Consider the following 57,671-nt stretch of genomic DNA (forward strand, 5'->3'; position numbering starts at 1 on the left):
AAGAGAGATCTTAAAGCACAATAATCTAGGTGAACGCGTGTGTGGGTGGAAACATGGCTAGAAAAAAAACACAAGACGATATAGAGCTTACAGAAGCAGAAAAAGAAATACTTCAAGAAATCATCATGACCTACAAAAGCGTGAAAATGATGTCTCGCTTGATAAAATGGATGGCATTCATCCCTCTTTATGGTTATCCTTTATTTTGCTCGTCTTATGGATGCAATAGACAATGTCTTTGCACATTTTAAACAGTGGCTAACCAAAAACTGAAAGCTTTACCCCCTCCCCGCTTTTAAAGCGAGGAAAGAGAGATTATATCGTAATCTATCCGCTAATCGCTTAAGTGTTTCTTAGACACCTGACGCGACAATAGACATAACAATTATCAAGCCTCTCCGGATATAAAAGACGCCCCTTGTTCTAAGAGGGCACGGCGCTATTCTAAAAAATCCGTCCGCATGTAAGCCTTTGTCACTGAATTCCCAACTGAATACGCAAGAACAGATTCTGCAATTTCAAATGGTGTTGACGTTGTCTCTGCTATCCAGTCCCGCAGAATCGATCTGAAACCATGAAGTCTATAATCAAAACCTTTGTCTTTCATGAATTTAGGAAGTGCTACATCAGATATAGGCTTTCCAAAACTCTCAACAAATAAAAAACCATTTTTTTGCTTTTTCAATAACAGCAAGCGCTTCAGCTGTAAGCGGCACATGAAAATCAGAAACCTTTCCAACAATTCTCTTCATATTTTCTTTTGAGATAATCCATATTGATCCATAAATCTCTTCTGATCGAATATGCCTGATTGGTATAAAACAAAAAACCGTCAAAATAAGAAGTTTTAAAGCTAGATGTGATACAAGCTCATCATTTTAAGATTGAAAAAACTTAGGCATTTCTTTCCATGGCATAGCTGGAATATTTGGGGTATTTTGAATAAACTTTTCTAATAAAGCTTTTGCTTTTAATTGCATATCCACATCTATACTAAGTGCCACCGCATGTTTTATAGCTATATTCAAGCGGGATAGAGCTTTACTTGCTGTTTCGTTTTTTGTCTTCCAAATGGGAGAAATGCATCCTTTTATATCAATTTGCGTCAGTTCAATGATTGGTGTATCACCAAGTTTAGGAAAAACATGTAACTCAAGAGGTGTTAACCAGCTTGCTGCTTTTCCTTCATTTTTCAATTCGTTTTTTTTCGCTTCAAAAGCACTAGAGGCAATTTCTCGTAAAGAAAGCCCCCCTGCTCGACGTAAATTTTCTTTTTGTTTTCGGCGAATCGGGTCAATTCTTTGATCTAAAAGATCACGACAAGCTAAAGCTTTGAACAGTGCTTCTTTTAAAGATACATTGCGACAAGAGCCTAATCCCATTTCTCGTCGTCTTTTATTGAGGTCAAACCTAAAAACCCATCATCCTTGATCTGGTGTAGTTTTGATAAGCCATAAACCAGCTCTGTCAGCATATTTTCCTTTAGATAGATTTTTTACAGATAAGACAGACAGTCTATCACGTTCTTCGAACCACCTTTTTAAAAACACCTTTTGAATTACACTTGGAGCACTTTCATCTGGTACGAAGATTATATATAAAAGGCAATTTAATAAATAAAATAAAAACAATTAGTTATTAAATAGAAAAAAGATAAACTGTGCTATCAAGTGATACTCTAGAGAGTTCTAAGGGAAGAAAAAATTGTTACACAAACGTGCACGCCGTCCGCACCACTCTATGTGAATTTTCTTTATTTTCTCATTACTTAGATAGTAAAAACTCTCTTTAAGTTTACTGTTTGCAACTCTATAACGGTATTATAAAGTGATAACTGTAATAATATGAAAGACGAAGCAATCCTTCTTTGCCAACAAATGTTTCAACCACACCTCGTGAACTAAAAATTTTTTATTCTTAACAATTAAGAATCTGAGTAACTCTTCCTTACCTCCTCATTCTCACTCAAAGTCAAAGCCCCCCTTTTTTCACCATAAAATAGTGTTTACAATGCATAAAATTAAAAAATAAAGGCCCTATCGAAGAAATAGGACCTCTTAAATTTAAGCTCCTTTATCCTACAAAATTAGAATTTGTAAGCTATTCCTGCGCGAAAATCATTCGTCTTATACTTAACTTCAATCTCGTCTTTAAATTTCCTTTTACCAAAATCTGAGTAACGATATTCCGCACGCACAACAAGATGATCTGTCATTGCAAAATCAACACCACCACCGAGAGTATAACCAATCATCGTTTTTGTTACATCCGATGTCCTATTAAATGGCTCACCTCCCGTAATTACTGTCGACAAAATATCTTGAAACTGTCCATAAGCAACACCACCAGCAATATAAGGCATCACATGCCCCGCAGAAAACCCAACACGCACCCGTGTAGCACCTGTCCATTTTTGTTTTAACGTATGATTAAACGTTAAACTGTCTTTCTCTTCTTTATCCTCTGCAGAAGAGCGAGAAAAGTCTCTACCCTGTCTTCTGACAAGTTTTGCCTTTTTTCGACTTTTTCCTTCTGTACCTAATTCCTCAGTATCAGTACCCGATCCTTCAGTACCCGATCCTTCAGTGCCCGATCCACCAGTGTCAGGACCACCTACACTCGTTTCATCAGCCTGAAATCTTGTTTTTGTATCCTTTTTTTCCGTTAAAAGCATATCCGTATCAATCCCCACAATAAAATTATTACCGAGATCAAAATTAACACCCGCATAAAAACCACCTATAAATCCAGAAAGCTCAGGCATATACTGCTTCTCGACAGGCACCCATGGTTTACTTTTACTCTCCTCATCGGGATAGAGAGGAATATCAACATCACGCGTTATTGCAGAAGTCTTACTTGAAAAGCCACCAACTTGCCCCCCGAAATAAAAACCTGCCCAAGAAAAAGGTGAAGAAGCAACAACTTCTGAGGCAACATGTAATGGCTCTTCGTGAGCCACCACATCTGCAGCCTGTACTATAGAAGGTGAAATCAAAGAAAAAACAGATGCTGTTATAAATTTTGTATTCATAAAATTATACCCCATTGCTAAATTTATATAATCAAAAATCACATTTAGAAAAACAAAGTTTTATAAAATCTTATGCTGTAAAATTGCATGTACTCCTTTATATTTACATTTAAATTTACACTATAATAATATATTATTACACCAAAATTTAATATTATCAAATAAATTTTAAAATATTAGAATAATGAATACTTTCAATAATAAATATTTAATAAAAATACATATTATATTTTTAAAAGGATGAAGTATAAAACATTTTGTATCAAAAATACCGCAAAAAAATCTAAAAATGATGTAATTATTTTTAGAGAATCGATGTTTATTGACAATATTATAAATACCTCAATATTTTTACATCCAAAATGCATACTGTAGATTCTACATAGTATAAAAAAGCATCTATTTTATACTAAAATCATACTTTTTTTACCATTTTCTAAAGGATGAGATTATTAATACGACAATATCATTATCCTTCTAAAGCTTGTCCCCAAACAAAAATTCTCAATCATTTTATTTAAAAATTGCTCTTCCCCTACTGATTTCTATAATATCATCTGCCTTTATTGCAAAACGGTCTTTATTAGGAAAAGTTATAAAACATCCCTTTATACAAATTGTAATTGTTTGATGAGTATGTAAAGAAATTTTTGAAGGTATACTTCCTTCAACAACAATAAGAGATTGTATCTTTAAATCAGTATTCTTCACTGTTGCAGCAAAAGCTGTTATGGTAAAAATACTTAATAGAATAACTGTAATCAAAATATAAGTATATTTTAGCATTCTAAGATTCCTTCCTCAGCAAAACGCTTATATAGGCTAAATCGAAGAGCATTGGTTACATGAGAAGATGAGGTAATATTAGGCACATAAATAGCCAAATTAAAGGAAAAACCCTTACGATCAAATGCTGTAAAACTTACCTGTGGGATAGGATTTTTTAAAACGCCTTCTGTCGCAGAAGCAATCTCTAACAAAATTTCAGCAACATGCTCTGGAGCAACCTTAGATGATACAGTAACTGGTATATCAATTCGTCCTACTTTATTACGTCGTGTCCAATTACTAACGTTGTTATTAATAAGGCTTGAATTGGGAATAATAATCGTCTTACGCTGAATGGTCTCAAGTTCCGTTGCACGCACACTAATACGCTTAACAACCCCCCCTACTGATCCAGATTCTATATAGTCTCCTATTTTAAATGGTCTTCCAACTAAAATAATAAGTCCAGAGACAAAGTTTTGGACAATATTCTGTAAACCAAAACCTATACCAAGTGAAAGTCCTCCAGCAATAAGAGCGAAATTTCTAAGATCCAAACCTGCCATTGATAATCCGGTCAAAGCAGATACAACAACGCCTCCATAACTTATCACTGTTTTGATAGAATTACGTATACCAGAATCGAACTCTCCATGAACCAACACCACATTATCTAACCAACCAATAAATCGGCGAATAAGAAACCAGCAAACACAAAAAGAAATAATTCCTGTTACAAGAGAAATCAAAGAAAGACTAATATTTCCAATCTGAAAACCGGTCACCGATTGCCACAAAACTGCTTTTAAATCAGAATAGGAAAATCCAAACTGTACAGCAATTGGCATTGCACAAAATATAACAACAAATAAATTGAGAAAAACGCTCATAAAAACTCCCAATTGATTCATCGTTTTTTCTTCTAAATGAAACCTCTGCATCAAAAGATGACCAACCGTTGTTTTCATAAATTGGTCTTTAGTTCCAAGTGCTTGAGCGCTTTGTATTCCTAAATACATGAGAACTAAAAATGCTCCATCAATCATAATTTGCTGCGTAATAAAACGCGCAAGTCCAACATAACCTAAAAAATTCAATACAAAGAGCAGTAACCCCAAGCCAATAAGAGGAATGCGTATATAAAATGGCCAAAAGTATGGCTCTTTTTTTTCTTCTTGAACACGCCTACGTCTAAACCGCAAAGGTACAAATGATATTATAAATAGCAATATCGCTACAAGAAAAACAGCAATAAAACTTTTAGCAATTGTCAAAGATAGAGGCGCTGAAATGATTTGATAAATACTATCAAGAACAGCGTCAAATGCCAAAATACCCCCTAAAGACGTGAGTAAAATCACTAATTGATAAGCAGACGATGGTGCAATACTGAGAAGACGCACATGGGGCCTATTCGATGATAGAAGAACAACAGCTAATCGATTGATTAAAAATAATAAAATAATTTGACAACCTATCATATCAAAAACTGTTGTAAGCTTACCTAGATCTAAGTTAAAACTACGAAACAAAAACAACACAAGATAAACGCAAAGAATACATACAAGTGAAGGTAAGAGAACTGAAATAAAGGCGATCAATAAGCGTTGTAAATAAGATATTTCCTCATTAGACTTCGTAAAGTGGCAATACACATGAACAAGAACTTTTTGAGAAAAATACGAAAGTCCCAAAGTAATAAAAAGTGGAATTAAAAAGCAAAGAAATAGTTGTAAAAACTTGAAGTAAAATATAAAATTCCACCAAGAATTTAACAACACAAGAAAATCTGATGAAGCCTCTTTTGTTTTTTGGACGAGATGTTTAACCATCGGAATCGAAAACTCAAGCCTATACGTAAGCGTGCGTTTAAAAAGCTCCCGAGATTGAGAAATAGAAAGTTCAGCTATTCTATTTGCCGCTAAGAAAATTGCTTCAAAACGAAGCATGATACTGTTAATTTTAGCTTTTTGCTCTATCAAATAGGAATATTCCTTCACAGAGCTTTTCAGTTTTTTCACGTCACGATGGAGCTCCATTAATTGATCAAGAAGTGTGTTAATCTCATTAAGAGGAGGACGCAAAACAAATGCTGCCTCAATAGCACGTTCACTGATATCTTGTGCACGTAACCGTAATTCTTCTAAAGCACGCTCATCTTCTGGCTTTCTGTCAAAATCTCTTTTTAAAGTTTCAGTATTTTCTTCAAGAGTCTTAATAATCAACTGTTGTTGCAGAATAATTTCATCAACTGAATAAGAAGCTATCGTTTGTTCGACAATTGTATTTTGCGCCCCCCTATTACCCCATGCACCAGAATTAAATACAAAGATAATTCCCAAAAGAAGGAAAAGTATGTGGATGTTTTTTCTACAAAATGAATACATATCTACCTTATGAGCACAAAAGGGATTTTATTTTTCTCTTTTAAATATGGTATAAAGCAGATATTTTCAACTTTTATAGAATAATCTTATAAAAGCTTTCCCTTATCCTATAATACTGATAATAAGATACAAAGAATGATAAATAAGCTGAACTCAATAAGATTAAAGAAGGCACTCTAGCATGTTTTTTTTGCACCTTTATTGCAAAAAAGAAGATTTTTTTCCTTTGACAACCTGGATTTTTCTATCCAGTTTAGGTGTATTCTTGACGAGCAACCTAGAAACGCGTGCTTATTTAATCAAACAATCACACACCAATAATGTCATTAAAACGAATAGATTTGATTTACATCATAAGTGTGATCAGGTGAATGTTACCACAACTGAAAACAAAAAACTTGTAACACTCCATACAGAATCTATTTTTATGAGGACCTTTCAAAAAATCCTAACATTGGATTTCTTTTTAATAAGGATTCCAGCTGTTGACACACGATTTCGTAACGTTAAAACACAATATTTCTCAAATAAACGCGCTCCTCCCAATGAACACACTTAATTCTCTTCCTTGAATATAAAAACGATCATCTTATTTTACTTGTGCTTTTAACTTTGAATAACTGTTAGATTGCCTATTTACGGAATATATCATGCGTACACCTGGTTGGTTAACTACCCTTTATTGTTTTATTCTTTTAAGCAGCATTTATGTTGCCTTACCCAATTTATTTTCACACGAACAAGTTAAAAACTCGAAATTCTTACCCGACACCCGTGTAGCACTTGGTCTTGACCTTCAAGGAGGCTCTTCTCTCCTGCTCGAGGTTGATAGCAAAACGTTAAAACGCGATCAGTTACATATAGTTTTAAGCAATGTGCGCAATGTATTGCGTGAAAAACAAATCCGCACCTCAAGTGTGCGTATCGTTGAAGATAGCGTTATTGCCCTTATTTCTGACCCATCGCAAACTGAAAAAGCACTCTCTGCTTTGAAAACATTAATAACCCCCATACACAGTAGCTTTGGCACAACAGAACATAACATCACGATCAGTGCTCAAAATGAAACTCTCCGCGTCACATTAACAGAAGCTGGTATAAAAGACCGTGTCAGCAATGCTATTGAACAAAGCTTAGAAATCATCCGTCGTCGTATAGATCAAGTTGGTGTTTCAGAACCAGCCATCCAAAAGGTTGGAAATGATCGTATTATGGTCCAATTGCCTGGACTACAAGATCCAAAACAACTGCGTGATCTTTTAGGAACAACCGCTAAGATGAGTTTTCATCTTGTTCCTTCTAATGTGGACCCCAATAATCCCCCTATAGGTGTTTCTATTCTCCCTGGATACACTGATGCAACACAACATTATGCAATTTATGATCAAATTTCTTTAGATGGAAATGTCCTGAAAGATGCCCGTGCAGGTTTTGACCCCCAAATACCAGGACGTTCCATTATTTCATTTACGCTAGATTCCGCTGGCGCAAAAATATTTGCTGATATAACACGACAAAATATTAACCGTCCTTTTGCCATTGTTCTGGATAATAAGGTTTTAACCGCTCCGACCATCAATAGCGTCATTCCCAATGGACAAGGTCAAATTACAGGAAACTTTGACCCCAAAGAAGCCTCAACTCTGGCTGCTCTGCTTCGTGCTGGTTCCCTCCCCGCACCACTCACGGTCATTGAAGAGAGAACTGTAGGTCCAAATCTTGGTGCTGATGCCATCCAAATGGGACTTTACACCGGCATAATTGGCTTTATTCTTGTTGCAATTTTTATTTTTCTTCTCTATCGTATTTGGGGATTAATTGCCAATATAGCGCTAGCTCTGCATACAATTTTAACATTTGCTGCACTGAGTCTTTTGGGAGCTACGCTTACGCTGCCTGGTATTGCTGGTATTATTTTAGGTATCGGTATTGCCGTTGATGCTAATATCCTTATCAATGAACGTATCCGTGAAGAAAGTCGAAAAGGTGTGGGTGCTTTTGCAGCCCTAGATCGTGGATTTAAACACGCTTTTGCAACCATTGTTGATGCAAATGTTACAGCAATTATAGCGACCGTCTTACTATTTTGGTTCGGGACCGGCCCCGTTCGTGGTTTTGCCGTAACAATGTTGCTTGGTATTATCATCTCCATGTTTACAAATATCACCATTGTACGCATCATCATGATTTGGATCGTTCGTAAATGGAAAATTAAAAAATTGCATATTCACTCTGCTTTCAACATCATGTCACAAAACACAACTTTCCACTTTATGAAAGCACGTTTCATTGGTATTGGCGTCTCAATTGTTTTATCAATGGCTTCAGTTTTTCTCTTTTTTAAGCCTGGATTGAATTTTGGTATTGATTTCATTGGCGGAAGCCAAATGAGTATTACCACGAAAGGACCAGCAGATCTAGCAACTCTGCGTTCCAAGCTTTCTACTCTTAATATTGGTGAAATTACCTTGCAAAATATTGATAACGAAAATACCGTATTAATTCGCATGCAGAAACAAAGCGGTGGCGAAGCACAACAAACCACCGCCATTGATAAGGTCAAAACAGCTGTACAAAATATCTATCCCGATACCACATTCGATCAAATAGAAGTTGTTGGTCCCAAAATTTCAGGTGAGCTTGCCACAGCTGCTTTTACTGCTGTTATTCTTGCGGCTATTGCCATGTCTCTCTATATATGGTTACGCTTCGAGTGGTTCTTTGCCATTGGAGCAATTATCACTCTCATTCTAGACACCACAAAAATGATTGGCTTTTTTGCTTTATTTCAATTTGATTTTAATTTAACGGCTATCGCCGCACTCTTAACAATTGTTGGATATTCTATAAATGATAAAGTTGTCGTCTATGATAGGATGCGCGAAAATATGCGTCTTTATAAAAAAATGCCGTTGCGCGAGCTGATTGATCTGTCAATTAATCAGGTTCTTGTACGTTGTTTTTTTACATCAGCCACAACAATTCTTGCGATGCTCCCCATGGCGATATGGGGTGGAAGTGCTGTTCATAATTTTGCATTACCCATGGTCTTTGGGATTATTATTGCAACATCATCCTCTATCTTTATTGCTGCTCCTATTTTACTCCTGCTAGGAAATTGGTGGCGTGAGCGAAATAATCGTGCAAATATCAAAGTGAAATAAAAATGCCCTTTAATGCGTATGGTACATCTCGCCTCTCTTCTCATAGAAATATAGTCGTTTTCATTCATTCGCTTTTTGATCAAGAATAGTAAATAATCCATGCTCCACGACACACCACTTATCACAACTATTGTTGCAGGCTTATGTTTAGCATTTCTCTTGGGAATGATTGCTAGCCGTTTACGTATTTCCCCCCTTGTAGGCTATTTGTTAGCTGGTGTTATTGTGGGACCCAATACAGGCGGATTTAAAATAGATTCCGTCATCATTAATCAACTTGCTGAAATTGGTATTATTTTGCTGATGTTTGGTGTTGGGCTCCACTTTTCATTAAAAGACCTTTTATCTGTCAAAGCTATTGCTGTCCCCGCTGCTATTGCACAAATGGCATTTTCTACTTTTCTAGGTTTGTGCCTTGGTCTGATTATGGGATGGGGCTTTAGTGGTAGTTTGATTTTCGGTCTTGCTTTATCCATAGCAAGTACCGTTATCCTGCTACGTGCTTTGCAAGAGCGTCATCTTATTGAAACAGAAAAAGGACGCATTGCCGTTGGATGGTTGATTATTGAGGATTTAGCAATGGTCCTTATACTTGTCCTCATCCCTTCCTTGGCAAGTGCCCTCAGCAATAGCAAAAAAGAAGCGTTGGATCCTCTTGTTCAATGGTTGGATTTAAGTATTTGGGGTATTTTTGGTCTCACCATCCTGAAGGTAATTGTATTTATTGCACTTATGCTCGTCATTGGGCGACGCGTTATCCCATGGCTTTTAAAAATGAGCGCACAATCGGGATCACGTGAATTATTTCGTCTTAGCGTCTTTGCTATTGCATTAGGAGTAGCTTTCGGAGCCGCTCATTTATTTGGAGTTTCTCTTTCTCTTGGTGCTTTTTTCGCTGGTATGGTCATGAGCGAATCAGAATTAAGCCACCGTGCCGCGGAAGAATCTTTACCACTGCGCGATGCTTTTTCTGTTCTCTTTTTTGTTTCTGTAGGCATGTTATTTGACCCCGAGAAACTCTTAACTCATTTTTTCCCTCTCTTAGCAACCTTATTCATTATCGTAATCGGAAAATCTGCTGTTGCCTTTTTCATCGTTAAAGCTTTTCGCTATTCTAATGCAACAGCTTTGACTATTTCTGCAAGCCTTGCCCAAATCGGAGAATTTTCCTTTATCCTTGCTGGTTTAAGTTTAAGCTTAGGACTTTTAAACAATGACGCTCATGATTTAATTCTTGGAGGAGCAATTTTTTCTATTTTGCTCAATCCTCTTGTTTTCATTGCCTGTAATAAAATTAAAAAACGTCTAGAAAAAAATTCTGCATCTTCACAAAATACCCAAACAATTATTGATATTGATCCACAAGATCCTGACCAAGATTTTTTACCGATGACCTTAAAAAACAACCATATCGTAATTATTGGCTATAGTCGTATCGGTAAGTGTGTTGCATTATCTTTAATAAATAGAGGTGAACCTATAGTGATCGTAGAAGAATCAAAACGCCTCTCTGATAAAGCGATTGCAGATGGCTTTGAGGCTATTTGCGGCAATATCATTCAACAAGAAATAATGAACGCAGCAAATATAAATAATGCACATAAAGTTGTTATTACAATGCGAAGTACCATTGAAGTAGGAGAATGTATCGTGAATATCCGTGATATGAAGAAAGATATCCAGATAATCACACATGCATTATCCGACACAGAAACAACATATCTCATTGATTTAGGTGCTGATGTTGTAGTAACAGATGATGAAGAAATTGCCAATGGCATTATAGAGTATATAACAGAACGAAGATCTGTAAGGAATATGCTCAATCATGAAAATTTACAGAAAACATAAAATGGATACAGAATCGTGAAAATAAAGCAATTTATATGGCCATTGATTGGTATCTTAGCAATGCTGGTATCTATTCGAATTCTTTACATGAAGCTCTCTGCCATTTCATTTGGGGATGTATTGGAGCGCTTGAGCAATTTAAATGCACAGCACTGGTTATTAGCCTGTTTATGTTCTCTCCTAGCTTATGCTGCTCTTGCTGGATATGATCGAATTGCCTTGCAACATCTAGGCCATAAAATTTCTTGGATTTTTATCGCTATATGTTCATTTACAACCTACGCTCTTTCACACAATATCGGTGCTTCAGTTTTTTCTGGTGCCGTTGTACGCTATCGCGCCTATAAAATGAAAGGATTAAACGGAACAGAAATCGCAATATTAGTAGGTTTTTGCTCTTTTACTTTTGTAATCGGCACAATCTTACTTTTGGGAATCGTTTTGGTGCTGCAACCCGAAATTATCACCCTCATTCATAAAGAACTTCCTGAATGGCTCGGAACAACGGCTGGAGCAATTTTACTCAGCTGTATAGCACTTTATACGTTTGGCAGCTGGCTTCAGTTAAAACCCTTACGCTTGGGGAAGAAAATTCAACTTTCCTATCCACGACTGAAAATTGTTATTCAACAGCTTCTCATTAGCCCTCTAGAGCTTTTAGGAGCAGCAGGAATTATATATGCTGTTCTCCCACATAACGCAGATATTCATTTTATCTCTGTTCTTGGTGTTTTCCTAGCATCTTTTACGATAACTCTTCTCTCTAATGCTCCAGCAGGAGGAGTAGGAGTTCTTGAAGCTCTCTTCATAACAGGCATGCCCAATATAAATCCAACCGATGTTATTGCAGCACTTATTGTCTTTAGAATGTTTTATTTGATTATACCCCTCATCCTTTCATTATTTGTGGTCGTCATTTTTGAGGCGCAACAATATTGGAAAAGAGCCCCCAAAACACCACCTGAATAAATAAAAGGCTATCAATGACTTCTTTTTTATGTACCTATAAAAGAACAAAACACCATCGTGTTACCAATTTACATATCTTTTTTAAGAAACCTCTCTCAACGCTCTTCTCCATTACACAACAATACCCGTAAATGGTATAATAGTAAAGCTATTGTTGCACCAACATCTTTATACTTAATAAAAGAGCAAGCCTGCGCCATTATACTATTTTTCCAATGTTATGATAACTTTTAGCACTTAAGAACATTAATAAGAATTATTTTTATGCCTTTCTTCAATAGGCTTTATCCACACGTTAATCCCATTTATGATGCACAAATGAATGATTTTAATTAATTTATTATAAGAGGGATTGAAACAAAAGAAGTTTATGATAGTAAAGTTTTTTCAAACAAAGAATAATCAATTCTTTATAAATCAATATATTATAATGAATCTGAGTGGCTTTCTTAATATTTATATTTTTAGAGGTTTAGCTAACGGAAAGACAGCATAGCGTAAAACCACACAGCTTAATATTTTAAAACTTTAAGCCTCATTAAAGTTTATTGTCTTTCGTTTAACAGGTATTAGCTTTAAACAATTAAACTGATCTAATTTTATTACTTGTATATCCATATAACTACTATGTATGTCCAGATAACTACTTTATTTTATCTTGATTTACCCTCTTGGAATACTGATGATTATTACAGAAGTTTTTTGTTTAAGCGGGAGAGTTATCAAAAAATATCCATGCTGCTGACACAACTAAAGTGTAAAGTTTCTTCTGTCTTTAAACAATATGCTAAAAATCCAAAAAAATTTAATCAATTTATATTAAAAGCAGTGAAAACTGTTGATTTTTATACCCCTTTAAATAACACAATTGTCGGTAAGAGGCTTCTCCTTACCAATTGCAACTTAAAAAAAGAAACAATACGCATTAAAAGATCTTTAAATGTCCTTTGGAAGTTCTTTGAGTCCCCTAAAAAGTACAAACACCGATGACTAAGCTATATCAACAATCTTCACTTTTAAACAAACAGATATGGGGAAATCCTACTGCCCAATTTTATTTAGCAACTCGTACCTTAAAAAAAATTACGCAATCAATAAGTTATTTACGGTATAAAATAAAATGGTGGGTGATGAGGGGATCGAACCCACGACCCGCTGATTAAGAGTCAGCTGCTCTACCGACTGAGCTAATCACCCATAAGCTTCTCAAAAGACGAGAATGAGCGTTTCTATAACGCTCCTAAGGATAGATGTCCAGATATTTTGTTGTTTGTTATATAAACTCATTGTCTGTAAGGTTAAAAATATGATATTCACCACTTGATCTTATATAAAAATAAACCCATTATAGGAAGCTTTATAAATAAATGTTCTGATTGTTATACAGAACCTATAGTTAGAGGATTATCGAGCATAATGCCCGAGCGAAAATTAGATGAACCTTCTTGTGGTTGTAAGCGGGATGGGGCATCATTTTGTTTTATCAAAAATCACATGCATTCAAGCAATATTGTGCTGTTTTTTTCTTTGAATATAAGTTTTTTACATTCAATGTTCATGATCCAATATACGAACAAAAGCCTATGAATTTTTTTTGTCAATCGCGCGCTTTTAAGCTTCTAAAAGGTAAGGAATGATGGAATGGATCACTGATCCCCATGCGTGGTTTGGTTTGATCACGCTGGTTTTTCTCGAAATTGTTTTAGGAATAGATAACCTTATCTTTATTGCAATTTTAGCTGAAAAATTGCCACTGCATTTGCGTGACCGCGCACGCTTTATAGGTCTTACTTTAGCATTAATTATGCGGCTTTTTCTTCTTACCGTTATTGGATGGGTTATGAGACTCGATAGAGTAATTCTTTCACTTTCATCTTTTGTATTTAGTTGGCATAGCTTTATTTTAATCGGTGGTGGAGCCTTTTTGCTCGCAAAGGGAACGCTAGAATTACATGAAAGGTTAGAAGGAGTATCACATGAAAGAAAAACAGGCGTTGGTTATGCTGTTTTTTGGCAAGTAATCGTCCAAGTCGTGGTGCTGGATGCCGTTTTTTCACTAGACAGTATTATTACCGCAACAGGTATGATTGCAAAAGAGCAGGCAGCAGTTATGTATATCGCAGTCATAGCTGCTATGGGAGTAATGATGTGCGGATCTGGTGCTCTTATGCGTTTTATTAATCGTCATCCCACTATTGTAATCCTTTGTCTTGGTTTTTTGATGATGATTGGTTTTACTCTCATTGTTGAAGGATTTGGTTTTCATATTCCAAAAGGGTATTTGTATGCTGCTATTGGTTTTTCTGTTCTTATCGAAGCTTTTAATCAAATTGGACGTCGTAACCGTGAAAAAATGATTAAAACGAATGATCTACGCAGTAGAACAGCTGATGCTGTTTTGAGGCTCTTAGGAGGAGGAAGCAAAGATAGTCACCTTGCTGAGACTGTAGATGTTATTGCTGAACAGGCCGCAGCTTCTGAATTGTTTAGACCAGAAGAAAAGGAGATGATTCGTGGTGTTCTCGATTTAGCTGATCGCCCTGTTCGCTCTATCATGTCGCCGCGTAATGAGATTGAGTGGTTAGATTTAAATGCTGATGAAAATGAAATGCGTGAAGAATTACAAAAGGTTAAACATAGCCGCTTAATTCTTGCGCGTGAAAAAGTGGATGAATTTGTTGGCGTTGCATTGACAAAAGATCTTCTTTTGAATTTGGCTGAGGGGAAAAAGATTAATTGGAAAAAAGCTATGCGAGAACCCCTCGTTGTTCATGAAAATACAAGTGTTTTACGATTGATGGAGCAATTACGTCATTCTTCGATTCAGCTTGCAATTATTGTTGATGAGCATGGATCTTTTGAAGGAATTGCAACACCAACCGATATTCTCGAAGCTATTGCAGGAGACTTTCCTGATGACGATGAAGAACTCATGATCGCAGAACAACTTGAAAATGGCAGTCTTCTTGTTGAGGGATATGCTGATATCCGCCGTTTAAGTGGTTATCTTGGGCGTAACCTTGTGGATGAAGCAGATCGTTATACGACTCTGGCAGGCTTTATGCTTTGGCAGTTTGGTCATTTACCAAATGAGGGAGAAAGCTTTGAAACTGATGGTTTACACTTTAAAGTGATTGAAATGGAACGCCGAAACATATCTAAAATCCTTATTTCTCCACTTGTATCACCAGAAAAAAGCTAATTCTTTTTATAAGCAAAATGAATAAAAAGATTTTTTTATGATTAAAAATTGAAAAGAATAAGCAGTTGATAACTCAATTGCATTTCATTATTTTTATATTTTTTTTAAGCGTAAAGTAATGACATACAAAAGTTATATTATCAATGAACTTTCCATTATAAAAAATTTTCATTGATGATTGACGAAAAGCTGGAAGAGAGAAAATGGTGCAAAATTATTTGTCAATGGTCATTAACCTCAAAACAATGAATATATACAACATATTGATTTATAATAATTATTTATTACAATATTACCTTCACATCAAGAAAGCCTCTTTCAAACATCAGATTTCCGCCAATGGATAAAACTCCACCATTGTTGAGTTAACTCAACTGATGATGGCATCTTTAAACCAGACTCTGGCTCCTATAATCTTTTTAGATCTTCTTGATATTTCTTAAGGAACTATTCCTTAGCTTTTGTTTCGATAAATTTAGCTATTTTTTTCCTTCCAAGAATGAAACTCCACCTCTCTGGAAAGCTCTTATTAAGAACTTTGTTTTTCTTCCAGATGGTTCATATTTTTTACTACTTTTGCAATGAAAGCGTAGCTGAGTTGCTTAGATTTGACTACTTCTTTGACTAAAGCCAATGCACGTTCAAAATGAATCTGTTAGGTATTTTCATCAAAGCCTAAATGATCCTCTGTACTGAAAATTTGGTAATAAGATTGTAAGGTTGCAACATCACCCAATAAAGCTAGTGCACCAATATGAAGTAAGCTATAATCTGCATCATCTACCTTGATAACCTTTATGTGCCCTCCAACTTCACTCTATCGCCAAGGTGGTGCTCCATATCTGGAATAAAAGCATTTATGAAGATCAATTTTTTCTATCGCCTATTTCAAGACATAATCCCGCTTAATTCCAACCAATCCGCATATATTTCTTCTTCACAAACTCTCAACCCCTTTTTATAAAAATCAAGTTGTAGATCTTGTAAGTGCTGAGAATTGATAGGGATCAATTACCATAGGCAGCAGCTAAAATACCAGTACTAATCGAAACTCCAACATCAACTTACGGATAACCTTTGATAATTGCGTCATTATAAAGAATTTGTACTTCACAATCTGGTAGTTGATAACATGCTGAATAATTATCTACCTCTTTAATTTTTTCAACAAACCAATCAAGATTTTTGAAGAACACTGTTGCACTCTCCATGATTAAAAAATTCTTTGCTCTACCTCAAAAGAGGTTGTATCCATATCAAAAGTCAAAAGCGAAGCAGATTTTTGCAAACAAAAGTGATAACGCCGTGTAAGAGAAGAATCTTATCAATAAGGTCTTTGGTGATTTCTTTTGCAACGTCTAAACGAGATGGAATCTTATTCATAAAAAAATATAATAAAGTCAATAGTTTGCATGCAATTATTTTATATGAATCCCATTTAAAATCTACACTTTTATACGTGATTTAATTAACCATTTTTCATAAACAATTACCATGTATGGATAGACCATAAAACGCAAATCATGATGCAAATGTTATAACGCATGTAAACATTCAAATGAAGTGAACGCAGCTATCATTCATAACAGTTCATAAATTTTATGATACGTTTTTATCACACACAAATCGCATTATTAAAAACGTAATCGTTTGAAATTATCGATAACATAAATTGCATGCGTTTAAAGAATGGTATGGGGTTTACTCTTTTTTTGAGCTAAACCTTAAAAGAAATAATCATTTGAAACTATCATAGAATAGGTTTTAATTCATTAAGGGCACATAAAAGGATTTAAAGACAAGTCGATTTTAAAGCGGCGCTTACTAAAAAGTTAGTCAATAATAAGCAGACATCATATAGATATTATCATCACAACAGGTAATGAAATTGATAATGTTATGTCGTAGAAATCAAAAGATTTTTAATGATATAACGCAGGCAAACAAGCAAAAAACGTTTTAAAAGTTACAGTTTAAAAATACGAAACCAAATGACGTCCCCTCAAATTTGAGGATACTTATTAAGACAAAGATAAGTAGATAAATTTCAAAAGGATGGCAATCATATTACAAAGGCATGGTGTTTTACTCAATTTTGAGTTAAAAGCGACAATATTAAAGACTGCTCTACTCTAAAGTTAACGAGCTCAAATTTGGGCTGATTAATTTTGCCAGCCCAAATATGGACCGGCTTATTTGCAGAGAAGTTAAGTTTAAATGCAAAGTAAAAATACGCTTATGAGAACCTCACTAAATGAACGTTTAAACGTTTAGAGACACAAAATGATATCTCTATAAAAACGTTTGAAACCTAGGTTTTATAACAGTTTAAAAGCCTTAGATTTTATAAAAAGCGGTTGTTTATTGTCTTCTGAAAAGCTGCTTTTAAAACCAATGCTTGTAAATTTAAACAACGGGTTTTGTTACAAATATTCACTTAATACGCATTTTCTCTTGATTGTCTTGATATGAACCTACCAAGCGTTGAGACATTTTGATAATGTACTTTGTGTCAAATGACCACTTCAAAAATGCGAGCGTTATTCTTAATACGTTTTATAGCCATACAAAAGTGTTTATAGATTCTGTAATTCAAATGAGTGATTAAATATTATACCTGTCATTTACGTTCCTATTGATCAGTTTTAATCAATAGAATAGAGCGTTTGCAATATGATACGTTTTGTATATATGCATTCATTATTGATTTCTTTTGTATGATCTGTAGTACCTCTATTTAAAAGCAGCGTTATATCAATTGGCACGGCTTTCTTTTATGATGCGTTTATAACCATCAAAGAAGCACTCTCCACGTCTGTCATTTATTCTGTTCATCAATCTTGATAACATCATCACTTTCATAAACCTCACAATTTATGGGAACCGAATATAAATCGCTATGTCTTTTTATTCTTGCATTGCCATAAACAGAGCTATACCCATCAGTATGATACCCCATGCTAGCATTGCCGTAAACCTTGCCTAACAACCGCATGATCATAAACCGCGGCATTGCTATGAATACGTGCACTACCGGATAATTTTTCATTCCCATAAACCCACGCATAATGATAAACTCAACCGTTATAAAAAAGATGAGCATTGTCATAAACATGAGCACCAAAATACACATAGGTTTTATTACATATAAGGGTATTGCCATAGACATAGCCACCAATGGCAGTATTGCCATAGCCCCTTGTATTTTCATAAACACGACTAGATGTTACAACACGGCATTATCAGCAACCCAGCAATTGCCATCATGAGAGAGATTGCTCTTTCATTTTCAATAAAAGCATCTAGACCGCCTTTTTTACATCACCAAAATCTTTTAAAGCACGAATGCGATAATATATATATATACATGACCAGTCACGAAATCCATTTAATTGATCTATTCATATTTTGGATGTTTTTTTCTGATTAACAGGAGCGGTTTCATTTGCAATGGAAGAAATAACGGAGGTGTTTTTTGATATAGTTGTCATATTCAAGCTAATAATAACATATTCATTACCTAGGAGAATAGCAACTCCTATACCTGCCTAAAGCGAAGAAATAATCCGCCCATTATGGCTATGCTGCATGACCATCATAGAACCCAAAACCATCATTCACCAGCAACAAAACGGATCAAAAGGACTAAGTGTTAATGCCATGAAAATAATAAGTGCACTCATTACTATAGCTGCACAAGATAGTATGCGAGGAGCAAGAGATATAATCCCAATTCTGCCAAACGTAAAGAACATACTCCCAACTAAATAACCACCATAATTAGCGTTCGGTATATAAGAAAGTTGATTAAAGCTAAACAATCCCTCATCCAACATAACTGGCAATATTGGTGTATAGAGAAATTACCAGATAACCATATCAAATACAGCATTTTGAAACAATTCAAATCTTGACGGTTGTTTTTTCCCCCTTATTATTCCTTTAACTGGTGATATTCCTCATCCGCGTTCCATATCACCATAACAGCCTTTAACTCCAAAAATAGAATAAAAGCAAATTTAGCTATTTATTTTAATGCTCAAAACAATATATTTAGCGATCTACTGTCAACATCGCCAGATCAGTTGTACAATAACATATTGAATTAATATGTATTTTTATGTTATAAATGTTTATAGTTAAATTGAAAGCATATTTAGATAATCTTGCTTTTTTATCTCGATATTCAAAATGACTAACCGAAAAATTATATACGCAGCCGTAAATTTTACTTCTCTTGAAATTATTTGCTTATTCGCTACAAAACTTAATAAACAACTCAAATGACCATTTTCATAAAAGAGGAAATTGGCTTTTTTTTAGGTAATATTGTTATTTAGGATGATATGAAGTTGAAGAATTTGGTGCACCCGACAGAATTCGAATCTGTGACCTCTGCCTTCGGAGGGCAGCGCTCTATCCAGCTGAGCTACGGGTGCTTCACACTGATTATTAAAATCAGTTATGGTCTTTTAACTAATCATACTCTTAGCTTCAATGCTAAATTATCATTCTAATAAAAAAATTACTCGTTTGTAATTTATCTAACGACGCATTCCTTTTACTTTTTAATGATACTTTACCTTGAAATAACTTCTCTTTATTCAATGCTCTTTTTATTATAAAAAGAGCTTTTATTACAACTTCAAAACTCTCAAAAATAAGTTACAACATAAATTATAAGTATCAGGATAATTTTTAAATGGCTACATCACCAAGTCGCTTTCATTTTATTTCCGCAGAAACTGAGGAGGCTATCAAAGCTACCCATAAATTAATTTCCGTTTATGGTCATTCTTCTCTGGAAGAAACTGATATTGTTGTTGCAATCGGTGGTGATGGGACAATGTTACAAACCGTACGAGATGTCATGAACACAGGCAAACCTATTTATGGTATGAATCAAGGTTCTGTAGGATTTCTTATGAATGAATTTCATGAAAAAAAATTGCCCAATCGTATTGCTGCCGCACATAAAAAAGAAATCCATCCCCTGCGCATGATTGCAAAATCTGAATGTCAAGATTCTATCGAGGCGCTTGCAATTAATGAAGTATCCCTCTTTCGGCAATCTTATCAAGCGGCAAAAATTCGCATCACCATTGATAACAACGTACGAATGGAACAATTAAGTTGTGATGGTGTCCTCGTCGCTACACCAGCTGGATCAACCGCCTATAATTTATCAGCACAAGGACCTATCTTACCTCTTATGGCTCCCCTTATGGCCCTCACTCCCGTTAGCCCTTTTCGCCCTCGGCGTTGGCATGGAGCTTTGCTTCCCAATACAGTAACAGTGCGCTTTGATATGCTTGAACCTGACAAACGCCCTGTAAACGCTGCTGCAGATAATATTGAAGTTAAATCTGTCCATTCAGTTACTATTTCAATGGCAACAGAAGTAACAGCTTCAATCCTTTTTGACTCAAATCATTCATGGGATGAGCGCATTTTATCAGAACAATTTCGCTATTAATGATTGTATTATGCGTTTTATATGTATATGATTGTTATAGTTAGTTTTTTTGTGAAAACATCTTAACACTTTTAAAGAGTGTAGAATATTGGTTATAATCATCATTTAGATAGCGCAGTTAAAATCACAGAGCAGTTGATAAAAAAATGATACCATCTTTAAACAGTTTTGATGATTTAGGTCTTTCCGCAAAGGTTATTAATGCGGTGAAATCAGCGGGGTATACATCTCCGACACCTATTCAAAGTGAAACAATTCCGCATGTCCTTCAAAGAAAAGACGTTTTAGGAATCGCCCAAACGGGAACAGGTAAAACCGCCTCTTTCGTATTGCCTATGCTCACTCTCCTTGAAAAAGGTCGTGCAAGAGCACGCATGCCCCGTACGCTTATCTTAGAACCAACAAGAGAAATTGCAGCTCAAGTTGAAGAAAATTTCGATAAATACGGCATAAATCATCGTTTAAATGTTGCTCTTTTGATTGGTGGCGTTTCTTTTGAACTCCAAGATCGCAAACTTGAACGGGGAGCTGATGTTCTTATAGCAACACCAGGGCGCCTTCTTGATCATTGCGAGCGCGGTAAACTGCTCCTGATGGGCGTTGAAATCCTTGTGATTGATGAAGCTGATCGCATGTTGGATATGGGCTTTATTCCTGATATTGAACGCATCTGTAAACTAACCCCTTTTACGCGTCAAACTTTGTTCTTTTCTGCAACAATGGCGCCAGAAATTACAAAGCTAACGAAACAATTTTTACATTCTCCTGTATCTGTTGAAGTTACAAAAGCTTCCTCAACAGCTACCACAATTACACAACGGCTTGTCAAATCTGGAAATAAATCATGGGATAAAAGAGCGGTTTTACGAGAGCTGATCCAAAATGAAGGTGCAGAGCTTCAAAATGCAATCATTTTCTGTAATCGAAAGAGAGATATCTCTGAACTTTTTAGATCGCTCATCAAACATAACTTTAATGTAGGGGCACTTCATGGAGATATGGACCAATATTCGCGCATGAACACCCTAGCTGATTTTAAAAATAATAAACTTACACTTCTTGTTGCTTCTGATGTTGCTGCCCGCGGTCTCGATATTCCAGCTGTAAGTCATGTATTTAACTATGATGTTCCGACACATGCTGAAGACTATATCCATCGAATTGGTCGTACAGGGCGTGCAAATCGCAGCGGAAAAGCCTTTACAATCGTTACAAAAGCTGATCAAAAATATATCAATGCCATCGAGGAAATGAGTAATGAAAAAATTGAATGGCTCAATGGAGATCTTTCAACTTTAATAGCCGATGCTCAAACAGAAGATATTGTTGTAAAGAAAAAATCTTCAAAATCATCAAAGAAAACTGCTCCAAAAGAGCCTGTTGCTCACACTAAAAAATCTGTAGAAGAGAATAAAACAGAATATATCAAAAATGCAAATAATAAGGAGAAGCCATCTGAGCAACAACGCTCACGAAAAAATAAGAATTACACGCCCCTTGGATTTGGTGATGATATTCCTGCATTCATGCTCATAAAGACGCGTAGATAGACTCGTCCTTTACTCTCTGTAAGCATAAAGTAAATAAAAGATGCCTTTTAAAAGTTTCTCTTATTTCTTAGAGAGTCTTTCTATTACCTTTTCACGCCCTAAAAGCTGCAAAAGATTTCCCATTTCAGGTCCATGATCCATGCCCGTAAGTGCTTGACGTAATGGCATAAATAAGAACTTTCCTTTCCGACCTGTTTTTTCTTTTAATGCTGTTGTCCAAATTTTCCAACTTTCCTCATTCAAAGCACCTTCAGGTAAGAAATCGAGTGATTGACGCACAAATACACGATCCTCTAGTGCCACTGTATCAAAATTCTGTTCATCATGAATGATTTTCCACCACAAAACAGCATCATTGACTTTATCAATATTGCGTCTTATCGCGTTCCAGAAATATTCCGCCTTATCTCCCTCAATAGAAAGTTTTTTAAGGCGCATTTTAACGTCCTCATAACTTAGTTCATGGACAAGATGACTATTCAAAGAAAGAAGATCAGCAATATCAAATTTTGCAACCGATTTTGATGTATCTTGTAAATTAAAATGCTCTAAAAGCGCTGCTTGATGGGGATAGGGATGTACATTTTGTGATGTCCCAATCAAAACGGCAAGGCATTGAACAGCTATAGATTCAAATCCTTTTTCCCGTAGAGAACGAATAGAAAGATCATTATTACGTTTTGAAAATCCTTTTCCTAAAACTGTCGCCAATAAATTGGTATGAGCAAAAACCGGTAATTCTGCATTAAGAGCTTTAAAAAGAGCAATTTGAGCGCCTGTATTTGTAATATGATCATCCCCACGAATAATATGCGTAATAGCCATATCTACATCATCAACAATAGACGGCAATGTATAAAGATAGCTTCCATCTTCACGAATAAGAACAGGATCTGAAAGAGAAGCCAAATCAATCGTCTGCTTTCCCTTTATTGCATCATTCCAGCAAACTTCTGTTCGCTTTGTTTGTAAAGGATCACTTTCAAAATTAGGAAGAAGAAAACGCCAATGGGGTTTACGACCTTGAGATTCAAAGTTTTTTTTCTCTTCTGCTGTCAATTTTAATGCTGCACGGTTATAAATAGGAGGCAATTTGCGTGAAAGCTGGATTTTACGACGCCGCTCTAATTCTTCTGCAGTCTCATAACAGGGATAAAGAAGCCCGCGTTGTTTGAGAATTTCTGCAACTTCATCATATCGATTAAATCGCTTAGATTGGTAATAAATTGAATCTGGTTGAATACCAAACCATTCAAGATCAACAGCAATAGCATCAATATATTCTTGTTTAGAACGTTCAACATCTGTATCATCATAGCGCAAAATAAATTCTCCTTTATGCGCTTGCGCATAAAGCCAATTGAAAAGCGCAATACGGATATTGCCAATATGAATATAACCTGTTGGAGAGGGAGCAAAACGAACTTTAACCATAACATAATACTCAATTTTTATCGCGAAAATGATTGACTATAGGATAGCGACGATCGCGTCCGAAATTCTTGTAACTGATTTTTACACCGGGTGCAGATTGTCGCCTTTTATATTCAGCACTATAAAGAAGCTGTTCAATTTTCTCAACAATTTCCCGTGAATACCCACGTTGAACAATATCACCAATACTCATGTCATTTTCTACAAGAGATTGCAAAATATCATCTAGAATAGGATAAGGTGGAAGTGAATCTTCATCTTTTTGATTTTCCCGCAGCTCTGCAGAAGGCGCTTTTTCTATAATATTGGATGGAATGACAATTCCTTCTGGTCCTCTCAAATTGTGCAAGTGATTTTTATTGCGCCACTCAGCTAATGCATAAACCTGCATTTTATAAATATCTTTAAGAGGATTAAACCCGCCATTCATATCCCCATACAATGTTGCATATCCCACAGCCATTTCTGACTTATTGCCTGTCGTTACCACCATTGAGCCGAATTTATTTGAAAGCGCCATTAAAAGTGTACCGCGTATACGACTTTGAAGATTTTCTTCTGTGACGTCAGAGGATAACCCTGAAAAAACAGGTGCCATTGTCTTTAAAAAAGCCTCAACAGGTTGTGCAATCGGTATGATTTCATAACAACATCCCAAAAGATCAGCACATTCTTTGGCATCTTTTAATGATTCTTGCGAAGTATAATGATAGGGCATCATAATGGTGCGAACCCTCTCAGCACCAAGAGCATCCACCGCCATTGCCGTACACAGGGCTGAATCAATTCCTCCTGAAAGACCAAGAATAACATCCTTAAAGCCGTTTTTATTAACGTAATCTTTCAAACCTAAAACACAAGCTTGATAATCGGCCGCTAATCCATTGAGAAGACTTTCTTTAGGACCTGAAATACAGTGCCATCCCGTCGTTGTTTTTTGCCAATGGCTTAAAGCAATATGGCTATCAAAGTGTTTCATTTGAAATATCTTTTTTCCTTCTCCATTCAAGGCAAAAGACCCGCCATCAAAAACGAATTCATCTTGACCACCAACTTGATTAGCATAAATAATTGGCACCCCAGATTGTAGAGCTTGCGTATGAACAACATCTATACGTCTTAAAGTTTTATTACGATAGTAGGGAGATCCGTTAGCGACAAGAATAATTTCCGCTCCTTTATCTTTAAGCTCTGTACTAAGAGAGGAATCATTCCAAATATCCTCACAAATGACTATTCCTAATTTAATTCCATGATAAACAATAGGCTGAGGACGTGGACCTGAAGAAAATAAACGCTTTTCATCAAATTCAGCATAATTAGGTAAATCAAACTTCAAACTTTCGGCAATGACTCTCCCTTCATCAAGAAGCATGACACCGTTGTAAATATTGCCATTGCGTCTTAATGGAAGTCCAATGACAATTCCTGGTCCGCCTACGGTTATCTTTGCTAATTTCTCAACAGTCTCTTCACATGTTTTTGTAAAAGCAGGTTTTAGAACAAGATCTTCCGGCGAATAAGCGCTTATAAAAAGTTCCGTGAATAAAACAAGATCTGCCCCCTCTTCTTTGGCCTTTTGATGCGCCATGACAGCTAAAGAAAAATTCCCCTCAATATCACCGACAATAGGATTTAATTGAGCAATTGATACCCGAAAATTATTTTTCATAAGCCTTTGTATCATTTCATCAGTTTAGTAACCACAACTTTATTCTTCATCATCGGAAATATCATTTTTAAAAATTCTCTTCTGCCATAATGACCTAAAAAATATTAGGCAAATTTTTGCCTACCCCCCAGCAGCAATTGCTAACGAGTCAGTCACGCGATTTTTTTTAAGGAGTTCAGCAACAAGAAAAGCCAATTCTAACGCTTGATCTGCATTTAACCGTGGATCACATTGCGTATGATAACGATCAGATAAATCGTCCACAGAAATGGCATGTGCCCCTCCTGTACATTCAGTAACATCACGACCTGTCATCTCAATATGAATGCCTCCTGGATAAGTTCCCTCTCCACGATGCACTGCAAAAAAATTCTCTACTTCTTTTAAAACATAATCAAAGGGACGCGTCTTATAACCATTGGCAGTAATTGTATTGCCATGCATTGGATCACATGACCATATAACCGCACGCTTCTCGCGTTCAACGGCACGGATGAGTTTAGGCAGATAACTTTCAACTTTATCATAACCAAAGCGCGTAATGAGAGTAAGCCGCCCTAGCTCGTTTTCAGGATTTAAAATATCAATTAATTTTAAAAGCTCATCAGACTCAATGGAAGGACCACATTTTAATCCTATAGGATTCTTAATGCCGCGACAATATTCAACGTGAGCATGGTCAATCTGACGCGTACGGTCACCAATCCATAACATATGACCAGATGTTGCATACCAATTTCCTGAAGTTGAATCAATCCGAGTCAAAGCCTCTTCATAACCAAGCAACAGTGCTTCATGACTGGTATAAAAAGATGTTTCACGCAATGAAGAATGTGTTTTGGATGTAATCCCTATAGAACGCATAAAATCAATTGCTTCAGAAATACGCTCTGCCAATAATTCATAACGTTCTCCCTGCGGACTGTTAGAAACAAAACTCAACATCCATGTGTGAACATTTTCTAAATTAGCATAGCCACCTTGTGAAAAAGCACGCAATAGATTAAGTGTTGCCGCAGATTGGCGATAAGCCATAGACATCCGTTGCGGATCTGGAATACGAGAACCTGCTTCAAATTCAATGCCATTAATAATATCCCCACGATAAGCAGGAAATTCAACTCCCTCTTTTCTTTCAATATCAGAAGAGCGAGGCTTTGCAAATTGACCAGCAATACGACCAATTTTAACAACCGGTTTAGAACTACCAAAGGTCAAAACAATCGCCATTTGCAAAAATACACGAAAAAAATCACGGATATTATCAGCTTCATGTTCTGCAAAGCTTTCGGCACAATCACCACCTTGCAATAAAAAAGCTTGTCCTTTTGCAACAGCTGCTAATTCATTTTTTAAATCACGTGCTTCACCGGCAAAAACTAAAGGAGGGTAACTTCTCAGTTTTCGTTCAACATCTTCTAACATAGACTTATCCGGATAAGTCGGAACTTGTTTAATTGGCCTTGTTCTCCAAGAGTCAGGTGCCCATTCTTTTATCATTACACTCTCTCTAAAGATTAATCTTACAGATTGGCATATCAAAAGCTTTTTACCGCAATATATGCTGTTTAACTTTCTATTTTCTTCCCATTTTCATATATATAACTTGGTTTATACATCGTTACCAATTCTTCTGCCATCGTTGGATGCACTGCCATCGTTTCATCAAAGATATCCTTCGTCAGCTTTCCTTTGAGAGCTATCCCAATAAGCTGTGCCATCTCACCAGCGTTTTCCCCTAAAATATGAGCGCCCACAACAATACGGCTTTCACCATCAACAATGAGTTTCATAAGCATTTTCTCTGAACTACCAGAAAGAACATTACGCATAGGACGAAAAACTGTACGATAAATTTCAAGACGCTTATAACGCTTTACCGCCTCCTCTTCTGAAAGACCAACCGTTCCAATCTCTGGCTGTGAAAAAACTGCTGTTGTAATTAAATCATAATCAGGTGTTGTTGGAATATTCTCAAATGCTGTCTTAACAAAACACATTGCATCATGAATCGCAACAGGTGTTAATTGAATATGACCTGTTACATCACCAACAGCCCAAATATGGGGGATATTTGTTGTCATTTTCTCATCAACAACAACTGCACCAAATTCATTCACCTTAACACCTGCCCGCTCAAGTCTTAAACCCATTGTATTTGGTACACGCCCCGTAGCCAACATAATCTGATCGGCTCTGATTATTTTCCCATTTGATAAAATAACTTCATAACAATTTTCTGCAGCCTGCACTTTAGAAATTGTTACACCATAGAGAATAGAAATCCCTTTTTCAGTCATTTCATCGCTGAGCAATTGCCGCAAATCATGATCAAAACCACGAAGGATTAAATCACCACGATGGAGCAGCGTTGTTTTTACACCTAATTCATGAAAAATATTAGCAAATTCAACACCAATATACCCTCCACCAACAATGACTATTGATTTTGGGAGTTGATCAAGGTCAAAAATCTCATTAGAAGTGAGGCAAAATCCACCGCCTTCTATGGACGTATTTGGTGCAACTTTTGCCCCTGTTGCAATCAAAATTTTTTCTGCACTGAACCGCTCACCCGTGGCAGAAAGCTCTAATGTGTGATCATCTACAAAAGTAGCACGACTTTCATAAATATGCACATTGTTATTCTCTAATCCCTTACGATACAGCCCTTCTAACCTTGATATTTCTTTATTTTTAGCTGCAACCAACTTTTCCCAACTAAAAATTGGATCCGCATATTTCCACCCAAAACCAACACTTTTCTTAAATTCTTTTACATATTGTGATGCATAAACATAAAGTTTTTTGGGAACACAGCCACGAATAACACAAGTGCCCCCTATACGATATTCCTCTGCTATAGCGACCCGCTTGCCAAGACCTCCAGCAAGCCGTGCTGCACGCACTCCACCAGAACCACTTCCAATAACAAATAAATCAAAGTCAAAAGAGCCCACGAATTATTCCTTCTTATACATCTGCAAGAATAGGCTAAGATCTTTTATTATCAAATGAAAGTCTTTTTTTCTTTTGAAGAAGCCTTTTTTATAAAGCAGCATTCTAAAAGGACTTATTCTCATTAAAACATTTAAAACGGCGGGAAAACCGCCGCTATTTTAAAAATCAGAAATTGCCCATTGGTTGTCATGATATCAATCAAGCTATTTTTTATTTCCTGAAGATTCTGATTTTATAGGCACATTTGTAGGCATCGTAGAATTATTCAAATTAAGTGTTTCAGACATCTCTTTTCTCACATTTTCTACAAGATCCTGCATAAAAGCAGTACGCCATATATCAAATGCTGAGTAAGAATCACGTGCGATATTGGGAACTTCTGTCAAAAACTTTTTACCGGTATCAGAATTATAAAATGTTGTTATTGCATCAAGCTCTTTTTGAGTAAAATATTTTGCATATACATGAGCAATCTCTTTTTCTAGATCAGAGCGCCTTTTAATTAAAGCAAGTGCGTGCTTATCAACAATATCAGAAATATCCGCTGCCAAGTTTGGATCATCCCTCATCAGTACAGTTTTAAGATCTTCTACCGCATTTGGTAAAAAACTATCAAACTGATCCGTTGCGTGAATGGCACTTATAGCTTTTCTAGCTGAATCTAAATGTTGATCGCTCACACCTTGTGCATAAGCCATTCCAATATTCACAACAAAAACGACAACTACACCCAAATATACGACAAAACGCTGAAAAGAAAATATTATTTTCATTTAATGATTACCCCGATCGCTAATTATAATTTTAATTCGTTATTCTACCTAAAATCTTTAAGACCCTTTTTTACTGTGCTAACATATCGTCATGAAACTGTCTTCTCTAAAATCAAAAGATTCTAAAATTTTTGTTTGACCATCAGCCATAGCGACAATTGCACGTGAAGCCAACCCCAAAAAAAGTCCATGCTCAACAACACCAGGAATAGCAAGAAGTGCATCCGATAATGGTTTTGGTTGCAAAATGCAGCCCCAAAATGCATCAAGAATAAAATGGCCACCATCTGTTTCAAAAGGATTTTTTCCATTCATTCGCAATGCAATTTTTCCAGAAAGCCCTAAATCATCAGCAACTTTTTCAATGGCTCTGCATGTTGTGTGGATACCAAATGGATTAACTTCAATTGGTAGTGCAAAAGCACCAAGTCTTTTTACCACCTTTGTTTCATCCGCAATGACAAGCATTGCACGAGATGCCGACGCTACAATTTTTTCATACAACAATGCTCCCCCTCCCCCTTTAATGAGCATCATCTCAGGACCAATTTCATCTGCTCCGTCAATATCAAGATCCAGCTCAGGTATTTGTTCTAAAGTGCTAACAGGCACTCCAAACTTATGACAGAGTTGTTCAGAATATTTTGAAGTAGCAACACCAGTCACCCGCAAACCATCCGCAACACGCTCACCTAGAAGACGAATAAATTCATTGACTGTCGAACCAGATCCGATTCCAAGCCGCATACCATCTTCCACAAACTCAAGCGCTTTAATAGCTGCCATTTTTTTTAACTGCTGAACATTCATGAATGACTTTGCCTTCTATCCGTATAAGCAGCATTTATCACCCCTATTACCACCGATAATAATGATAATAAAAGATAACCTCTTGACGCAATCTATTTAAATTGACCATCATCTTTTGCTTGAAGAGATGTTACTCGTTATAGAAATATATGATAAGAATAAAATAGAATAATCAACAATTATCTTTTTTATTTCTTTGAGAATATTTGTTAGCATTTTTCTCATTCAATAAGAATTTTTGATTTATTTTGTGCTATCAATAGGATGCACAAAAATGCACATATCAATTTTTTTGAAAAAATTAAAATGATCAGATATAAAAAATCATCTATTTCTAGAAAACTGTAGATTATTATCTCATTTCAATGACGTTGATAAACTTACCAATTTAAATACCGTAAAATATTATGAGAAAAGTCTTCTGTTATTTTTTGTTTTGTCATTATCCAAATGTGAAGCAAAATATGACTGATTATATGTTTTTATGAACGCTGTCTGTGCATATTCCATGGTCTATGAAACCCTAGCGAAGACCAAATAATATCTCCACCTTTGGTCATCATAACGCTTCCTCGTGATAACAATTGTTGAGGTATAAATATTGTTTTTGCCTTCTTGTAACAAGTTGGATTATGCATCACAAATGTCTGAATGAGAATATCTGCCTCTACACATTGACCTGTTTCTCTCTGTAAAACGATCACTTTTAATCCATTATCCAATAAAGATGTACATACATGATAATCACAAATAAATTGTCCGTGCAACGAAGGACCATATTTTGTTGGTTTAATCGTTTCCTTCACACGAAATGACTTTTTCCATATGGATGTCGTGAACTTAGAAATATAGTAACGATCAATATATAACTTTTTATCATGGATAACGCCCACGAGACGCATATTATCTGCTATAATCAGTTGTACAGGTGAATGCATTACACAAATAGAAATACCTGCCAAAATAAACAAACTAAAAAAGAGCCGGATGGGTGTTTTGCAAAAAGTCAGTCCAACCAAGCCTATACTCAATAAAACTAACGCTGATAACGGCATAAAACCAGGATTCAAATCAGGAGAAATAGCCTTGATAGCATGTGCAATCTTTATTACAAGATCAACTCCAAAACCCATAATTTGAAGAGGAAGCCATTCGAATCCTCCTAACATTGCAAGAACTGCGATTAATCCAAAGGGAATGACAAAAATTGAGATGACAGGCAAAGCAAAAGCATTACTGATAATGCTCAACGATGCCATATTAGAAAAATGATAAGCAGCATAAATTCCACTTGCACTCCCTGCAACAAAGGAAGAAGCACATGTTGAAAGCATCGATAAGAAAACAAAATTTATCACTCCTCCTCCAACATAAGAGGGAGTTGTTTTTCTTTTACGAAAAAATGACCTTCCACTCCACCAATCAAAAAAAGCGATCAAAGCAGCAGTCGCAGAAAAGGACATTTGAAAGCTAGGACCTAATATTTCATGGGGTGTCATCGCTAGAGTTATCAACCCTGCAATGGAAAAATTACGCATTGTTATAGCAGAGCGATTACACAATATAGCAACCAACATAACAGCAATCATCACAAAACTTCTTTGCGCTGATATTGCTAAGCCCGACAATAACAAATAAAAAGCTGTTATCATAAAAGCAACGATAGCAGCAAATTTTTTACTGGAATAATAGGAAGAAAAAACTGGAAAAAATGCTAAAAAACTACGGATACTCAAAAGAACTATGCAGCTTAACAACGCCATATGTAAACCTGATATTGATAAAATATGAGCTAATCCAGCTGTACGTAATGCTTCATTTGTCTCATTTGAAATACCAGCACGCTGCCCTGTTATGAGGGCAGCTGCAACACTCCCCTTTTCTCCTTCAAGGGCTATACGGATTCTTTGTGTCATCTTCGTGCGTAAATTTTCAATTTTCTGTAGAATGATAGCGAATATTCCATCAGGCTGCGAAACGGATATTTTTCTTGGTTTTCCTAAATAAACGCCTTGTGCTCCAATTCTTTTAAAATAATTATGAAAACTAAAATCGTAGCCTCCTGGACGCACCGGCCCAGAGAATGCACGAATCTTAACTTTTCCATGCAATCCATCACCAATCGCTAAGCCAGATGGCAAATATCTTGCCGATAAACGAACACGATGAAGACTATGGCGTAATACGGGATTTTCTGTATTCAAAATATCCAAAACTAAACGAAATCCTCCTTTGGCACCTGACTCAATAGAAACAATTCTTCCCGTCAATGTAGTGACAATGTCACTGCTTAGCATGGGTGTTGCAATACGCCACGTTTCTATTTTTGCCGCTAAAACACCCAATATAATACAAAACAGAAACCCCACGGGAATCCATATTTTTCGATAAAAACGTGCAACATAGAATATTCCCAGAAAAATACTGACCAACGCCCCCAATTGTCCCCAACTTGGTTCCCACTCTAAATGAAAATAGAAAATGATTCCTAGGGCAAAAAAGACTAAAATCAGCGAAAAAAGGATACCAAAAGAAACTTCTTTATTAATACAATCTTCTAACCATTTGCGAAAAAAAATGATTACTTCTTTTAAGAGTGTCAATAAAAAAAGTTTTTGTTGATTATAGCTACCGTTCTTTGCATCATCATACCTAGAAAAAACACTCTGCCCTATCTGACATGGCTTTTTTCTTTCTGTAACAGATTTTTCGGATAAACCCTCTTTACTTTTATAAAACATCAGTCCCCCACTTTAACTCGCAATACGGCTATTGCACGCCCCATCACTTATGCTAACATGACTTTTCTATAAAATTCCATAAGTAATATCTTAGTTTAAAGGAAAATATTCGTGTCTGTTATTACTCGTTTTGCCCCTTCACCCACTGGCTTCCTTCACATTGGTGGTGCTCGTACTGCTCTTTTTAATTGGCTTTATGCAAAACATACCGGTGGAAAAATGCTTTTACGAATTGAAGATACAGACCGAGAGCGTTCAACAGAAGCAGCTGTAAAAGCCATTATAGATGGCTTGCACTGGATGGGTCTTAGTTATGATGGCGCCCCTATTTCGCAATTCGAACGTGCAGAACGTCACCGCCAAATCGCTGAACAGTTGGTCAAGAATGGCAAAGCATATTATTGTTATGCTTCACCTGAGGAGTTAGCTGAAATGCGTGAAAAAGCCCGTACAGAAAGGCGCCCACCCCGTTATGATGGACGTTGGCGGGACCGTGATAGTTCTGAAGCTCCTAAAGGTGTTAAGCCTGTTATTCGCATCAAAGCCCCTCAAGATGGAGAAACGATCATACATGACCGTGTTCAAGGTGATGTCCGTTTTCCTAATAAAGATCTCGATGACTTTGTTATTTTACGTTCTGATGGTTCGCCTACCTATATGCATGCTGTTGTCGTTGATGATCATGATATGGGCATCACACATATTATACGTGGTGACGATCATCTTACCAACGCAGCCCGACAAACGATTATCTTTAAAGCAATGGGATGGGACATTCCTGTTATGGCCCATATTCCTCTTATCCATGGTGAAAACGGTGCAAAATTATCAAAGCGACATGGTGCGCTCGGTGTTGATGCCTACCGAACAATGGGATATCTTCCTGCTGCTTTGCGCAATTACCTTGTCCGTTTAGGTTGGAGTCATGGTGATGACGAACTGATGTCACTTAAAGATATGATTTCTTGGTTTGATATTGAGGATATTAACAAAGGTGCTGCTCGTTTTGATCTCAAAAAACTCGATTCCATCAACGGACACTATATGCGTATGAGTAATGATCAAGAACTTTTTGATGCCGCTCTTAATATTCTACCAGAAACCGATAGGGGAGCACAAATTATTGAAAGACTTGATGAAAAACGCCGTGTTCAATTTTTAAAAGCAATCCCGCATTTGAAAGAACGTTCAAAAACACTGTGCGAACTGATTGACAATGCCTCCTTCATTTTTACGCAACGACCTTTACAACTTAATGAAAAAGCTCAAATACTCTTAGATAAAAATGGACGAACCATTTTAAACGATCTTTATCTTGCTCTGAAAGCTTGCCCCTCTTGGGATACAAAAACTCTAGATGAAACACTTCGCTCTTGTGTACAAACACAGAATCTCAAATTTGGATCTATCGCCCAACCACTTCGCGCAGCTCTTACAGGATGTGCAACATCACCAGGTGTTTTGGATGTTCTTATTTTATTAGGACGCGATGAATCCCTTCATCGCATCAAGGACCAACTTATCACAACAATATGCCCATGATGGACACTGAGTATATTTCCTCAAATAAGGATCTATACAGATATCTCAACGTGCCCTAAAAGAGTTTTTTATGTTATATCATTGAAATACATTTCTTATTGAGTAATAATGATCAATAAGGAAATATTTTTAGATTGCATGTACTCACTTTTAGAGGCAATCTACCCTTAAATAAGTAAGAAAAGCTTCAGTTATACATCCCCCACTCTGATGAAGCAGAGTCTTAATTTTTAGAAGTGAAGGATCTGAAAGGAATACCGAATGTCTGAGAATAACGCATATATTATTGTGAATGATAAAAAAGTAGAGCTTCCCTTGCGTAAAGGCACGAGTGGACCTGAAGTCATTGAAATTGCTTCTCTCTATAAAAAAACCGATATTTTTACTTATGATCCTGGTTTTACTTCAACAGCTTCTTGTGAATCAAAAATTACTTATATCGATGGTGATAAAGGCATATTGCTTTATCGTGGTTATCCTATTGATCAATTGGCTGAAAAAGGAGACTTTCTCGAAAGTTGTTATCTTTTACTTTATGGTGAACTCCCAACACAGCAAGAAAAAAATGAATTTGATCGATGTATTATGCAGCATACCATGGTCCACGAACAATTTGCACGCTTCTTCCATGGCTTCCGTCGTGATTCTCATCCTATGGCCGTCATGGTTGCCTGCCTTGGCGCTATGTCTGCGTTCTATCACGACTCTATTGATATTACAGATCCTCAGCAGAGAATGATTGCTTCTGTTCGTCTTATCTCAAAAGTTCCAACGCTTGCTGCTATGGCCTATAAATACAGTATTGGACAAGCATTTGTTTATCCACGTAATGATCTTAGTTATGCTGCAAATTTCCTCCATATGTGCTTTGCTGTTCCTTGTGAAGAATATAAAACAAACCCTGTGCTTGCTCGGGCGATGGATCAAATCTTTACCCTTCATGCAGATCATGAACAAAATGCTTCTACATCTACGGTACGTCTTGCTGGATCCTCAGGTGCTAATCCGTTTGCCTGTATTGCAGCAGGTGTTGCATGCCTTTGGGGACCAGCACATGGTGGTGCCAATGAAGCATGCCTAAAAATGCTACAAGAAATAGGTTCTATTAAAAGAATTCCTGAATTTATTGCACGTGCAAAAGATAAAAATGATCCTTTCCGCCTTATGGGCTTTGGGCACCGTGTCTATAAAAATTATGATCCACGTGCAAAAATCATGCAAAAAACCTGTCATGAAGTTTTAAAAGAACTCAACATTCAAGATGACCCTCTTCTTGATATTGCAATAGAGCTTGAAAAAATTGCCTTAAGTGATGAATATTTTATTGAGAAAAAGCTTTATCCCAATGTTGATTTCTATTCCGGCATTACATTAAAAGCTCTAGGTTTTCCAACTGAAATGTTTACTGTCCTTTTTGCATTGGCGCGCAGTGTCGGGTGGGTGGCACAATGGAAAGAAATGATTGAAGACCCTGCACAAAAAATTGGTCGTCCTCGACAACTCTACACAGGCTATGCTATGCGTGACTATGTTCCTATAGATGAACGTGCAAATTAAAAAAAGAAATCAATAAAGCTTCAATTTACTGAAGCTTTATTGAGAGTAATCAAAAAACATCCTTTAAGAATTTTTATAAAACGTGATTTTAAAACTCTTTCTACAGAGATAACATCATCATAAAAATTTACTAAAAAATTCTAAGTTTTAGCTCTGTAAAGAAATTGAGAATACTCTTCTGCGAATTAGCCAAACATTTAGCAAAAAGAAATTGAAAATTTTACCTTATAATCCTTATTATCTTTAATGGAAATGTATTCCCTATTATTCCCCCATGTTTAAAAGCCTTATTACATATTAAAATCTAGCAATGTCAGAATTTTTCTTTCTATCTTCTTCAGATAAAATTGCAAAAAGCTTACATTAAGTGCTTCTCTAGTTAGAATAAAAACACTTTACATTTTGTCCTGTTAAAAGCTGAAATTTTCTTTGTATTTAAGTTGATAGTTTTTCTTTTAAAGATAAATTATTGATTTTTAAATAAAATTATTAAAAATCACCCTATAACCAATAAGAGGTGACTTTCTTTCCTATATTTTTTATTCCCATACTTTATAAAAAGAAATTATTTTTTTGATAATGATATTCAGCATAATGATAGCAAAATGAACACAGATAAATTTTTTACATTGCTCCAAAAGAGCTTACAGATTATAAAAATTCATGATGGTTTCATATTTGCCAGCTTATCTAATAGGAGAACATAATGAAATTATTAGCAGGAGCGCTTATAATAAGCGCGACACTGTTTACCCTATCGGCCAATTCTCAAACGCTGAAAATTGCAAGCGATGCTTCTTATCCGCCATTTAGTTATATTGACTCAAATAACAAACTGCAAGGGTTTGATATTGATATATCTTATGCGCTTTGTAAAAAAATGAATGTTGAATGTACTATTGTCACACAAGACTTTGAGGGGATGATTCCCGGTCTTCTTGCCAAAAAATATGATGCTATCGTTTCTTCCCTTTCTCCTACAAAAGAGCGCTTACAAAAAATTGATTTTACAGATCCTTACTACAACACAGCACTCGCTGTTATCGTTACCAAAAATTCGGAAATTAAAGAAATCTCAACACAAGCCTTTAGAGGTAAAAACCTTGGTGTACAATCAAATACAACACAAGCTGCATATGCGGAAGATCATTATGCCTCTGAAGGAGTTAATATCAAACTTTATCCTACAGCAACAGAAGTTAATCGTGATCTTTTAAGCCATCGGCTTGATATCATCATCTTTGATAAATTAAAAGCATTAAATTGGCTTGAAAATGAAGGAAAAGACTGCTGTCTCCTCTTGGGAACTCTAAAAGAAACAAATTTTCCTATTGCAATTGCACTCCGTCAAAATAATAATGATCTTAAAAACAGTTTTAATAAAGCAATAGAAGAAATCCGCGCCGATGGAACCTATGAGAAAATTATGAGAAAATATTTTACTTTCGATATCAATTAGATAGTACTATGAATTAAAACTCAATCTGTATATTTAAGGAGTATTTTTTAAATCTTTATTGGACATGCAGGTATAATTAGAAATTCGGCATTTTTATAAGAAAATTTACATTTATCAAAATAACTTTAATTGCTCCTTGAGAGCTAAACATTTTGTAGAATCTAATGACAACAATAAGGTTGTATTTTTACCGTATCAAAATCTAATTTTTTTTATGTTCAAATTTAATAGCCTTATTTTCAAGAAAAATCCTCAGTTTTTACTCATGAAATGATTCAAATCAATCATTTCGTGAAAATTAAGCTATCATACAAGCAATAAGATATTTATTCTTTTTTTATCAATAATGCCCAACATAATGATCTAAAATAAACATCAATAAATTTTTGAATTGCTCCCAAAAAGCTTACGGATTATAAAAACATAATGATTTCATATTGCCCGCTTATCCAATAGGAGAACATCATGAAACTATTAGCAGGAGCTCTTATAATAAGCGCCGCACTATTCACCCAATTGGCTGATGCGAAAACATTAAAAATTGCGAGTGAAGGCACCTATCCTCCCTTCAGTTATATTGACTCAAATAATAAATTGCAGGGACTTGATATTGATATATCTTATGCACTCTGTAAAAAAATGAATGTTGATTGTACTATTGTTACACAAGACTTCGAGGGAATGATCCCTGGACTTATTGCAAAAAAATATGATGCTATCATTGCTTCCCTCTCTCTCACACAAGAGCGTTTACAAAAAATTGACTTTACAGATCCTTACTACGATACAGCACTGGCTGTTATTGTTACCAAAGCTTCGGGAATTAAAGAAATCTCGACAAAAGACTTTAGAGGTAAAAATCTTGGTGTGCAATCAAATACAACACAAGCTTTCTATGCAGAAGATCATTTTGCCTCTGAAGAGGTGAAAATAAAACTCTATCCTTCCACAATAGAAGTGAATCGTGATCTTTTAAATCATCGACTTGATGTGATTATTGTTGATAAATTACAAGCATTAAATTGGCTTAAAAATGAAGGAAAAGATTGTTGTCTCCTCTTGGGAACTCTAGAAGAAACAAGATTTCCTGTTGCAATTGCAGTCCGTCAAAATAATAATGATCTTAAAAATAAGTTCAATGAAGCAATAAAAGAAATCCGTTTGGATGGAACTTATGAAAAAATTATGAGAAAATATTTTACAAGTGATGTTTATTAAATATCAATATGATATTTAATAAAACCCGTTGGTTATTGCTAAAAAATATTATCTAACTCTTTCATGAGGAATATAAGAATGATTGAAAATTTAGCATTGCTATCATTTAGCAATGGTGGATGGGGAGCAGTTATACTTTCCAGTGCAGGAATGACTTTGTCATTGGCATTATGTTGTGGACTTCTAGGATTTCCTCTAGGACTTCTCAATGCAGTAATGATTCGATCCAATATTAAGATGGCCAAAGCTATGGCACGCCTCTTTTCAACGATATTTCGTGGGCTACCAGAGCTTTTAACTTTGTTTTTAGTTTACTACGGATTACAAAGCCTTATTCAAAATTTATTTGACTATTTTAGTTTTGAAATCATGTTCAGTATCAATGCTTTTGTTGCTGGTGTTCTTGCCCTTAGTATGGTTCTTGCAGCTTTTTCTTGTGAAGTTTGGCTTGGAGCATTTAATATTTTTGATAAAGGTCAATATGAAGCAGCTAAAGCTTTAGGGCTTTCACGGTCAACCACATTTTTTCGTATTGTCTTCCCTCAGCTCATCCGAAATGCCTTGCCAGGACTTTCTAATAATTGGCTTACTTTACTGAAAGATACATCCCTTGTTTCTACCATCGCGCTTGTTGACCTCATGCGACAAACGAATCTAGCTGTCGCTGCTACCAATAAACCCATGCTATTTTATTTTGTAGCATGCTTACTCTATTTGTTATTTTCAGCGGTTTTTACTGCAATCTTACGCTATTTGGAAACATACACTCAAATAGGCTATAAAAAGGTGCTAGGTCAATGATTCCTGAGTGGCTTTATTTTCTTTTTAATCCTGATCTTTTAAGTCATTATGGACCAAAATTTATTAATGGCTTTATTGTTACTGTTGAACTTGTTTCTATTTCTTGTTCTCTAGGACTTTTTCTTGGTATGCTTATCGCTTTTGCACGTCTATCAGAGAATACATTTTTACAATATTTTGCAAATGCTTATGTCTATTTTTTCCGTGGCTCTCCTTTATTAGCTCAACTCTTTCTTTTTTATTATGGGCTTGGTTCAATGAACAGTTTTTGGCAACAAGTGGGGCTATGGTGGTTTTTTCAAAACGCGTGGTATTGTTGTCTTTTTATTTTTACACTCAATTCTGCTGCCTATCAATCTGAGATCTTTAAAGGAAGTTTTCTATCCGTAACAACTGGACAACGCGAAGCATCAAAAGCTTTAGGTTTAAGCAACTCTGTCACATTTTTTAGAGTTATTCTTCCACAAGCAATGATTGTAGCATTACGCCCCCTAGGAAATGAGTTGATTTTAATGATTAAATCCAGTGCTGTTGCCTCACTTATTACTGTTTATGATTTAATGGGGGTTGCTAAACTCGCTTATTCACGGACTTTCGATTTTCAAGTTTACGTTTGGGCTGCTCTTATCTATCTCTTTATCGTTGAACTCATTCATCGTTTTATTGTTTTTATCGAGCAGCGCCTCACTCGATATTTACGGTAAATAAAATGATCATAAAAAACTTTACCAAACCAAAATGTTGAATTAATCAAGTTCTTCATCAATGAAAGAATAAAATAAGATGAATTTGAAAAATAATAAATCGATCTCTCCCAGTAAAAAACCAGTGATCTCTATTCGAAATCTAAATAAATGGTATGGAAACTTTCAGGTCCTACATGATATCAACTTTAATGTTCAAGCTGGTGAACATATCGTTATTTGTGGACCATCCGGATCAGGAAAATCAACGTTAATTCGTTGCATTAATCAATTAGAACAAGCACAAAAAGGTTCAATCTGTATCCATAACGTTGATATCCATACTGCACCTATACAACAGCAAAAAAATGTTCTTCGTAAGATAGGAATGGTCTTTCAGAACTTTAATTTATTTCCCCACATGAGCGTTATACAAAATTGTATTTTAGCACCTATGACAGTTCAGGGACTTTCCAAACAACAAGCAAAAGAACGGGCAATTCGTTACTTAACGCATGTTGGTATTGAAAAACACTGTGAAAAATATCCTTTACAACTTTCTGGTGGGCAACAACAACGTGTTGCGATTGCCCGTGCACTTTGTATGGAACCTGAAGTCATGCTTTTTGATGAACCAACCTCTGCTCTTGATCCAGAAAGTGTGGGAGAAGTTTTGGAAGTGATGGCTCGATTGGCCGATACAGGGATCACAATGCTTTGTGTTACCCATGAAATGGGCTTCGCACGTAAAGTCTCAGAAAGAATACTCTTTCTAGAAAATGGAAAAATTGTTGAAGATGCAGCCTCTGAAGAATTTTTTACCAATCCTAAAAGCCAACGTGCTTGTAATTTTCTTGCTAAAATTAAATATTAATCATTAAAATATTGCTTTATTTATACAATTTTATTCCTGCTTTTTAAAATAGTGATAATTGTTTGTGCGCCAACAACCCCCGATGGTACTTCAGTTTTCATTTTCTGTTCTACCATCTCAAAGGAATCAAGTTGTGCCTGTCGCAATAAAGGATTAGCCAAAAGTTGTTCTACCTGTCTTGCTAACATGCCAGGACGGATTAATTCATTCAAATATTCCGAAACAATAGGCTTATCAGCAATAATATTTGGAAGAGCAGCACTCCATAACATCATTTTAGGAAAAATAAATAATTTAGAAAAGAAATCAAGTTTATAGCAAAGAACCATAGGAACTTTTGCTAAGGCTAATTCAAGTGAAACAGTTCCATGTGCAGCAAGAGCAACATCTGCTTGTGCAAAAGCACGCCATTTTTCATCTTCACCAACTACAATTTCTATCTTGCTTTTCCAGCCCTGCACAAAGTCCCGGATTCTATCTACCAAATGAGGTAAGGTTGGTAAAATAATACGTAAATGAGGAATACGTTGTACAAGAATCTCTACTGTTTCTCGAAAAATAGGCATTAAGGAACGAATTTCTGAATTGCGTGATCCTGGCAAAATAACTAATGTAGGCGATAATGTTTGTGTATCGATCAAATTTCTTTGTTCTAATTGGCTTTTTTTTTCTGACTGAATTCTCAAAAGGGGAGGATATGTCAAAAGACGATGTCCAACATAAGTCGTGGCAGGGCCTCCCAAATCTTGCATAATCTTTTCTTCAAAAGGAAAAACCGCTAAAACATGATCAACAAATCCACACATAGCTTTTGCACGCTCTGGCCTCCATGCCCAAACGGTTGGTGCAATATATTTAATGATAGGAATAGAAGGCGCTAAAGCACGTACCTTTTTTGCAATACGATGCGTGAAATCAGGACTATCAATAATAATTAAACAATCAGGTTGTTCTTGTGCAATAAATTTGGATAAATTGCGAATATGTAGCAACAACAATGGTAGTTTTTTCAACACCTCCTTTAAACCTATTAAAGCAATATCATGGGAATCAAAAAAGCTTTTTAAGCCTAATGCCTTTAAATGGCTCCCCCCAACACCAATCAAATGAATATTGCATCCTATCTGTTGTAATAAACAAGAAATTAGATCGGCCCCAAGTAAATCACCAGATTCCTCACCTGAAACCACTGCAATCTTTAAGAAACAATTATTCATGACCAAACTTTTCAAATGTCTCTATAAATAAAGAATATTTGTTGGCTTTTTCTATTGTTGTTTTCACCGATAATATTAGACTTCTATTTGCCTCCACCGCAACACCAGATAAACCACTCTTTGCAATATTCATTATTGTCGCGGGCCCAATTGATGGCAAATCAACGCGATTATCCTGTTGTGGTTTTGCGCATTTTACAAGAATGCCACCTTTAAGGGGAATTTGCCCTCTTTCTCGCATTTCACAAATACGCCACAACATATTATCAGTTCCCTCAGCGCCCTCTAGAGCAACCACCCTTCCTTGAACAACGACAACGGCTTGCCCGATATCTAATTGACCTAAAAGCTTTGCTGCTTCTACTGCTAAAAAAATATCTTTTTTCTCTTTTGGAGTAGCGCGCCGTACTGTTAAATTAAATTCTATGGGAGCTAAAAGATCTGGGACTATTTCGTGAGCACCGATAACACAAAAACCGTGTGCTTCAATAACCCGTATAAAAGCTTTTAATAACGCATCGTCTCCCCTCTTCAAAGCTCCGATTAAATTAGGAAGAGCTAAAAATGTTGTCCAGTCCAGTCGCAATTGTTTAAGAAGTGGACGCTTTTTCACACCACCTGCCAAAACAACATTATATACACCAGCCTCTTTTAAAATTTTAACGAGTCGTGCTAACTCTACAATTGATAGCTCGCAATGCTCATAGCGATAAAGAACAGAATCTGCCTCACCATGCAAAAGCACAAGAAAAGGATTTTCTCCATTCTTCTCAAGAGTCTGCGCAACAGTAATCGGTAGAACACCATTTCCTGCTATAATAGCAGTACGGCCGGAAAGAAAACTTCTGGCTCCCCAAATAGGCATTTTTAATCCTTATGTTCTTTTATTCTAACACCTTCAAATTTTGGTGTACAATAAAAACGCTTTCCTTCTTCTTTAATAAAATTAACAACTTCAGAAACAGACTGAGAAGAAGAATAGAAAGAAGCAACATCACTGACACGCTCTTTAAATGGTTTGCTATGATCAAAAAGCATAGCAACCGCATGACGGAGTGCATGAATATCTTGACGCTCAAGTCCTGCACGCTTCATACCAATAATATTGAGTCCAGCAAGTTTTGCCTGCACACCAACAGCTGTTCCATAAGGTATCAGATCACCAACCAGTGCAGATACGCCGCCGATAAATGCATGATGTCCAACACGAACAAATTGATGAACAGCAGCACCACCACCAATAATCACATAATCACCAATAGTAACATGACCAGCAATCATTGCGTTATTGGCAAATGTTACATGATTGCCTACATAACAATCGTGAGCGATATGCGCATAACAAAAAAATTGGCAATTATCACCAACAACTGTCATTCCTACACTCGAATCGGAGCCCCTATGCATTGTTACACCTTCACGAATCGTACAATTCTTACCAATAAAAAGAGTTGTAGCCCCTCCTTTATGTTTATTATTTTGCGGATCTGCCCCCAAAACGGCATGAGAAAATACTTTACTCTTGGCTCCTAACGTTGTCTTTCCCATTATTACAACATGACTTGTCAAACTACATTCATCACCAATAACAGCCTCTGAACTAATATGGCAAAATGGTCCAACGCGTACATTCTCACCAAGCTGCGCTCCCTTCTCAACAAGAGCAGTTGGATGGATTTTCGTACCGGACATTTTTAAATTCCCATCAAATATCGTTTATTCTTCTTCGACAATCATCGCAGCAATTTCTGCTTCAGCGACGCGGACATCTTCTACTTTTGCAACACATGAAAAACGTCTCATACCAGATCTTTTTTTCAAAAGCTGAACATGAATCTTGAGCTGATCACCAGGCATAACCGGCTTACGAAATTTCGCATTATCAACCGTCATAAGGTAAACTAAATTTGTTTGCTTATTGCCTAAATTTAAAAGCGCTATTGCTCCTGCCGTTTGTGCCATAGCTTCTAAAATCAAAACTCCAGGCATAACAGGCTTTGAGGGAAAATGTCCCATAAAATGTGGCTCGTTAATCGTTATATTTTTAATACCAATCGCTTCTTGTTCACCATCAATATCAATTATACGATCAATTAATAAAAATGGATAACGGTGCGGTAATATTGATAATAGTTTTTCAATATCGACAGTCTCTAAGTTTTTAGTTTTTTCACTGCTGATCATATCAGCGTTTCTCCTTTTTAACTTTTCCCATACTGCGCAAGGCCGCTACTTCACGAAACCATTGTTTAAATGGTCGCGCTGGACTACCTCCCCATTTTTCGCCATCCGGAATGTCATTCATAACACCACTACGAGCAGCAATCTGAACAGATTTACCTATTATGATGTGATCAGCTACTCCCACACTTCCGCCAAGCTGAGACATATCCCCTATAGATGTACTTCCCGCAATGCCACATTGAGCGGCAATAAGACAATAGCGGCCAATTTTTACATTGTGGGCAATTTGTACAAGATTATCAATCTTGCTTCCTTCACCAATAACAGTATCTTGAAATGTCCCACGATCAATTGTCGTGTTCGCACCAACTTCTACACCATCCTCAATAATAACGCGACCAAGCTGTGGAATTTTCTCGATTCCAGAAACGCCCCCAACATAACCAAAACCATCTTGCCCAATGCAAACACCAGGATAAAGCTGAACCTTATCACCTATTATAGAACACTGAACTGTTACCTTAGGAGCAATATAGCAGTCACATCCAATACGGCAATTTTCACCGATAACAGCTGTGGATGAAATAAGAGTTCCTGCTCCAATCTCAACATTTTTACCAATAACAGCTCCCGCTTCAATACACACATCATGTGCCAACTTAGCCGTTGGATGAATATGCGCATGCGATGAAATCCCCTTCTGCCCCAACCAAGGCATTGGCTTGACAGAATCTGGAAACAAAATACGACCAATCTGAGCAAAGTCACGCTGTGGTGTGGATGTCACCAAAATTGCCATAGTCTCGGGAACTTTAAAAACAATCTCATTCGTACACAAAACAGCAACAGCAGAACTGTCCAGTAAAGCATCAGAAAACTTCCGATGCTCTACAAAAACAAGCGAACCTTCCACAGCACTCTCAAGTGAAGAAAGAGTATTGATAACTTTATGAGAAAACTCTGGATTAAGAAGCTTTGCACCCGTCAACTCAGCAGCATTTGCAACTGTCAATCGTCGGGACGGCGTAAAAAAAAATGTATCCGCCATCAAAACACTTTCTCTCCCAGCTTAAGCTATTCTCTTCAAGTTTTTCCTTCTTAAAATCGCTCAAATCAGAACTTCGTAGAAATACCAAAGTTCAATTGTTGCAAACGATCACCTTCCTGCTTCGTTATTGGCCAAGCATAATCAAAACGCAAAGGACCAAACGGAGAATCCCACATCAAACTCACACCTGCAGATGAACGCCAAGCACTTTTTGTATTGGTAACAGACGGTTCACCCTTAAAAACGGCTTTATAATTATTGCCATAAAGCGTGGCAATATCCGCAAATAAAGCACCGCGCAACCCAAATCCTTCAGGCACGACAGGGATAGGGAACTGTACTTCAGCAGTCGCATTCATATATGTCGTTCCCCCCAAGAAATAAACCTCACCCTTACTGGAAACCTGACGCGGACCTATTCCATTATATTTGAACCCTCGAATCATATCAGAATTTACTTTAAACATATCGAAAATACGAACACCATCTCGGCCCATTCCGTGGATATAACCACCCCCAAAGGAAAGCAAACCAACGATATCCTTCTGGTCAGAAAGAGTCTTGTACATCATCGCCTTACCCGTGGTCTTCAAGAACTTTGCACTCCCACCAAGCCCTGCATATTCCTGAAGCAGATGCACGTACCACCCATCATGAGGGGATCTCACATCATCAATCGTATTATAGGTGAAACCATAACTAATTGATGAACGTTTCCAAGGGCTGTGTTTTGCAGCTTGAACAATCGCACCAGAATATTTCCCATATAATTCTATTATGTCACTCTCTTTGTCAAAATCATACTCTCCGCCAAAATCATATTCTTCCTGCACATAAGAATAAGCTACATTAGCAGATAATTGATTATTAATAGGTAACGAAAACCGCAGCGACCCACCTGTCTGCCGTACATCATAGGCTTTATCAGCACGATAAGTACTACGAAAAACATCAACGCCAGCAGATAAACGATACCCTAAGAAATAAGGATCAACAAATGATAAATTATAATTACGAGATTTTTCTTGCCCCGCACCTAATCCTAAACGAACATATTGACCACGTCCCCCAAGATTACGTTCAGTAACAGAAACTTCAAGTGACATACCAGGACTTGTTCCCCCTGTTGTATACCCTCCAGAAAGAGAGAGATCTCCTGTTGAAGCTTCAACGACATCTATTACCAAAACAACTTGGTCAGATTGATCTGTAGGAACCATTGAAATATTAACGGCTTTGAAGAAACCTAAACTTTCTAGACGACGTTTTGCCCGCTGTAATAAAGTTTGATTGTAAGCATCTCCTTCGTTTAAATCAATCTCACGGCGAATGACGTAATCACGCGTTTTCTCATTGCCACGTATATCAATACGTTGAATATAAGCACGTGTACCCTGTTCAATATTATATAAAATTGAAATTGTATGATTTGCTAAATTACGATTTCCCCGCGGTTCAACTTTAGCAAAAGCATATCCCGAATCAGCAACTTTGTTATTAATAGTTGCAACAGACTGTTCAATATCTTCTGCACTATAAACATTACCTGGCTGGGTTTTAAGTATCCTTTTCACAGATTGAACGTCAATTCCATCAACATCACTTTCAACCTGAATATCGCTAATTTTATAGAGTGCACCCTCATCAAGAACGAAAGAAATTTTATACGTATTGCTTGCTGCATCAAAAGTTGCTTTAGAAGAGACTACACGAAAATCTGCATAACCACGGTTATAATAAAAGCGACGTAAAGCTTCTTCATCAACAGCGAGGCGCTCTTCACTGTAAACATCACCTCCCAACAACTTCGAAAAAATTCCTGAAGTTTTTGTTGAAATCACATCACGCAAACGGCGACTTCCAAAGACACTATTGCCCTTAAAAGTGATATCACCAATCTTTGTTTTTTTCCCTTCAACGACATTAAATACCACATTAACCCGCCCTTTTCCAAGGTTAATCGTTTGAACGTTAACAGTGATATTATTACGACCAAGAGTTTTATAAGCCTCACGAATTGTATTTATATCAGCAGAAAGCTTCGCAGAATTAAAAGGCTCATTCGGTTTTAAAGAAATAAACCGCTTAAGATCTGGGTCTTTAAAAGATTTATTTCCTTGAAACAATATTTGATTGACAACCTCATATTCTTTTACGAATACAACCAATTTATCACCCACCGGATTTATTTTAACATCATAAAATAAACCCAATTCGAAAAGGTTCTTCACAGCACTATCAACATCACCACTGGAAACACCTTGCCCAACCTTAATCCCCATATTGTCTCGAATCGCCTGAGAACTTACAAACTTATTCCCACGAACCTCAATAGAGCGGACTACAGACGCTTGTATTTCTCCGACCGCAGCAATTGACATAAAAACCGTTGCTGGGGCAATCATCCCCATCTTTAACACCAATACAGATGCTGCATTTAAAAACTTTGAATTCGTAGTCATTGGCTTTTTTACCTTACTCTCGTTCCTTAGACATGATGCCTTAAAAAGCTAACTGCCATAACAACCTTTTTACAGCGAGACTTTTCATTCCTTAATTACTCATTATAATGTATAATGCCACAACATTTTGTAGACATGGTAAACAACCTTCAATTTGTTTTTGCTATTATTACTTAATTTATAAAGCGTTTTCCATAATTTAATTAGCTAAACCAACAAAAATAATCATTAAAAAAGACAAAGATCATAAAAAGGAAAAGAATGGAAAAACCTAAACGAAAAACGATTCCCTGAATTTTAGCAGATATTTTCCTCCCAGTAATGACCTCAATGACATGCAATAAAAGATGCCCACCGTCAAGCGGTAGAATCGGAAAAAGGTTAATAAGCCCAACACTTATTGAAAGAAAAGCTGCTAAATTCAATAAAGAGATAAAACCTGTCTCGCTCACTTTCCAAGCAATTTTAACGGTTTTAGAAGGTCCACTTAGCCGACAACGATCCTCTTTGCCTCCTATTAAACGACTCATAAAAAGAACGGTTTGAGTGGCGATAAACACAGTACGGTCTGACGCTTTTCTTACAGCTGTTACAAAACCATAGCGAATATGTTTTATATAAGTTGGATCTAAACGTGCAGGATTATTTAAATCAACAGGAACACCTACACCTATCATAGCACTTCGTGTTCGATTACCAAATCCATCATCTCGCTCAACGACTTTCGGGGTAATCATCGTTGTAAAGAATCGCCCCATGCGTTCTATTTTAAACTCTATGGGTTCTCTTCCGTGAAAAGCTACATAATTCATCAAATCTTCAAAGCTTTCAACCCGTCGCCCATCCATTTCAACAAAACGATCACCTAATTCCAAACCGGATTGAAGAGCAGGGCTATCTTTTACCAAAGAACCAACAACGGGCTCAATGGCTACACGACCATAGATAAAGAAAAAAAATGTTAGAATAACAACAGTAAAAAGGGCATTGAAGAAAGGACCGGCAAAAACAGTTGCTGCTTTTTTCCAAGCATGCGCACTAGCAAATGAACCATCAACAATCAGAGATGATTGGGATGATTCCGTATCGATTTTTTCCTCATCCCCAACAAATTTTACATAACCTCCTAAGGGGATAAGTGCTAAACGCCACTTCGTGCCATGCTTATCTGTATAACTCGCTATTTCTGGTCCAAATCCAAGCGAAAAAATTAACGCCTTAATACCACACCACCGACCAATGAGATAGTGCCCAAATTCGTGCACAAAAATGATAATCATAATGATGAAAAGAATACTCAAACTTCTTAAAAGAAAATCACCCATAGTGACGATATGATTTAAAAGTTCCAAACTATCTTCTCCCAATTAGATCATACTAAAAAGATTAAAAGGCGCATCCATATCAGACATAAATGAACCAATTAAATAAAGAAGAAAAGCTGCCCCTACCAATCCATCTATACGATCCATAAAACCACCATGTCCAGGCAATAAAGAACTAGAATCTTTAACAGAAAACCGTCTTTTGAGCCATGATTGCCCTAAATCACTCAATTGTGAAACAATTGACAAAACAAGTGTAAGGAGTGGCACAAAAAAACTGGCTAAATTTATATCAAAAAATCCAAAAGCAACCCATATACCACCGAAAACTCCGACAAATGTACCACCAAGTGCTCCTGACCATGTTTTATTAGGAGAAAATTGTGGTGCTAATTTAGGGCCCCCTAATGCACGTCCGATAAAATAACCACCAATATCTGTTCCCCACACTATCGTAAATAAGAAAATAACAACTTGGAACCCCAACATTTCATGATCCCGTAGAAAGCATAAAGCAACAACAGGAAAAGATGCATATAAAAAACCACAAAAAACCCAACCACTCTTTTTTATAGATATAATAGCTAATACTGTAGCTAAAACGATTAAAACACAAAAAATCAATGAAGCAGATACACTCAACACTAAAAAAAAGCCAAAGATTAAATAAAAGATACTTGCTAATATTTTTTGTAAAATACACCATTTCTCTTTAGTAATACTCATCCACTCATAAAGAACAAAACCGCCAATACACCATACAAATAAAAAAAAGAAGTTTCCTCCCAACCATGTTAGATACAACGCAATAATGCCAAAAACAAAAGCTGTCAGAATACGATAAACCAAATTAGACAAAACAACATCCAAACAATAAAAATAGAAAATACAAGCTCTAAAATTAACGCAAGAAAAACTCCCCTACGCAGTATTTTTATCTCATACCTGTATAATTTCTCTTATAATTTATCATAAATAATTCAGTCTACTAAGATAGCGCTTATGAAACTAATAATCAATGAAAACAGCTTCAAAAATCTCCGTCAAAATTATAAAATATTTTTTTAATATTTTCTCAAATATAAAATGAAAAAGCAGTTACCTCTGCCCCATACAAATTAACTAATATAGGTTTCGTATAAAAACACTTTTCTATCAACTATTCGTCATTAAAAAACGAATTACGCCACATAACATCTGCTTGATCAATTATACTCACATGTTTTATAATGAGAAATAAGAGAAAGGTTAGGCTTGTTTTTTGCATTATATTCTTTCCCCAACCTTCATCTTAGAATATTTGAATAATTTCTAATAATGCTTTCATTATGCATTTTAACAAAGACGTGCTCAACTAAAAAACCGCACCATGCTGTTAAATAGTGTCTCCCAGCAAAGGGCATGATTTATCACGCAGACTAAAAAATAAAAACATCTGCCCTTTCAAATCAGTCTCTCCCATATCAAAATGATAGAACACCTTCCTGCATCACACCTTGCTACCACAGAGCACACCACTCCCCACAATTATCCCTAGAAACAATTTACAGGCTGGGAGTAAATATCCTTTTTCTAGTGACAAAATCGTCTTAAACGTGCATAATTTCAGATTCTTTTACGGCTAAAATTTTATCAATATCAGCAATAGTTTCATCCGTGAGTTTTTGAACTTTTTCAGACAAACTATGGGCTTCATCTTGTCCAATTTCACCATCTTTTTCTAACTTTTTCAAATTGTCCAGACCATCCCGACGAACATGACGTGTAGCAACACGCGCTTGCTCTGCATAGTGATGCGCAATTTTTACAAGTTCTTTACGGCGCTCTTCATTCAATTCAGGCAAAGGAATACGTAGATTCGTACCATCAGTTATGGGATTTAAACCAAGACCAGAATCGCGAATAGCGCGCTCTACAGCTCCGACCATCGTTTTATCCCATACAGAAACAGAAAGCATCCGAGGTTCGGGAACAGAAATATTAGCAACCTGATTTATATGCACAACAGAACCATAAGATTCAACGGTCAACGGTTCTAATAAACTGGCCGATGCACGTCCAGTCCGCAAACCACCTAATTCATGTTTAAAAGCCGTAATGGCACCATCCATGCGACGTTTCAGATCATCCATAATTGATGTAACATTCATATTTCTGTCTCCTTCAATTGTCCTTTGAAGCTTACCCTTATTCCGATACTATTGTAAAGCGTCCTGTTCCATTCAAGACCTTAGCCAAACCGCCTTTTTCATGAATGGAATACACAATAATCGGTACATTGTTCTCACGTGCTAAAGTGACCGCCGTTGAATCCATAACAGATAATCCCCATTGCAAAACTTCAACATGTGTTAATTGGTCAAAACGCTTAGCCGTAGGGTCTATTTTTGGATCTGCTGAATAAATACCATCAACTTGTGTTCCTTTAAGAAGGACATCCGCACCAATTTCTGCTGCACGTAAAGTAGCAGCAGAATCAGTGGTAAAAAATGGATTTCCTGTACCACCTGCAAAAATAACAACTTTTCCCTGATTCATATAAGCTATTGCTTTACGTTGCGAGAAGCTTTCACAAATTTGTGGCATAGCAATCGCAGAGAGTACAACAGTTTCAACCCCTAATTTTGTCAAAGATGTTCGCAATGCTAAAGAGTTAATAGCAGTTGCAAGCATTCCCATATGATCACCTGTCACTCGGTCCCCACCATGCGAAGCAACAGCAACGCCACGAAAAATATTTCCCCCACCGATAACAACCGCAACTTCTATCCCCATTGTGCGCACTTCTGCAATATCAGCGGCAATACGGTCTACAACAGAAACATCAATGCCAAAATTCTGCCCTCCCATAAGAGCTTCACCAGAAGCCTTTAAAAGAATACGTTTATACGGAAGTGCTAATGCCATTAATAATCTCCCCAAAAGCCCATTTACTTTTTGCTTTTGACATCACGAAGGGCACCACTTTTTTCACGTGACGCCCTCTCAACAATTACATTTTTCCCCTCAGAGATTCTACAACCAACGATATGACTTTAAATCTCTGTTCAAGAGTTTGCAATAACTAGCCTTTTACAGCAGCAGCAACCTCTGCAGCAAAATCAGACTCCTCTTTTTCCACACCTTCACCTAATGCAAAACGAATAAAGCCTATAATTTTTGCTGGAGCACCTATTGATTTCTCAGCATCCTTTAAAGCAGCCTCAACAGTTATATCAGGATTCATAACAAAAGCTTGAGAAAGCAAAACAACCTCTTCAAAAAACTTACGCATACGCCCTTCTACCATTTTTTCAATGATATTTTCAGGTTTTCCAGACTGACGTGCTTGATCTGAAAAAATTGCTTTTTCACGTTCAACAGCAGCAGCATCAACATCTTGTGCTGTAAGTGCTAATGGATTGGTTGCCGCAATATGCATCGCGACCTGCCGACCAAAAGCAAGAGCAGCCTCTTTATTTCCTGTTGTTTCAATCGCAACCAAAACACCAAGTTTTCCAAGCCCATCAGCCACACTATTGTGTATATAAGTCGCAACAACACCATTCTCAACAGACAATTTAGCGGAACGACGAAATGTCATATTTTCGCCAATTGTACCAATTGCATCTTTAATCGTAAGCTCTACAGTCTTCTCAGAACCTGGATAAAGAGAAACAGAAACAGATTCAACATCCCCTGACGTATCTAAGGCAGCAGTTGCTACTTTACGCACGATGTCTTGGAATCCATCATTGCGTGCAACAAAATCTGTTTCAGAATTAATCTCAACCAAAACTGCATGTGAATCTTTTGATACGACTCCGATTAATCCCTCAGCTGCTGTACGACCAGCCTTTTTATCTGCTTTAGCTATTCCTTTTTTACGAAGCCAATCAACAGCAGCTTCCATATCACCATTGGTCTCTGCTAGGGCGGCTTTACAGTCCATCATACCAGCGCCAGATAGTTCTCGAAGTTCTTTTACTTGTGCAGCAGTAATGCTCATATTTGCCTCTTTATTTTGTAACAGTGAAAGCGTGCAAAATCCCTCTGCACGCCTATAACTTCTTCTTTAGACAATAAAAGTACCTTAATTAGGCATTTTATATTATTCAGAAACTTCTGAAACTGCATTTTCTTCCAAAATAGGCTCCACAGGTGCATCAACTTGAGCTCCTAAATCGATACCCATTGCTCCTTGCTGGCGTGCAATACCATCAAGAGCAGCACGGGCAAAAAGATCGCAATAAAGAGAAATTGCACGTGAAGCATCGTCATTACCTGGTATTGGATGTGTTACGTCATCGGGATCACAATTGGTATCAATAATAGCAATCACTGGAATACCTAAACGTTTTGCTTCTTGGAGTGCAATATTTTCTTTATTCGTATCGATAACAAAGATAAGATCTGGAACAGAACCCATATCTTTAATACCACCAAGCGCACGATTAAGCTTTTCACGATCACGTTCAAGATTTAAACGTTCCTTTTTAGTAAAGCCTTGCGCTTCAGCAGCAAGAATTTTATCAAGCTTCCGCAAACGATGGATCGAATTGGAAATCGTTTTCCAGTTTGTGAGCATGCCGCCAAGCCAACGTGCATTAACGTAATACTGAGCGGAACGATTCGCCGCATCTGCGATAATGTCAGATGCTTGCCGTTTCGTACCAACAAAGAGAATACGACCACCACGCGCTACAGTATCTGAAACAAGTTTAAGTGCTTGGTGTAAAAGTGGAACGGTCTGAGCAAGGTCAATAATATGGATATTATTACGCTGACCATAAATATAGGGAGTCATTTTGGGATTCCAGCGATGAGTCTGGTGACCAAAATGCACACCAGCTTCTAAAAGCTGGTGCATAGTAAAATCGGGTAGTGCCATAAATCTTATCCTTTCCGGTTCAACCTCCGCGGAAAAAGCAGGAAGACCTGCTACCGGCGGATGCTTGCTAGAAGTTTCTCACAGATCATTTGCAAACACCCAGACTCCGCGTGTGGAATAGCGCAAACATACTAATATTTGATTCTTTTTCAAGTTATTTTCTTTAATCATTTAATATTTGCATTTTCACATTGATTAAGATCTTTTCCAAGTTCCAAGAATTCGAGACTGTTCAATTTTGCACGCACTGAAAAAGTTCCATAATCTATATGAAGATCACGCATGACACCATTCTCATGTAAGAGAAAACTGCTACGATAAACCGGCAAACCATCTTTATTTTCTCCATCATCAAAATAAGAAATTGTAACAGGCCAATATTCTTCTTCATCCAATTTTCTTACTTTTTCCGTTTCGCTATCAGATAAAAGCGTCTTCTTTTCCCCTATGACGATACTTTCTTTTATAACTTTATCTGCTTTATTTGTCCCATCAAATACAGTAACATTGTAAAAATGATCTCCTGCTTTTGCATGGCGGATAATATTTTTTAGTTGCATCATTGGAAATTCAGCCATTGCAAGCTTATACTCTTTTTCCTTTGGCTTTTTTAAGGTAACTGTAATACCATCTTGCGTACGCTCCGCAACTCCCTCGGCACGATGCACAACCTCTTCTCCCTCTTGATCTGTAATATTAAAACGAAATGTACGGCTGTCTCCTGTTTCATAACTCGTCGTCTGTTGATCCGTCAAACGTACTGGCATATCTTCAATGTAAACACGGCTAATGAAACGAAAACGTGTGCTATAGCCTTGGCATGCCGAACCAGCAAGCTCGTAAACCATTCGTCCTGACATCGCAGAAATTGTCATTTCATGAGAAACACTATCGAGATGAAAATCATAAATTGCTCGATGAGGCACAATAAAAATGGGCTCTTCAGCTCTCGCAGTACATAAAAAAACAATATATAAAACTATTATAAATAATGATCTAATCATTCCCAACTTCCGAACTTTATCCCCGTTGCATAACATCATACAATAAGGCAAAAAAGGCTAATTTCTCAATTAACCACACATTTTCTTAAATCAAAAAATAGATTATGCAATGAATATATTATAAAGCAGCTATGGAGTTAAAATTATGACCAATATGATTGAAAAAAACTTAGAAAAATTCGGGATCACTCTTCCTGAAGTAATCTCCCCCCTTGCCAATTACATCACCACTTCACAAAGTGGCAATCAACTCTTTATTTCTGGGCAACTTCCTCTTATTAATGGAAAACCAATAGCCATCGGTAAAGTTGGTGCAACTGTGAATACCGAACAAGCCCAAAAAGCATCTGAAGCTTGCGCTCTCAATATTCTCGCGCAACTCAAGGCAACTCTGGGTGACTTAAATAAAATAAAACGTGTGGTCAAAATTACTGTTTTTGTGGCTGTAGATTCTCATTTTACCGATATTCCTTTTGTTGCCAATGGAGCTTCTAATTTATTCGTCAATATCCTTGGTGAAATTGGAAAACACGCCCGTTCTGCTATTGGTGTTGCCTCTCTTCCTATGGATGTTCCTGTAGAAGTTGAAGCCATCATAGAAATCTAAACCTTCATTAAGACAGTGCATTATCCTAAATATAACTGAAGTCAAAATACTTCTTTGTCTTACACTCTGATAAACCTTGCATTTTTTCGTTTTTAAATTAGAATCTTAAACTTACGATAAAAGGAAATATTTGTATGAAACAAGCTTATGACAATAACAATATTTTTGCTAAATTGATTCGCAATGAAATCCCTTCTGTTCGTGTCTACGAAGATGATGATGTTATTGGATTTATGGATATCATGCCACAGGCACAAGGTCATACGCTGGTCATTCCTAAAAAAGGCTCTAGAAACTTACTTGATGCAGATCCTGAAACATTATTTCCTGTTATTAAAGCTGTTCAAAAAATTGCAAATGCTGTCAAAAAAGCCTTTCAAGCAGATGGCATAACTGTCATGCAATTTAATGAAGCAGCTAGTCAACAAACCGTCTATCACCTTCATTTTCATATTATACCACGTATGGAGGGAATAGAGCTTACCCCTCATAATGATATGGTAACGCCTCCAGAAATACTTGAAGAGAATGCAAAAAAAATCCGTGCAGCTTTATAACACACTCTTAAGTTGTTGTGCTTTTTTCCTACACGTTTTTTTTGTAAAGTTTTCCATTTTACTTTTCTTTGAACTTACAGATATATCGGAAGATGAAATTTCTAACTGTAAGCTTTCTTTTTTACCATTTGATTTTTGTGTCAATACGCGAACGGTACCGCCATTGCGTAACTTTCCAAATAAAATTTCATCAGCTAATGGCTTTTTAATATATTCTTGTATAACACGCCCTAATGGGCGTGCTCCCATCTGAGAATCATATCCTTTATTAGAAAGCCATAAAGTTGCAGAAGGGCTTAATTCAAAACAAATTCCCCGATCAGCTAATTGTGCTTCAAGCTGAAAAATAAATTTTTGCACTATCTGATTGATGATTAAATGAGATAAAGGTGCAAACGGAATAATTGCATCTAACCGATTACGAAATTCTGGTGTAAATAACCGATTGATTGCTTCTATATCCTCACCATCACGATGTACTTTCCCAAATCCAATAGCTGATTTTGCCATATCTGAAGCACCAGCATTGGTTGTCATAATCAAAATAACATTGCGGAAATCAATTTTCTTACCATTATGGTCTGTTAATCTACCATAATCCATTACCTGCAATAAAATATTAAATAACTCTGGGTGCGCTTTCTCAATCTCATCTAGCAATAGAACTGCGTGAGGTTTCTGATCAACGGCATCTGTAAGGAGACCTCCTTGATCAAACCCTATATAACCTGGAGGTGCTCCGATTAAACGTGCTATCGTATGCCGTTCCATATATTCTGACATATCAAAACGCAATAATTCAATGCCTAAAGATGATGCAAGCTGTTTTGCAACTTCAGTTTTTCCTACACCTGTTGGTCCTGAAAATAAATAACTTCCTATTGGTTTATCCGGTTCGCGTAAACCTGCTCGCGCCAATTTTATGGATGAAACTAAGACGGAAATTGCCTGATCTTGACCATAAACAACATGTTTGAGTTCTCTTTCAAGCTTACTCAGTATCTTCTGATCATTCCGGGAAACTGTTTTTGGTGGAATTCTTGCAATTGTAGCAACAGTCGCTTCAATTTCTTTAACACCTATACTCTTCTTGCGTTGTTTTTGTGGCAAAAGCTTTTGCGCTGCGCCACTTTCATCAATAATATCAATTGCTTTGTCAGGTAACCTACGGTCAATTATATAACGTGAAGATAATTCTACAGATGCCTTCATCGCCTGATCTGTATATTTAATCTGATGAAAATCTTCAAAGTAAGGCTTCATCCCCTGCAAAATTTTAATCGCATCTGTAACAGAAGGTTCATTAATATCAATCTTCTGAAAACGACGCTCTAAAGCACGATCTTGTTCAAAGAATTTGCGATATTCTCTGTAAGTCGTCGAACCAATACATCGCATAGTTCCAGAAGATAACACAGGTTTCAAAAGATTTGCTGCATCCATATTTCCCCCTAATGTTGCTCCTGCTCCA

Annotated in this window: 43 protein-coding genes, 2 tRNA genes and 2 pseudogenes (1 of these 47 running past the window's edge); 17 read left to right on the forward strand and 30 right to left on the reverse strand. The window is 36.5% G+C overall.

The annotated features are described in order from the left end of the window. The first annotated feature begins 53 nt into the window (after window positions 1-53). A pseudogene (locus ACFIK2_RS09760) lies at window positions 54-273 on the forward strand (hypothetical protein). A 166-nt stretch (window positions 274-439) separates the two neighbouring features. On the opposite strand, the pseudogene ACFIK2_RS09765 reads toward ACFIK2_RS09760, so the two are convergent. The 4 genes and pseudogenes from ACFIK2_RS09765 to ACFIK2_RS09780 form a co-directional block, all read right to left on the reverse strand. Continuing rightward, window positions 440-1,550: pseudogene (locus ACFIK2_RS09765) on the reverse strand (tyrosine-type recombinase/integrase). A gap of 536 nt (window positions 1,551-2,086) precedes the next feature. Next, a complete protein-coding gene (locus tag ACFIK2_RS09770) occupies window positions 2,087-3,034 on the reverse strand; it encodes an outer membrane protein (protein ID WP_375677240.1) in 948 nt (315 codons plus the stop codon). A 513-nt stretch (window positions 3,035-3,547) separates the two neighbouring features. Further along, a complete protein-coding gene (locus ACFIK2_RS09775) occupies window positions 3,548-3,820 on the reverse strand; it encodes a hypothetical protein (protein WP_375677241.1) in 273 nt (90 codons plus the stop codon). Next, window positions 3,814-6,189: a mechanosensitive ion channel domain-containing protein gene (locus ACFIK2_RS09780; RefSeq protein ID WP_375677242.1), complete on the reverse strand. Its 2,376-nt coding sequence runs from the start codon at window positions 6,187-6,189 to the stop codon at window positions 3,814-3,816. The genes ACFIK2_RS09775 and ACFIK2_RS09780 overlap by 7 nt, the downstream gene beginning before the upstream one ends. A 181-nt stretch (window positions 6,190-6,370) precedes the next feature. Between ACFIK2_RS09780 and ACFIK2_RS09785 the strand changes: the two genes are divergently transcribed. The 4 genes from ACFIK2_RS09785 to ACFIK2_RS09800 all read left to right on the forward strand — a co-directional run bounded on the left by ACFIK2_RS09785 (window position 6,371) and on the right by ACFIK2_RS09800 (window position 12,173). After that, on the forward strand, window positions 6,371-6,748 hold the full coding sequence (locus tag ACFIK2_RS09785) for a hypothetical protein (protein ID WP_375677243.1): 378 nt from the start codon (window positions 6,371-6,373) through the stop codon (window positions 6,746-6,748). Between the two features lie 91 nt (window positions 6,749-6,839). Beyond that, a complete protein-coding gene (gene secD / locus ACFIK2_RS09790; protein WP_375677244.1) occupies window positions 6,840-9,353 on the forward strand; it encodes a protein translocase subunit SecD in 2,514 nt (837 codons plus the stop codon). Window positions 9,354-9,452: 99 nt separating this feature from the next. Continuing rightward, window positions 9,453-11,204, forward strand: coding sequence for a YbaL family putative K(+) efflux transporter (ybaL, locus tag ACFIK2_RS09795; RefSeq protein WP_375629655.1), 1,752 nt, complete (start codon window positions 9,453-9,455; stop codon window positions 11,202-11,204). 15 nt (window positions 11,205-11,219) lie between these two features. Continuing rightward, window positions 11,220-12,173 (forward strand): YbhN family protein, encoded by a 954-nt coding sequence (locus ACFIK2_RS09800; RefSeq protein ID WP_375613484.1) that lies wholly within the window; start codon window positions 11,220-11,222, stop codon window positions 12,171-12,173. A gap of 1,121 nt (window positions 12,174-13,294) precedes the next feature. Here the strand turns inward: ACFIK2_RS09800 and ACFIK2_RS09805 are convergent. Next, window positions 13,295-13,370: transfer RNA gene (locus tag ACFIK2_RS09805), tRNA-Lys, on the reverse strand. Window positions 13,371-13,806: 436 nt separating this feature from the next. Between ACFIK2_RS09805 and ACFIK2_RS09810 the strand changes: the two genes are divergently transcribed. Continuing rightward, window positions 13,807-15,375 carry a TerC family protein gene (locus ACFIK2_RS09810; RefSeq protein WP_375612149.1) on the forward strand — a complete coding sequence of 523 codons (1,569 nt, stop codon included), beginning with the start codon at window positions 13,807-13,809 and terminating at the stop codon, window positions 15,373-15,375. A 655-nt stretch (window positions 15,376-16,030) separates the two neighbouring features. Here the strand turns inward: ACFIK2_RS09810 and ACFIK2_RS09815 are convergent. The 4 genes from ACFIK2_RS09815 to ACFIK2_RS09830 form a co-directional block, all read right to left on the reverse strand. Then, window positions 16,031-16,174, reverse strand: coding sequence for a DUF6990 domain-containing protein (locus ACFIK2_RS09815; RefSeq protein WP_375634734.1), 144 nt, complete (start codon window positions 16,172-16,174; stop codon window positions 16,031-16,033). 2,019 nt (window positions 16,175-18,193) lie between these two features. Further along, window positions 18,194-18,568, reverse strand: coding sequence for a hypothetical protein (locus ACFIK2_RS09820; RefSeq protein WP_375634721.1), 375 nt, complete (start codon window positions 18,566-18,568; stop codon window positions 18,194-18,196). A gap of 424 nt (window positions 18,569-18,992) precedes the next feature. Beyond that, complete coding sequence (locus ACFIK2_RS09825) at window positions 18,993-19,211, reverse strand: YbfB/YjiJ family MFS transporter (RefSeq protein WP_375632810.1); 219 nt, start codon at window positions 19,209-19,211, stop codon at window positions 18,993-18,995. Window positions 19,212-19,737: 526 nt separating this feature from the next. After that, window positions 19,738-19,814: transfer RNA gene (locus ACFIK2_RS09830), tRNA-Arg, on the reverse strand. A 263-nt stretch (window positions 19,815-20,077) separates the two neighbouring features. On the opposite strand from ACFIK2_RS09830, the gene ACFIK2_RS09835 reads away from it, so the two are divergent. Beyond that, window positions 20,078-20,851, forward strand: coding sequence for an NAD kinase (locus ACFIK2_RS09835; protein ID WP_375634722.1), 774 nt, complete (start codon window positions 20,078-20,080; stop codon window positions 20,849-20,851). A 146-nt stretch (window positions 20,852-20,997) separates the two neighbouring features. After that, window positions 20,998-22,401, forward strand: coding sequence for a DEAD/DEAH box helicase (locus tag ACFIK2_RS09840; protein WP_375632806.1), 1,404 nt, complete (start codon window positions 20,998-21,000; stop codon window positions 22,399-22,401). A gap of 60 nt (window positions 22,402-22,461) precedes the next feature. Here the strand turns inward: ACFIK2_RS09840 and gltX (ACFIK2_RS09845) are convergent, their stop codons facing one another. From gltX (ACFIK2_RS09845) to ACFIK2_RS09875, 7 genes are all read right to left on the reverse strand, one after another. After that, entirely contained in the window at window positions 22,462-23,835 is a 1,374-nt protein-coding gene (gene gltX / locus ACFIK2_RS09845) for a glutamate--tRNA ligase (RefSeq protein WP_375634723.1), read from the reverse strand. A gap of 10 nt (window positions 23,836-23,845) precedes the next feature. Then, a complete protein-coding gene (locus tag ACFIK2_RS09850; protein WP_375634724.1) occupies window positions 23,846-25,507 on the reverse strand; it encodes an NAD+ synthase in 1,662 nt (553 codons plus the stop codon). A 120-nt stretch (window positions 25,508-25,627) separates the two neighbouring features. Next, window positions 25,628-27,007: a class II 3-deoxy-7-phosphoheptulonate synthase gene (locus ACFIK2_RS09855; RefSeq protein ID WP_375618353.1), complete on the reverse strand. Its 1,380-nt coding sequence runs from the start codon at window positions 27,005-27,007 to the stop codon at window positions 25,628-25,630. Window positions 27,008-27,075: 68 nt separating this feature from the next. Beyond that, a complete protein-coding gene (gene gor / locus ACFIK2_RS09860) occupies window positions 27,076-28,467 on the reverse strand; it encodes a glutathione-disulfide reductase (protein WP_375677245.1) in 1,392 nt (463 codons plus the stop codon). A 204-nt stretch (window positions 28,468-28,671) separates the two neighbouring features. Then, on the reverse strand, window positions 28,672-29,241 hold the full coding sequence (locus ACFIK2_RS09865; protein ID WP_375634725.1) for a DUF2059 domain-containing protein: 570 nt from the start codon (window positions 29,239-29,241) through the stop codon (window positions 28,672-28,674). A gap of 78 nt (window positions 29,242-29,319) precedes the next feature. Beyond that, on the reverse strand, window positions 29,320-30,051 hold the full coding sequence (rpiA, locus tag ACFIK2_RS09870; RefSeq protein ID WP_375618356.1) for a ribose-5-phosphate isomerase RpiA: 732 nt from the start codon (window positions 30,049-30,051) through the stop codon (window positions 29,320-29,322). Between the two features lie 482 nt (window positions 30,052-30,533). Then, a complete protein-coding gene (locus ACFIK2_RS09875) occupies window positions 30,534-32,792 on the reverse strand; it encodes a ComEC/Rec2 family competence protein (RefSeq protein ID WP_375636877.1) in 2,259 nt (752 codons plus the stop codon). Window positions 32,793-32,903: 111 nt separating this feature from the next. Between ACFIK2_RS09875 and gltX (ACFIK2_RS09880) the strand changes: the two genes are divergently transcribed. The 7 genes from gltX (ACFIK2_RS09880) to ACFIK2_RS09910 all read left to right on the forward strand — a co-directional run bounded on the left by gltX (ACFIK2_RS09880) (window position 32,904) and on the right by ACFIK2_RS09910 (window position 40,926). Further along, window positions 32,904-34,334, forward strand: coding sequence for a glutamate--tRNA ligase (gene gltX / locus ACFIK2_RS09880; protein ID WP_375634727.1), 1,431 nt, complete (start codon window positions 32,904-32,906; stop codon window positions 34,332-34,334). Window positions 34,335-34,595: 261 nt separating this feature from the next. After that, entirely contained in the window at window positions 34,596-35,891 is a 1,296-nt protein-coding gene (gltA, locus tag ACFIK2_RS09885) for a citrate synthase (RefSeq protein WP_375634728.1), read from the forward strand. 706 nt (window positions 35,892-36,597) lie between these two features. Further along, complete coding sequence (locus tag ACFIK2_RS09890) at window positions 36,598-37,350, forward strand: transporter substrate-binding domain-containing protein (RefSeq protein ID WP_375618360.1); 753 nt, start codon at window positions 36,598-36,600, stop codon at window positions 37,348-37,350. Window positions 37,351-37,815: 465 nt separating this feature from the next. Then, window positions 37,816-38,568 (forward strand): transporter substrate-binding domain-containing protein, encoded by a 753-nt coding sequence (locus ACFIK2_RS09895; protein WP_375632791.1) that lies wholly within the window; start codon window positions 37,816-37,818, stop codon window positions 38,566-38,568. 78 nt (window positions 38,569-38,646) lie between these two features. Continuing rightward, the gene (locus tag ACFIK2_RS09900; protein ID WP_375632790.1) at window positions 38,647-39,369 is read left to right on the forward strand and encodes an ABC transporter permease; all 723 of its coding nucleotides are present in this window, start codon (window positions 38,647-38,649) and stop codon (window positions 39,367-39,369) included. Further along, entirely contained in the window at window positions 39,366-40,073 is a 708-nt protein-coding gene (locus tag ACFIK2_RS09905) for an ABC transporter permease (protein ID WP_375632788.1), read from the forward strand. The genes ACFIK2_RS09900 and ACFIK2_RS09905 overlap by 4 nt, the downstream gene beginning before the upstream one ends. 79 nt (window positions 40,074-40,152) lie before the next feature. Further along, window positions 40,153-40,926, forward strand: coding sequence for an amino acid ABC transporter ATP-binding protein (locus ACFIK2_RS09910; protein WP_375634730.1), 774 nt, complete (start codon window positions 40,153-40,155; stop codon window positions 40,924-40,926). Between the two features lie 20 nt (window positions 40,927-40,946). Here ACFIK2_RS09910 and lpxB read toward each other — a convergent pair whose 3' ends face one another. The 13 genes from lpxB to ACFIK2_RS09975 all read right to left on the reverse strand — a co-directional run bounded on the left by lpxB (window position 40,947) and on the right by ACFIK2_RS09975 (window position 55,036). Continuing rightward, complete coding sequence (lpxB, locus tag ACFIK2_RS09915) at window positions 40,947-42,143, reverse strand: lipid-A-disaccharide synthase (protein WP_375634731.1); 1,197 nt, start codon at window positions 42,141-42,143, stop codon at window positions 40,947-40,949. Beyond that, window positions 42,136-43,008 carry an LpxI family protein gene (locus ACFIK2_RS09920; protein WP_375632782.1) on the reverse strand — a complete coding sequence of 291 codons (873 nt, stop codon included), beginning with the start codon at window positions 43,006-43,008 and terminating at the stop codon, window positions 42,136-42,138. Before ACFIK2_RS09920 ends, lpxB begins: the two co-directional genes overlap by 8 nt. 2 nt (window positions 43,009-43,010) lie before the next feature. Beyond that, entirely contained in the window at window positions 43,011-43,835 is an 825-nt protein-coding gene (lpxA, locus tag ACFIK2_RS09925; protein ID WP_375609506.1) for an acyl-ACP--UDP-N-acetylglucosamine O-acyltransferase, read from the reverse strand. Window positions 43,836-43,859: 24 nt separating this feature from the next. Beyond that, entirely contained in the window at window positions 43,860-44,327 is a 468-nt protein-coding gene (gene fabZ / locus ACFIK2_RS09930) for a 3-hydroxyacyl-ACP dehydratase FabZ (protein WP_375618367.1), read from the reverse strand. Window position 44,328: 1 nt separating this feature from the next. Then, window positions 44,329-45,375 (reverse strand): UDP-3-O-(3-hydroxymyristoyl)glucosamine N-acyltransferase, encoded by a 1,047-nt coding sequence (gene lpxD / locus ACFIK2_RS09935; RefSeq protein ID WP_375612127.1) that lies wholly within the window; start codon window positions 45,373-45,375, stop codon window positions 44,329-44,331. Between the two features lie 65 nt (window positions 45,376-45,440). Next, complete coding sequence (bamA, locus tag ACFIK2_RS09940; RefSeq protein WP_375632780.1) at window positions 45,441-47,837, reverse strand: outer membrane protein assembly factor BamA; 2,397 nt, start codon at window positions 47,835-47,837, stop codon at window positions 45,441-45,443. Between the two features lie 203 nt (window positions 47,838-48,040). Then, window positions 48,041-49,189, reverse strand: coding sequence for an RIP metalloprotease (locus tag ACFIK2_RS09945; RefSeq protein ID WP_375632778.1), 1,149 nt, complete (start codon window positions 49,187-49,189; stop codon window positions 48,041-48,043). A 15-nt stretch (window positions 49,190-49,204) separates the two neighbouring features. Then, the gene (locus ACFIK2_RS09950) at window positions 49,205-50,020 is read right to left on the reverse strand and encodes a phosphatidate cytidylyltransferase (RefSeq protein WP_375613469.1); all 816 of its coding nucleotides are present in this window, start codon (window positions 50,018-50,020) and stop codon (window positions 49,205-49,207) included. 731 nt (window positions 50,021-50,751) lie between these two features. Then, entirely contained in the window at window positions 50,752-51,312 is a 561-nt protein-coding gene (frr, locus tag ACFIK2_RS09955; protein ID WP_273790667.1) for a ribosome recycling factor, read from the reverse strand. 37 nt (window positions 51,313-51,349) lie between these two features. Beyond that, the gene (gene pyrH / locus ACFIK2_RS09960) at window positions 51,350-52,069 is read right to left on the reverse strand and encodes a UMP kinase (RefSeq protein ID WP_273790666.1); all 720 of its coding nucleotides are present in this window, start codon (window positions 52,067-52,069) and stop codon (window positions 51,350-51,352) included. Between the two features lie 157 nt (window positions 52,070-52,226). Next, complete coding sequence (gene tsf / locus ACFIK2_RS09965) at window positions 52,227-53,150, reverse strand: translation elongation factor Ts (protein WP_375677246.1); 924 nt, start codon at window positions 53,148-53,150, stop codon at window positions 52,227-52,229. 102 nt (window positions 53,151-53,252) lie between these two features. Next, window positions 53,253-54,032, reverse strand: coding sequence for a 30S ribosomal protein S2 (rpsB, locus tag ACFIK2_RS09970; RefSeq protein WP_273788135.1), 780 nt, complete (start codon window positions 54,030-54,032; stop codon window positions 53,253-53,255). Between the two features lie 167 nt (window positions 54,033-54,199). Then, window positions 54,200-55,036 (reverse strand): cell envelope integrity EipB family protein, encoded by an 837-nt coding sequence (locus tag ACFIK2_RS09975; RefSeq protein WP_375632770.1) that lies wholly within the window; start codon window positions 55,034-55,036, stop codon window positions 54,200-54,202. Window positions 55,037-55,181: 145 nt separating this feature from the next. On the opposite strand from ACFIK2_RS09975, the gene ACFIK2_RS09980 reads away from it, so the two are divergent. Next, on the forward strand, window positions 55,182-55,643 hold the full coding sequence (locus ACFIK2_RS09980) for a RidA family protein (protein ID WP_375607219.1): 462 nt from the start codon (window positions 55,182-55,184) through the stop codon (window positions 55,641-55,643). Window positions 55,644-55,777: 134 nt separating this feature from the next. After that, window positions 55,778-56,200: an HIT family protein gene (locus ACFIK2_RS09985; protein ID WP_375632769.1), complete on the forward strand. Its 423-nt coding sequence runs from the start codon at window positions 55,778-55,780 to the stop codon at window positions 56,198-56,200. On the opposite strand, the gene clpA is transcribed toward ACFIK2_RS09985, so the two are convergent. After that, window positions 56,195-57,671, reverse strand: partial view of an ATP-dependent Clp protease ATP-binding subunit ClpA gene (gene clpA, locus ACFIK2_RS09990; protein ID WP_375662574.1) — the 3' portion only. 887 nt of this gene lie beyond the right edge of the window; only the last 1,477 of its 2,364 coding nucleotides appear in the window; its start codon lies beyond the right edge, outside the window; its stop codon occupies window positions 56,195-56,197. The two genes, ACFIK2_RS09985 and clpA, sit on opposite strands and share 6 nt — an antisense overlap.

It is taken from the genome of Bartonella sp. AP88XZML (assembly GCF_042195565.1).
GTDB lineage: Bacteria > Pseudomonadota > Alphaproteobacteria > Rhizobiales > Rhizobiaceae > Bartonella.

What these genes read in the sequence shown, in the direction of transcription:
- ACFIK2_RS09825 (WP_375632810.1), bottom strand. Translation starts at nt 19,211, where the DNA reads ATGTTGGATGAGGGATTGTTTAGCTTTAATCAACTTTCTTATATACCG.
- ACFIK2_RS09775 (WP_375677241.1), bottom strand. Translation starts at nt 3,820, where the DNA reads ATGCTAAAATATACTTATATTTTGATTACAGTTATTCTATTAAGTATT.
- lpxD (WP_375612127.1), bottom strand. Translation starts at nt 45,375, where the DNA reads ATGGCGGATACATTTTTTTTTACGCCGTCCCGACGATTGACAGTTGCA.
- tsf (WP_375677246.1), bottom strand. Translation starts at nt 53,150, where the DNA reads ATGAGCATTACTGCTGCACAAGTAAAAGAACTTCGAGAACTATCTGGC.
- ACFIK2_RS09900 (WP_375632790.1), top strand. Translation starts at nt 38,647, where the DNA reads ATGATTGAAAATTTAGCATTGCTATCATTTAGCAATGGTGGATGGGGA.
- ACFIK2_RS09865 (WP_375634725.1), bottom strand. Translation starts at nt 29,241, where the DNA reads ATGAAAATAATATTTTCTTTTCAGCGTTTTGTCGTATATTTGGGTGTA.
- ACFIK2_RS09840 (WP_375632806.1), top strand. Translation starts at nt 20,998, where the DNA reads ATGATACCATCTTTAAACAGTTTTGATGATTTAGGTCTTTCCGCAAAG.
- rpsB (WP_273788135.1), bottom strand. Translation starts at nt 54,032, where the DNA reads ATGGCACTACCCGATTTTACTATGCACCAGCTTTTAGAAGCTGGTGTG.
- lpxA (WP_375609506.1), bottom strand. Translation starts at nt 43,835, where the DNA reads ATGTCCGGTACGAAAATCCATCCAACTGCTCTTGTTGAGAAGGGAGCG.
- bamA (WP_375632780.1), bottom strand. Translation starts at nt 47,837, where the DNA reads ATGACTACGAATTCAAAGTTTTTAAATGCAGCATCTGTATTGGTGTTA.
- ACFIK2_RS09835 (WP_375634722.1), top strand. Translation starts at nt 20,078, where the DNA reads ATGGCTACATCACCAAGTCGCTTTCATTTTATTTCCGCAGAAACTGAG.
- ACFIK2_RS09855 (WP_375618353.1), bottom strand. Translation starts at nt 27,007, where the DNA reads ATGATAAAAGAATGGGCACCTGACTCTTGGAGAACAAGGCCAATTAAA.
- ACFIK2_RS09785 (WP_375677243.1), top strand. Translation starts at nt 6,371, where the DNA reads ATGTTTTTTTTGCACCTTTATTGCAAAAAAGAAGATTTTTTTCCTTTG.
- ACFIK2_RS09770 (WP_375677240.1), bottom strand. Translation starts at nt 3,034, where the DNA reads ATGAATACAAAATTTATAACAGCATCTGTTTTTTCTTTGATTTCACCT.
- lpxB (WP_375634731.1), bottom strand. Translation starts at nt 42,143, where the DNA reads ATGAATAATTGTTTCTTAAAGATTGCAGTGGTTTCAGGTGAGGAATCT.
- ACFIK2_RS09780 (WP_375677242.1), bottom strand. Translation starts at nt 6,189, where the DNA reads ATGTATTCATTTTGTAGAAAAAACATCCACATACTTTTCCTTCTTTTG.
- ACFIK2_RS09850 (WP_375634724.1), bottom strand. Translation starts at nt 25,507, where the DNA reads ATGAAAAATAATTTTCGGGTATCAATTGCTCAATTAAATCCTATTGTC.
- gltA (WP_375634728.1), top strand. Translation starts at nt 34,596, where the DNA reads ATGTCTGAGAATAACGCATATATTATTGTGAATGATAAAAAAGTAGAG.
- ACFIK2_RS09985 (WP_375632769.1), top strand. Translation starts at nt 55,778, where the DNA reads ATGAAACAAGCTTATGACAATAACAATATTTTTGCTAAATTGATTCGC.
- ACFIK2_RS09905 (WP_375632788.1), top strand. Translation starts at nt 39,366, where the DNA reads ATGATTCCTGAGTGGCTTTATTTTCTTTTTAATCCTGATCTTTTAAGT.
- frr (WP_273790667.1), bottom strand. Translation starts at nt 51,312, where the DNA reads ATGAATGTTACATCAATTATGGATGATCTGAAACGTCGCATGGATGGT.
- ACFIK2_RS09920 (WP_375632782.1), bottom strand. Translation starts at nt 43,008, where the DNA reads ATGCCTATTTGGGGAGCCAGAAGTTTTCTTTCCGGCCGTACTGCTATT.
- ACFIK2_RS09875 (WP_375636877.1), bottom strand. Translation starts at nt 32,792, where the DNA reads ATGTTTTATAAAAGTAAAGAGGGTTTATCCGAAAAATCTGTTACAGAA.
- ACFIK2_RS09810 (WP_375612149.1), top strand. Translation starts at nt 13,807, where the DNA reads ATGATGGAATGGATCACTGATCCCCATGCGTGGTTTGGTTTGATCACG.
- ACFIK2_RS09820 (WP_375634721.1), bottom strand. Translation starts at nt 18,568, where the DNA reads ATGGCAATACTGCCATTGGTGGCTATGTCTATGGCAATACCCTTATAT.
- fabZ (WP_375618367.1), bottom strand. Translation starts at nt 44,327, where the DNA reads ATGATCAGCAGTGAAAAAACTAAAAACTTAGAGACTGTCGATATTGAA.
- pyrH (WP_273790666.1), bottom strand. Translation starts at nt 52,069, where the DNA reads ATGGCATTAGCACTTCCGTATAAACGTATTCTTTTAAAGGCTTCTGGT.
- ACFIK2_RS09890 (WP_375618360.1), top strand. Translation starts at nt 36,598, where the DNA reads ATGAAATTATTAGCAGGAGCGCTTATAATAAGCGCGACACTGTTTACC.
- rpiA (WP_375618356.1), bottom strand. Translation starts at nt 30,051, where the DNA reads ATGAATGTTCAGCAGTTAAAAAAAATGGCAGCTATTAAAGCGCTTGAG.
- ACFIK2_RS09895 (WP_375632791.1), top strand. Translation starts at nt 37,816, where the DNA reads ATGAAACTATTAGCAGGAGCTCTTATAATAAGCGCCGCACTATTCACC.
- ACFIK2_RS09975 (WP_375632770.1), bottom strand. Translation starts at nt 55,036, where the DNA reads ATGATTAGATCATTATTTATAATAGTTTTATATATTGTTTTTTTATGT.
- ybaL (WP_375629655.1), top strand. Translation starts at nt 9,453, where the DNA reads ATGCTCCACGACACACCACTTATCACAACTATTGTTGCAGGCTTATGT.
- secD (WP_375677244.1), top strand. Translation starts at nt 6,840, where the DNA reads ATGCGTACACCTGGTTGGTTAACTACCCTTTATTGTTTTATTCTTTTA.
- ACFIK2_RS09910 (WP_375634730.1), top strand. Translation starts at nt 40,153, where the DNA reads ATGAATTTGAAAAATAATAAATCGATCTCTCCCAGTAAAAAACCAGTG.
- gltX (WP_375634723.1), bottom strand. Translation starts at nt 23,835, where the DNA reads ATGGTTAAAGTTCGTTTTGCTCCCTCTCCAACAGGTTATATTCATATT.
- ACFIK2_RS09980 (WP_375607219.1), top strand. Translation starts at nt 55,182, where the DNA reads ATGACCAATATGATTGAAAAAAACTTAGAAAAATTCGGGATCACTCTT.